54 protein-coding genes and 2 pseudogenes (1 of these 56 cut by a window edge) are annotated in these 56,386 nt (G+C 70.0%); 23 read left to right on the top strand and 33 right to left on the bottom strand.

Annotated elements, in window-relative coordinates; genetic code table 11:
- Positions 1-186, bottom strand: a pseudogene (locus tag ACWDX9_RS17760) (transposase); it reaches 560 nt to the left of the window's first position.
- A 139-nt stretch (positions 187-325) separates the two neighbouring features.
- On the opposite strand from ACWDX9_RS17760, the gene ACWDX9_RS17755 reads away from it, so the two are divergent.
- Positions 326-919 carry a hypothetical protein gene (locus ACWDX9_RS17755; protein WP_449954826.1) on the top strand — a complete coding sequence of 198 codons (594 nt, stop codon included), beginning with the start codon at positions 326-328 and terminating at the stop codon, positions 917-919.
- A gap of 114 nt (positions 920-1,033) precedes the next feature.
- Here the strand turns inward: ACWDX9_RS17755 and ACWDX9_RS17750 are convergent, their stop codons facing one another.
- Both ACWDX9_RS17750 and ACWDX9_RS17745 read right to left on the bottom strand, forming a co-directional pair.
- The gene (locus ACWDX9_RS17750) at positions 1,034-1,252 is read right to left on the bottom strand and encodes an EF-hand domain-containing protein (RefSeq protein ID WP_364261647.1); all 219 of its coding nucleotides are present in this window, start codon (positions 1,250-1,252) and stop codon (positions 1,034-1,036) included.
- A gap of 612 nt (positions 1,253-1,864) precedes the next feature.
- Positions 1,865-2,743, bottom strand: a complete 879-nt coding sequence (locus ACWDX9_RS17745) for a phosphorothioated DNA-binding restriction endonuclease (RefSeq protein ID WP_449954823.1) — start codon at positions 2,741-2,743, stop codon at positions 1,865-1,867.
- Positions 2,744-2,807: 64 nt separating this feature from the next.
- On the opposite strand from ACWDX9_RS17745, the gene ACWDX9_RS17740 reads away from it, so the two are divergent.
- The gene (locus tag ACWDX9_RS17740; protein WP_449954820.1) at positions 2,808-5,891 is read left to right on the top strand and encodes a DUF3427 domain-containing protein; all 3,084 of its coding nucleotides are present in this window, start codon (positions 2,808-2,810) and stop codon (positions 5,889-5,891) included.
- Positions 5,892-5,904: 13 nt separating this feature from the next.
- Here the strand turns inward: ACWDX9_RS17740 and ACWDX9_RS17735 are convergent, their stop codons facing one another.
- Together ACWDX9_RS17735 and ACWDX9_RS17730 are read right to left on the bottom strand one after the other, a co-directional pair.
- Complete coding sequence (locus tag ACWDX9_RS17735; protein WP_449954817.1) at positions 5,905-6,498, bottom strand: hypothetical protein; 594 nt, start codon at positions 6,496-6,498, stop codon at positions 5,905-5,907.
- Positions 6,499-6,630: 132 nt separating this feature from the next.
- A complete protein-coding gene (locus ACWDX9_RS17730; protein ID WP_449954815.1) occupies positions 6,631-6,948 on the bottom strand; it encodes a hypothetical protein in 318 nt (105 codons plus the stop codon).
- 228 nt (positions 6,949-7,176) lie between these two features.
- Between ACWDX9_RS17730 and ACWDX9_RS17725 the strand changes: the two genes are divergently transcribed.
- The 5 genes from ACWDX9_RS17725 (at position 7,177) to ACWDX9_RS17705 (ending at position 12,031) form a co-directional block, all read left to right on the top strand.
- The gene (locus ACWDX9_RS17725; protein ID WP_449954812.1) at positions 7,177-8,430 is read left to right on the top strand and encodes a hypothetical protein; all 1,254 of its coding nucleotides are present in this window, start codon (positions 7,177-7,179) and stop codon (positions 8,428-8,430) included.
- A 126-nt stretch (positions 8,431-8,556) separates the two neighbouring features.
- On the top strand, positions 8,557-8,949 hold the full coding sequence (locus ACWDX9_RS17720; RefSeq protein WP_363970472.1) for a hypothetical protein: 393 nt from the start codon (positions 8,557-8,559) through the stop codon (positions 8,947-8,949).
- A 118-nt stretch (positions 8,950-9,067) separates the two neighbouring features.
- Positions 9,068-11,143, top strand: a complete 2,076-nt coding sequence (locus ACWDX9_RS17715) for a DUF4132 domain-containing protein (RefSeq protein ID WP_449954809.1) — start codon at positions 9,068-9,070, stop codon at positions 11,141-11,143.
- A gap of 50 nt (positions 11,144-11,193) precedes the next feature.
- On the top strand, positions 11,194-11,598 hold the full coding sequence (locus tag ACWDX9_RS17710; protein ID WP_449954807.1) for an SRPBCC family protein: 405 nt from the start codon (positions 11,194-11,196) through the stop codon (positions 11,596-11,598).
- A 1-nt stretch (position 11,599) separates the two neighbouring features.
- On the top strand, positions 11,600-12,031 hold the full coding sequence (locus ACWDX9_RS17705) for a MarR family winged helix-turn-helix transcriptional regulator (protein WP_449954804.1): 432 nt from the start codon (positions 11,600-11,602) through the stop codon (positions 12,029-12,031).
- A 44-nt stretch (positions 12,032-12,075) separates the two neighbouring features.
- On the opposite strand, the gene ACWDX9_RS17700 is transcribed toward ACWDX9_RS17705, so the two are convergent.
- From ACWDX9_RS17700 to ACWDX9_RS17675, 6 genes are all read right to left on the bottom strand, one after another.
- On the bottom strand, positions 12,076-12,456 hold the full coding sequence (locus tag ACWDX9_RS17700) for a hypothetical protein (RefSeq protein WP_350726006.1): 381 nt from the start codon (positions 12,454-12,456) through the stop codon (positions 12,076-12,078).
- Positions 12,453-13,712 (bottom strand): hypothetical protein, encoded by a 1,260-nt coding sequence (locus ACWDX9_RS17695; protein WP_449954801.1) that lies wholly within the window; start codon positions 13,710-13,712, stop codon positions 12,453-12,455. Before ACWDX9_RS17695 ends, ACWDX9_RS17700 begins: the two co-directional genes overlap by 4 nt.
- Positions 13,709-14,797: a hypothetical protein gene (locus tag ACWDX9_RS17690; RefSeq protein WP_449954799.1), complete on the bottom strand. Its 1,089-nt coding sequence runs from the start codon at positions 14,795-14,797 to the stop codon at positions 13,709-13,711. The genes ACWDX9_RS17695 and ACWDX9_RS17690 overlap by 4 nt, the downstream gene beginning before the upstream one ends.
- Positions 14,798-14,891: 94 nt before the next feature.
- Complete coding sequence (locus tag ACWDX9_RS17685; RefSeq protein WP_350726012.1) at positions 14,892-15,539, bottom strand: response regulator transcription factor; 648 nt, start codon at positions 15,537-15,539, stop codon at positions 14,892-14,894.
- Positions 15,530-17,227, bottom strand: a complete 1,698-nt coding sequence (locus tag ACWDX9_RS17680; RefSeq protein WP_449954796.1) for a sensor histidine kinase — start codon at positions 17,225-17,227, stop codon at positions 15,530-15,532. The genes ACWDX9_RS17685 and ACWDX9_RS17680 overlap by 10 nt, the downstream gene beginning before the upstream one ends.
- 59 nt (positions 17,228-17,286) lie before the next feature.
- Entirely contained in the window at positions 17,287-19,575 is a 2,289-nt protein-coding gene (locus ACWDX9_RS17675) for a glycosyl hydrolase family 95 catalytic domain-containing protein (RefSeq protein ID WP_449954793.1), read from the bottom strand.
- Between the two features lie 152 nt (positions 19,576-19,727).
- Between ACWDX9_RS17675 and ACWDX9_RS17670 the strand changes: the two genes are divergently transcribed.
- Genes ACWDX9_RS17670 through ACWDX9_RS17660 form a run of 3 tightly spaced genes read left to right on the top strand, consistent with a single transcriptional unit; the run spans position 19,728 to position 22,673 of the window.
- The gene (locus ACWDX9_RS17670) at positions 19,728-20,987 is read left to right on the top strand and encodes an ABC transporter substrate-binding protein (RefSeq protein WP_449954790.1); all 1,260 of its coding nucleotides are present in this window, start codon (positions 19,728-19,730) and stop codon (positions 20,985-20,987) included.
- Positions 20,954-21,853, top strand: coding sequence for a carbohydrate ABC transporter permease (locus ACWDX9_RS17665; protein ID WP_449954831.1), 900 nt, complete (start codon positions 20,954-20,956; stop codon positions 21,851-21,853). The genes ACWDX9_RS17670 and ACWDX9_RS17665 overlap by 34 nt, the downstream gene beginning before the upstream one ends.
- Positions 21,843-22,673 (top strand): carbohydrate ABC transporter permease, encoded by an 831-nt coding sequence (locus ACWDX9_RS17660; protein WP_364261605.1) that lies wholly within the window; start codon positions 21,843-21,845, stop codon positions 22,671-22,673. Before ACWDX9_RS17665 ends, ACWDX9_RS17660 begins: the two co-directional genes overlap by 11 nt.
- A gap of 2 nt (positions 22,674-22,675) precedes the next feature.
- Here ACWDX9_RS17660 and ACWDX9_RS17655 read toward each other — a convergent pair whose 3' ends face one another.
- The 3 genes from ACWDX9_RS17655 to ACWDX9_RS17645 all read right to left on the bottom strand — a co-directional run bounded on the left by ACWDX9_RS17655 (position 22,676) and on the right by ACWDX9_RS17645 (position 24,789).
- On the bottom strand, positions 22,676-23,131 hold the full coding sequence (locus ACWDX9_RS17655; protein WP_449954788.1) for a nitroreductase family deazaflavin-dependent oxidoreductase: 456 nt from the start codon (positions 23,129-23,131) through the stop codon (positions 22,676-22,678).
- A gap of 9 nt (positions 23,132-23,140) precedes the next feature.
- Complete coding sequence (locus ACWDX9_RS17650; protein WP_449954786.1) at positions 23,141-23,551, bottom strand: VOC family protein; 411 nt, start codon at positions 23,549-23,551, stop codon at positions 23,141-23,143.
- 86 nt (positions 23,552-23,637) lie between these two features.
- Positions 23,638-24,789 (bottom strand): ROK family protein, encoded by a 1,152-nt coding sequence (locus ACWDX9_RS17645; protein ID WP_449954784.1) that lies wholly within the window; start codon positions 24,787-24,789, stop codon positions 23,638-23,640.
- Between the two features lie 234 nt (positions 24,790-25,023).
- On the opposite strand from ACWDX9_RS17645, the gene ACWDX9_RS17640 reads away from it, so the two are divergent.
- The 4 genes from ACWDX9_RS17640 to ACWDX9_RS17625 are packed head-to-tail and all read left to right on the top strand — an operon-like array spanning position 25,024 to position 29,268.
- The gene (locus ACWDX9_RS17640) at positions 25,024-26,160 is read left to right on the top strand and encodes an ABC transporter substrate-binding protein (RefSeq protein ID WP_449954781.1); all 1,137 of its coding nucleotides are present in this window, start codon (positions 25,024-25,026) and stop codon (positions 26,158-26,160) included.
- 31 nt (positions 26,161-26,191) lie between these two features.
- Entirely contained in the window at positions 26,192-27,121 is a 930-nt protein-coding gene (locus ACWDX9_RS17635) for a carbohydrate ABC transporter permease (protein ID WP_449954779.1), read from the top strand.
- Positions 27,114-27,977, top strand: a complete 864-nt coding sequence (locus ACWDX9_RS17630; RefSeq protein ID WP_449954776.1) for a carbohydrate ABC transporter permease — start codon at positions 27,114-27,116, stop codon at positions 27,975-27,977. The genes ACWDX9_RS17635 and ACWDX9_RS17630 overlap by 8 nt, the downstream gene beginning before the upstream one ends.
- A 4-nt stretch (positions 27,978-27,981) precedes the next feature.
- Positions 27,982-29,268 (top strand): alpha-L-fucosidase, encoded by a 1,287-nt coding sequence (locus tag ACWDX9_RS17625; RefSeq protein WP_449954773.1) that lies wholly within the window; start codon positions 27,982-27,984, stop codon positions 29,266-29,268.
- Here ACWDX9_RS17625 and ACWDX9_RS17620 read toward each other — a convergent pair.
- The 3 genes from ACWDX9_RS17620 to ACWDX9_RS17610 form a co-directional block, all read right to left on the bottom strand.
- Positions 29,258-29,689: a DoxX family protein gene (locus ACWDX9_RS17620; RefSeq protein ID WP_449954770.1), complete on the bottom strand. Its 432-nt coding sequence runs from the start codon at positions 29,687-29,689 to the stop codon at positions 29,258-29,260. The genes ACWDX9_RS17625 and ACWDX9_RS17620 overlap by 11 nt on opposite strands.
- A gap of 173 nt (positions 29,690-29,862) precedes the next feature.
- Positions 29,863-30,939, bottom strand: coding sequence for a serine hydrolase domain-containing protein (locus tag ACWDX9_RS17615; protein ID WP_449954768.1), 1,077 nt, complete (start codon positions 30,937-30,939; stop codon positions 29,863-29,865).
- Between the two features lie 143 nt (positions 30,940-31,082).
- Positions 31,083-31,715 (bottom strand): esterase/lipase family protein, encoded by a 633-nt coding sequence (locus tag ACWDX9_RS17610; RefSeq protein ID WP_449954765.1) that lies wholly within the window; start codon positions 31,713-31,715, stop codon positions 31,083-31,085.
- A gap of 175 nt (positions 31,716-31,890) precedes the next feature.
- On the opposite strand from ACWDX9_RS17610, the gene ACWDX9_RS17605 reads away from it, so the two are divergent.
- Complete coding sequence (locus ACWDX9_RS17605; RefSeq protein WP_449954762.1) at positions 31,891-32,442, top strand: TetR/AcrR family transcriptional regulator; 552 nt, start codon at positions 31,891-31,893, stop codon at positions 32,440-32,442.
- A gap of 64 nt (positions 32,443-32,506) precedes the next feature.
- On the opposite strand, the gene ACWDX9_RS17600 is transcribed toward ACWDX9_RS17605, so the two are convergent.
- Positions 32,507-32,914, bottom strand: a complete 408-nt coding sequence (locus tag ACWDX9_RS17600; RefSeq protein WP_449954759.1) for a cellulose binding domain-containing protein — start codon at positions 32,912-32,914, stop codon at positions 32,507-32,509.
- 169 nt (positions 32,915-33,083) lie between these two features.
- On the opposite strand from ACWDX9_RS17600, the gene ACWDX9_RS17595 reads away from it, so the two are divergent.
- On the top strand, positions 33,084-33,842 hold the full coding sequence (locus ACWDX9_RS17595) for a poly-gamma-glutamate hydrolase family protein (protein WP_449954756.1): 759 nt from the start codon (positions 33,084-33,086) through the stop codon (positions 33,840-33,842).
- Between the two features lie 20 nt (positions 33,843-33,862).
- Here the strand turns inward: ACWDX9_RS17595 and ACWDX9_RS17590 are convergent, their stop codons facing one another.
- The 4 genes from ACWDX9_RS17590 to ACWDX9_RS17575 all read right to left on the bottom strand — a co-directional run bounded on the left by ACWDX9_RS17590 (position 33,863) and on the right by ACWDX9_RS17575 (position 37,168).
- Entirely contained in the window at positions 33,863-34,387 is a 525-nt protein-coding gene (locus ACWDX9_RS17590; RefSeq protein WP_449954754.1) for a hypothetical protein, read from the bottom strand.
- Between the two features lie 79 nt (positions 34,388-34,466).
- On the bottom strand, positions 34,467-35,153 hold the full coding sequence (locus ACWDX9_RS17585) for a response regulator (protein WP_449954751.1): 687 nt from the start codon (positions 35,151-35,153) through the stop codon (positions 34,467-34,469).
- Positions 35,150-36,265, bottom strand: coding sequence for a sensor histidine kinase (locus ACWDX9_RS17580; protein ID WP_449954748.1), 1,116 nt, complete (start codon positions 36,263-36,265; stop codon positions 35,150-35,152). The genes ACWDX9_RS17585 and ACWDX9_RS17580 overlap by 4 nt, the downstream gene beginning before the upstream one ends.
- A 75-nt stretch (positions 36,266-36,340) precedes the next feature.
- On the bottom strand, positions 36,341-37,168 hold the full coding sequence (locus tag ACWDX9_RS17575; RefSeq protein WP_449954745.1) for a CPBP family intramembrane glutamic endopeptidase: 828 nt from the start codon (positions 37,166-37,168) through the stop codon (positions 36,341-36,343).
- 205 nt (positions 37,169-37,373) lie between these two features.
- On the opposite strand from ACWDX9_RS17575, the gene ACWDX9_RS17570 reads away from it, so the two are divergent.
- Complete coding sequence (locus ACWDX9_RS17570) at positions 37,374-39,878, top strand: hypothetical protein (protein WP_449954742.1); 2,505 nt, start codon at positions 37,374-37,376, stop codon at positions 39,876-39,878.
- A 37-nt stretch (positions 39,879-39,915) separates the two neighbouring features.
- Here ACWDX9_RS17570 and ACWDX9_RS17565 read toward each other — a convergent pair whose 3' ends face one another.
- Positions 39,916-41,712, bottom strand: a complete 1,797-nt coding sequence (locus ACWDX9_RS17565; RefSeq protein WP_449954739.1) for a DJ-1/PfpI family protein — start codon at positions 41,710-41,712, stop codon at positions 39,916-39,918.
- Positions 41,713-41,978: 266 nt separating this feature from the next.
- Between ACWDX9_RS17565 and ACWDX9_RS17560 the strand changes: the two genes are divergently transcribed.
- Positions 41,979-42,485 carry an N-acetyltransferase family protein gene (locus tag ACWDX9_RS17560; protein ID WP_449954736.1) on the top strand — a complete coding sequence of 169 codons (507 nt, stop codon included), beginning with the start codon at positions 41,979-41,981 and terminating at the stop codon, positions 42,483-42,485.
- A 109-nt stretch (positions 42,486-42,594) separates the two neighbouring features.
- Complete coding sequence (locus ACWDX9_RS17555; protein WP_449954733.1) at positions 42,595-43,794, top strand: FAD-dependent monooxygenase; 1,200 nt, start codon at positions 42,595-42,597, stop codon at positions 43,792-43,794.
- A gap of 14 nt (positions 43,795-43,808) precedes the next feature.
- On the opposite strand, the gene ACWDX9_RS17550 is transcribed toward ACWDX9_RS17555, so the two are convergent.
- The 6 genes from ACWDX9_RS17550 to ACWDX9_RS17525 all read right to left on the bottom strand — a co-directional run bounded on the left by ACWDX9_RS17550 (position 43,809) and on the right by ACWDX9_RS17525 (position 49,149).
- On the bottom strand, positions 43,809-44,390 hold the full coding sequence (locus ACWDX9_RS17550) for a TIGR03086 family metal-binding protein (RefSeq protein ID WP_449954730.1): 582 nt from the start codon (positions 44,388-44,390) through the stop codon (positions 43,809-43,811).
- 92 nt (positions 44,391-44,482) lie between these two features.
- Positions 44,483-45,466: a cytochrome d ubiquinol oxidase subunit II gene (cydB, locus tag ACWDX9_RS17545; RefSeq protein WP_449954728.1), complete on the bottom strand. Its 984-nt coding sequence runs from the start codon at positions 45,464-45,466 to the stop codon at positions 44,483-44,485.
- A gap of 45 nt (positions 45,467-45,511) precedes the next feature.
- Complete coding sequence (locus ACWDX9_RS17540; RefSeq protein WP_449954725.1) at positions 45,512-46,882, bottom strand: cytochrome ubiquinol oxidase subunit I; 1,371 nt, start codon at positions 46,880-46,882, stop codon at positions 45,512-45,514.
- Positions 46,883-46,917: 35 nt separating this feature from the next.
- On the bottom strand, positions 46,918-47,994 hold the full coding sequence (locus tag ACWDX9_RS17535; protein ID WP_449954722.1) for a Gfo/Idh/MocA family protein: 1,077 nt from the start codon (positions 47,992-47,994) through the stop codon (positions 46,918-46,920).
- On the bottom strand, positions 47,979-48,683 hold the full coding sequence (locus ACWDX9_RS17530; RefSeq protein WP_449954719.1) for a ThuA domain-containing protein: 705 nt from the start codon (positions 48,681-48,683) through the stop codon (positions 47,979-47,981). The genes ACWDX9_RS17535 and ACWDX9_RS17530 overlap by 16 nt, the downstream gene beginning before the upstream one ends.
- A gap of 166 nt (positions 48,684-48,849) precedes the next feature.
- Positions 48,850-49,149, bottom strand: a complete 300-nt coding sequence (locus ACWDX9_RS17525) for a hypothetical protein (protein WP_449954717.1) — start codon at positions 49,147-49,149, stop codon at positions 48,850-48,852.
- A gap of 49 nt (positions 49,150-49,198) precedes the next feature.
- Between ACWDX9_RS17525 and ACWDX9_RS17520 the strand changes: the two genes are divergently transcribed.
- The gene (locus tag ACWDX9_RS17520) at positions 49,199-49,774 is read left to right on the top strand and encodes a hypothetical protein (protein WP_449954715.1); all 576 of its coding nucleotides are present in this window, start codon (positions 49,199-49,201) and stop codon (positions 49,772-49,774) included.
- 81 nt (positions 49,775-49,855) lie between these two features.
- Here ACWDX9_RS17520 and asnB read toward each other — a convergent pair whose 3' ends face one another.
- On the bottom strand, positions 49,856-51,700 hold the full coding sequence (asnB, locus tag ACWDX9_RS17515; protein WP_449954711.1) for an asparagine synthase (glutamine-hydrolyzing): 1,845 nt from the start codon (positions 51,698-51,700) through the stop codon (positions 49,856-49,858).
- 142 nt (positions 51,701-51,842) lie between these two features.
- On the opposite strand from asnB, the gene ACWDX9_RS17510 reads away from it, so the two are divergent.
- On the top strand, positions 51,843-52,310 hold the full coding sequence (locus ACWDX9_RS17510) for a PPOX class F420-dependent oxidoreductase (protein WP_449954709.1): 468 nt from the start codon (positions 51,843-51,845) through the stop codon (positions 52,308-52,310).
- A gap of 45 nt (positions 52,311-52,355) precedes the next feature.
- On the opposite strand, the gene ACWDX9_RS17505 is transcribed toward ACWDX9_RS17510, so the two are convergent.
- Entirely contained in the window at positions 52,356-53,762 is a 1,407-nt protein-coding gene (locus ACWDX9_RS17505; RefSeq protein ID WP_449954706.1) for an MFS transporter, read from the bottom strand.
- Positions 53,763-53,821: 59 nt separating this feature from the next.
- Here ACWDX9_RS17505 and ACWDX9_RS17500 point away from each other — a divergent pair, with 59 nt between their 5' ends.
- Positions 53,822-54,466 carry a TetR/AcrR family transcriptional regulator gene (locus tag ACWDX9_RS17500; protein ID WP_364261517.1) on the top strand — a complete coding sequence of 215 codons (645 nt, stop codon included), beginning with the start codon at positions 53,822-53,824 and terminating at the stop codon, positions 54,464-54,466.
- Positions 54,467-54,579: 113 nt separating this feature from the next.
- On the opposite strand, the gene ACWDX9_RS17495 is transcribed toward ACWDX9_RS17500, so the two are convergent.
- The gene (locus ACWDX9_RS17495) at positions 54,580-54,825 is read right to left on the bottom strand and encodes a hypothetical protein (RefSeq protein WP_449954703.1); all 246 of its coding nucleotides are present in this window, start codon (positions 54,823-54,825) and stop codon (positions 54,580-54,582) included.
- 50 nt (positions 54,826-54,875) lie between these two features.
- Positions 54,876-55,637: a hypothetical protein gene (locus ACWDX9_RS17490; RefSeq protein WP_449954700.1), complete on the bottom strand. Its 762-nt coding sequence runs from the start codon at positions 55,635-55,637 to the stop codon at positions 54,876-54,878.
- 42 nt (positions 55,638-55,679) lie between these two features.
- Here ACWDX9_RS17490 and ACWDX9_RS17485 point away from each other — a divergent pair.
- Positions 55,680-56,386: pseudogene (locus tag ACWDX9_RS17485) on the top strand (cation-translocating P-type ATPase); the annotation flags it as partial.

Raw genomic sequence — 56,386 nt, 5'->3', positions numbered from 1 at the left:
GTCATGCCCAACCGTATAGCCCAGCTCTTGTGGCAGGTGCTGATGCCGGTTGCAGGACGAACAAGATGCCCCGTAACGCAAGGCGGTCATGTAGCCGCTTGCTTCCCGGATGGCGTAAGCGCCGCCGATGCTGGGGCAACAGCGGCTCGATCACGCCCACAGCTCGTCCGGCCTCAGCTTCGCCACCTGCGCTCCCTCTCGCTCGGCTCCAGCGAGAGATCAAAGCACAACAAAATAATTCTGTTAGGACTTCTTAGAAGGCGCCATGGAAGATCTTTTGGTCTTCTCCTGACCGTTTGTTTGACGACCCCCCACACTGAAGGCCGTGACGAACGATCTCACCGACGCGTGGGACCGCCTGGTTCCTCTCCGCCGGCTTTACCAGGTGGCGGCCCTGCTCAACATGCCGCGCCTGGATGAGAGCGCCGCGCGCGAAGACGCGCCGCAAATCAACCAGCAGGCGGTGCTGTACGCCGGCATCGCCGACTGGGCTCGACTATCGGCCCAGGCGGCCGAACAACTCGGCAGGCCGGATGCGGCCGACACTGCCGATGAATACACCTACCTTGTCGAATACACCGACGAGCACGCCAAAGGCTGGCACCCCGCTCCCAGCGAGCACTCCCAGGGAATCATCCTGGCCGACACGGCCGAGGCGGTCGCGCAAACCGTACTCACTCACTACATCACCCACCTGGCCGAACACCGCGACGACTACCAACTGTGGCTAGTCGACTCGCTATCCCTGCGCGCGAGTGTGTGGCACGTGAACACCGCCGCGGCGCACCCCTGCGGCCGCCACTCCAGCTATCCCTTCTCGGCGCACACATTCAAGAACGCGATGATTCTCCCCCACGCCGTCGAGATCCGCATGCCTGTCCAAATACACCGGTTCATGAACCACTACATCGCCCCGTAACTGAGAGCCGGAGTCATGGAAACGACGTAACCCCTGCCCCCATGCGGTTTGAGCTCTCCCAAAGCGGGTGCCGCAGGTTCGAATCCTGATCGTTCAGGGTCGGCGAGCGTGTCGTCACTTGTTCCAGGCCACCAGGAACTCTGCCAACGAGATGCGTCCGTCCACGTCCCCGTCGTGCTCGTCCGAGACTTTGAAGATCGAGTCGAGCTCGGTGGCGGTGACCTGCTCGCCGCGCGCGTTCATGGCGAGCGCGAACTCTTCGCGCGTGATGTATCCGTCCCCGTCCCGGTCGAACTCCTGGAACGTGGCGGTCGGGTCGTCGAGATCTGGCATGGGTGACCTCTCATCGTGCGATTCATTCGATGTACTGGCAAAGCAATATCGAAGCACGAGCTTGTGCCCCCACGCGAGGAATGACGGGGCGAAAAGCGCCGGTCGTGGCGCCCCATTTCGGATCCGCGACGGCAGGAAGTCGATCGAGCTGATCGCTACCGTCTGCTCGCACGAACCGGCGTAGATCGGACGTGCCGGGGTGACCGGGTGACTGGGTGACCGTGGATGGGCAGCAAGGGGAGCGGATCACGGCGTTGCGGACGCTGGCTGCGGATGCAGGTCGCGGGTTGTGGGTGCCGGTGCAGGTCACGGGGTGCAGGTCGGGGGGTGTGGGGTGCTCGACAACGGCGTGTGCGTGGACGAGGCTCGGAGGCTCTCCCGTGAGGTGCCCGCTGCTGCCCGGGATCAAGCGCGTATCCAGGCGGCCGCGACCCGGAGGAGAAGGCCGCCAGGAAGCGGTGTGATGGGGCGCGGGCGCGTGTTGGGTCCGCGCTGGATGAAGGGGAACCGTCTATGGCGCCGGACGAGTGGGACAGGATCTTGATGCTCCGGTGGCTGTCGGGTCGGTGGCTTCGTCACGCCGTGTGCCTGCGCGTCAAGACCAGGATGGTGTCAGCCGCGGGCGGGGGTGCGGAAGACCTGGCGGCTGTGCCAGCTGATGTGGTCAGGCTCCACCGCGTCCAGGCCGGGCTGGGGAGTTCGGGCGGGGTGGCCGGACAGGGAGAGGACCAGGTCGTGGGATGCCTGTGACCGGCCCACGAACCTGGCGGAGACGGCGATGGTGCGGTCGATGGTCAGGCCGAGGACGCCTTTGTCGAATAGTTTGTGGTGGATGGCGCACAGGCACAGACCGTTGGTCAGGTCGTCGGGTCCGTCGAAGGCCCACCAGCGTACGTGTGCCGCGTCCAGCCCCACCGCCGCGCCGTCCAGCCAGCCGTCGTAGGAGCAGAACGCGCAGCAGTACTCGTACGCCATGAGCACCCGGTCGCGGAAGCCCGGGTCGCGGCGCAGGACCGGTGGTGTCCGGAGCTCATCGCCGGATTCCAGGTCGAGGCCGGTCAGCAGGCACAGGTCCGGGTGCAGGGATGGGGCGAAGTTGGCGTCCAGGAGGTGGCGGGCGATTCGCCCCAGCAGGCCGGGTTCCTCCGACAGGGCGCGGGCCAGGTCGGGGTGGAGGCGGCCGGCGGCCTGGCTGTCGCGGAGGCGGCCCAGCTCCGGGCCCGGGCTGCCCGGGCCGTGGCGGGTGTCGACCAGCCAGAGGCCGTCGTTCGTCAGATGGTGGAAGGGGTAGCCGGGGCTGGTGTCGCGGGGCGGGCCGTACTCCTTGAGCAGTTTCTTGAGCTCGGCCTCGGCGGCGCTGAACGTGATGGGCCGGTTGCCGTGCCGTTGGAAATGGCCCAGGGCGTACAGGAGGAGGAGCGGCTTGTGCGGTGCGCGCTCGCCGCCTCTGGTCCAGCGCCGGATCTCAGCGACCCGCTCGATCCAGTCCACGATCGGCCAGTGTAGAGCGATTATCCGCCTGTCGCGGTGGCCGGCCGCGCCCTATAGTCACCGAGTGAGCGATCTCCAGCCGGGCGTTTACCAGCATCTGATCACTCGTGAGCTGGACGGACTGCTGCGTGCCGTGCCCGATCGAGACCTGGTCGACCGGCGGGCGCTGGACATCGCCGACTCCCACGAGACGCTGGCCCGGCATCTGGCCGCGCTCACCCGCCGGGCGCTGCGCTCCGTACGGGGCGAGAACGACGCGGTACGGCTGGCGCGGCAGGTGGAGATCGTCAACAAGGTCGCCGACCTCCTCGGCGACCTTGTTCCCGAGGCCGCCTCGCCCGAGGAACTCCTGGAGGCAGCCGAGGAGTTGCTGGGCGTCGCCAGGAGCCGGGATCGGGATGCGGCCGGTCGGGTACGGTTTCCCGCGCGGCCCGTGATCCCCCTCACCGGTAGCGCGTTGCTGGTCAACGGCCGTGGGCAGCCGGAGATCGGCCATGAGCTCAAGCGCGAGCTGGCCTCGGCCGATCGGGTGGATCTGCTGTGCGCGTTCGTGAAGTGGAACGGCGTGCGGGTGCTGGCGGAGGCGATCGAGGAGTTCGTGGCGCGGGGCGGCCGGCTGAGGGTGGTGACCACCACGTACATCGGCGCCACCGACCGCCTGGCTTTGGACCGGCTGGCGGCCATGGGCGCCGAGATCCGCGTCTCCTATGACACGCGGATGACCCGGCTGCACGCGAAGGCGTGGTTGTTCCAGCGGGACAACGGCCTGTCCACGGCCTATGTGGGCTCCTCCAACCTCTCGCGCACCGCCCTCAGCCATGGGCTGGAGTGGAACGTACGCCTCGCTCAGGCCGAACAGCCGCATCTGATCGACACCTTCGCGGCCACGTTCGACGACTATTGGGGTGATCCGTCGTTCGAGCCCTACGATCCGGCGCAGGACGCCGAGCGGCTCGACCGCGCCCTGTCCGCCGAGCGGGCCGGGGGCCGGGCGGTCGTGCTCGACTTCGCGCACGTCGATGTCCGCCCGTACTCCTACCAGCGGGAGATCCTCGACGAGCTCGCCGCCGAACGGCAGATCCACGACCGGTGGCGGAACCTGGTCGTCATGGCCACCGGCACCGGCAAGACTGTGGTCGCCGCGCTCGACTACCGGCGGCTGCGTGCGGCCGGGCAGGCGGAGTCGCTGCTGTTCGTCGCGCACCGGAAGGAGATCCTGCGGCAGAGCCTGCTCACGTTCCGGCAGGTGATGCGGGACGAGACGTTCGGCGAGATGTACGTCGACGGCGCCCGGCCGGAGCAGTGGCGGCACGTGTTCGCCTCGGTCCAGACGTTGCACGCCAACCCGCTGCCGGAGCCGGACCGGTTCGACATGGTGGTGGTGGACGAGTTCCACCATGCCGAGGCCGTCACGTACCGGCAACTGCTCTCCGGTGTGCGGCCCAAGGTGCTCCTGGGGCTGACCGCGACGCCGGAACGCGCCGACGGGCAGGACATCAAGCACTGGTTCGACGGCCGGATCGCCGCCGAGCTGCGGTTGTGGGAGGCGCTGGAGCGCGGGCTGCTGGCCCCGTTCCAGTATTTCGGCGTCCACGACGGCACCGACCTGCGCCAGATCGGCTGGCGCCGGGGCCAGGGTTATGACCTCGGCCAGCTCTCGAACGTCTACACCGGCAACGACCGCCGCGCCGCCGTGGTGCTGGAGACGCTGCGGCGGAAGGTCGGCGAGGTCGGACGGATGCGGGCCATCGGGTTCTGCGTGAGCGTCGATCATGCCCGGTTCATGGCCGATCGGTTCACCCGGGCGGGGCTCCCGTCGGTGGCCGTGACCGTCCAGAGCCGGAACGACGAGCGTGATCAGGCGCTGCGTGACCTGAGGGAACGCCGGATCAACGCGGTTTTCACCGTCGACCTCTTCAACGAGGGCGTCGACGTTCCGGAGATCGACACCGTGCTCTTCCTGCGGCCCACCGACAGCGCCACCGTCTTCCTGCAGCAGCTCGGACGCGGGTTGCGGCTGGCCGATGACAAGCCGTGCCTGACCGTGCTCGACTTCGTCGGCCATCAGCACAAGCAGTTCCGCTTCGATCGGCGTTATCGGGCGCTCACGGGCGCGAACCGTACCGGCATCGCGCGGGAGATCGAGCGGGGGTTTCCGACGCTGCCCGCCGGGTGCGTGATCGATCTGGATCGTGACGTGCGGCGGCTCGTTCTCGAGAACGTACGGCAGGCGCTCAGCCTGAACTGGCGGGATCTGGCGCGCGAGCTCCGCGAGCTGGGGAACGTCAGCATGGCCGCGTTCCTGCGGGAGACCGGGCTGGACGTGGAGGATCTCTACCGCGGCCGCCGCCAGGGCTGGGCCTCCCTACGGCACGCCGCTGGCTTCGACACCGCGCCGCCCGACGAAGGGCTCGGACGGGCCTTCGGCCGGATGCTGCACATCGACGACGTTGAGCGACTCGCCTTACTGACTGAGGTGCTGGCCGGACGGCCTCCGCGGTCGCCGAAGTCGCCGCGCGAGCTGCGGCTGCTGGCCATGTTGGATGCGATGTTGTGGGGCGGCACCGAGTCCGTCTCCGGGATGGAAGCCCGACTCGCCCACCTCACCGGTGCTCGGGCCACAGAGCTCGGAGAGCTGGCGGATTTGCTCCGGTCAAGGCTGCGTCACGTGGCTCCACCGCTGGACCCTGTCGTGCCGCTGCGCTTGCACGCCCGTTACAGCAAGAACGAGGTGCTCGCTGCTTTCGGCATCGACAAGCCTGCGCCCATCAGGGAGGGCGTCAAATACGTGCAGGAGCACCAGGCGGACCTGTTCTTCGCCACCATCGACAAAACCGTTGGTCGTTACTCCCCTACCACGCTCTACCAAAATCGGGCGATCAGCGAGGATCTCTTCCAGTGGGAATCGCAGAGCCCCCTGCGGTCATCCACCCCCACCGCCCGCCGCTACGTAGCGGGCGAGTCCACGGCGCACCTTCTCATCAGGAAGTCCAAGCGCGACGAAGGGCTAGGCACTCCCCCGTACACGTACGCAGGGCCGGTGCAGTACGTGAGCCACGAGGGCGAGCGACCCGTCCGCTTCGTCTGGCGCCTGGACCACCCGCTTCCACCCGAAGTGTTCCACTACGCCAAGGCCACCGCGGGCTGAGCCGACGCGGGCGTCATGAGGCGAGCAGGTCGAAGTGGAAGCCGACGACCAGCCCGAGGAGGCTGATCACGCGCCACCACCCCAGGGACTTCGGATGCTCAAGCACCCAGGCCACGCCTTTGAGGGTGTTCTCGAACAGCTTGCTTCTGGCGGCCGAGATCGCCACCCAGCCGACGGCGAGGACGATCGTCGCGATCAGGACCGCCAGGGCGAGCCGGCCGCTGCCGAGCCCCATGGCGACGTCGACGGCGGCCGCCATGGAACCTACGACGATCGCGCCCCCTCCCGTGGTCAAAGCTGTCAGCGTTCCCTGGGTGCGGGATCGGGGGACGGCTCGGAGGCGTCCGCCGTATTCACGGATCCGCTCTGGGCCGAGGATGTCGAGGACGACCGTCATTCCGCCGAGGAACGCGGCGATCTTCCCAAATCGCCCCCACCACAGCATGCCCAGGCCGTACATGGTGGAGTCCTGCAGGGCGCTGTTGCCCGAGAACCACATCTGCAGGGCGTCCAGATAGCCGATGTCTGCCACGGAGGGAGCGTAGAAGCGGCAGTGCTCGGACGACCAGTAGACATCACGGGGGGCTGCTCGGGTCAGAAGTTCCATAGGAGGATGGTCTGGCGTAAATGGAGATGCCCACGTAGCCGAGGATCAGCGCCGCGATGGAAACGGCAATCGCTCACTGGTTCTTTGGCGCGGAAACTTCGATTGTTGACAATTTGGCACTTCCTAAGAGGGCTATGGCTCCCGATAGTGGCCATAGTGGCGCTGGCGCAGGCGTTCGAAGTAGCCCAGGCCTACGAAGAACACCCCGACGAAAATCGAGAGGCCGAGAGAGAAGAGCAGGGTGGTCAAGGTGAGGGGGCGCTGCGCGGCGACCATGGCGATGACCAGCAGGATGACGCCGACCAGAGCGCCGAAAGCGGGCCCCATGATCAGGCCGAGGCGCACGGGGTGGGCCGCGGAGAAACGTTGACCACGGTGCGGCTCCGCGTCACCGCCCAGGGATTTGTCCACGCGCCAGAACCAGCACGCGAACAGCCTCCACACACGCACAGTCGACCTCTTTCACGGGGAAAGGAGAAATATCCTAATTCTCCGGGTGGTCTTGCGTACACTTCCTCCGTGATCGTGGGCGTAGGGCTGTTCTTTGTGGTCCTGGGTATTCCTGTGGCGTTAGCGTGCAGCTCGGTGCTCTTGGCGTGGGGGTCGGCCCGGCATGCCTGTCTGCGATCGCGGTTCCTGTTGTGGGGGGCGGCTTCGGCGGCCTTCGGCCTCATGGTGATGGCCGTCATCGCCCGGGCGACGCACGAGGACAAGCACTATGACGACTTCGGGTCGGCTCTGCAGACCTTGGCGGCCATCAACGGGGGTGCGCTGTTTCTCGCCGGGCTGGGGCCGTTGACTCCGTGGCTGCTGGGGATCCTGCGGCGGCTCACTGCCCGGTTGTCGCCGGCGATCCGCCTGGCCGCCCGTGACGTGGCCCGTAACAGCCCCCGTACGGCCCCACCGATCGCGATCACGATGGTGATGACCGCCATCGCGATCGCATGGATGATCGTCTCGGTCGCCGAGGCGGCGCAGGCCAGGGCCGGGTACTTTCCCCGGGCTCGTTCGGGCGCGCTTGTCGTGGATGTCCGGTCGGATGACCCGGCGGTCTCACGGGCAGCCGTACAGCAGGAGTTGCCCGGGGTGCCCATCGCCCAGAGAGACGCTCCGAACCATCGCGGGCACTTCAGTCTGGAAGTCAAGGACCTGCCGGACACGGAGAGCATCGAACCGGAGGGTTTCATCGGCGACCGGGCGCTCCTGCGCTACCTCACGGGGGATCCGGACACGCCGTACGACGAGGGCACAGCCGTGGTGGTCACGCCCAACGACATCCAGGTCGACACGGTGACGATCTTCTACACCGACGACGACCAGGAGACAGAACTATCGAGCAAGTCCATCCCCGCGATCGCCGTCGAATCCGCCGACCCGTACGTGAACGAGCTCTTCATCCCGACGAAGGTCATACGGGACCTGGGCCTTGGCCCCGAGCCGATCGAACTGATCGTCGATCCCTCAGCTCACCGGACGACCGAGGCCGAGCAGGAGCGGATCAACCAGCGATTGGGTGGCGACCTGAACACCTACGTCGAGCGGGAGTTCCAGGAATCGGCCGAATGGATGGGCGCGGTCGCGGCGGCAATCGTCGTGGCGCTCGCCAGTGCGCTGATCGCGGGCGGCCAGGCGGGCGCCGGTGGCCGGACGAGACGGGTGCTGCTGCGGGTCGGCGCCGGCTCGCCCCTGGCGCTGCGGATGTTCGCCGCGGGTCGCGCAGGCTGGAGCATGCTCTGCGGAACGGCGCTGGGGGTGTTCGCCGGGTGCGTCATCGGGCTGCTCCTGGCGTGGCCGATGACGGCCTCGGTCGATTGGGAAGTTCTGCCGCGGGTGTCCTTCGAGACGCCGTGGTGGGCGATCGCCGTCCTGGTCACCGGGCTGCCGGTGCTCGCCGGGGTCATCGCGGCGCTGCCCAGGCCGCGACGTCCTTGACGGATTCAGCCCTCAGGGAAGACGGCGCAGGTCTCGAACGGCAAGCCCGCCGCCGTCGGGGTTTCTGTCGTTCGCCGCTGCTATAGATTGCCGCACCGCCTGATCTTCATGGAAGCAGGGTGTCCGATGGCATCAGTGACGTTTCGCGACGAGACCGCGACCGGCCGGGCTCTGGAGGAGTTCTCCGTGCCCGAGCTGCCCGAGCGGATCTCGGCCCGGGAGCTGGTACGGCTGCGCGTACGCGAGGAGGTGGCCCGCTACAACGCCTCCCCCTCCCACCATTTCCGCGGTCTGGTCAAACCGACCGACGCCGAGGCCGAGCTGAACGGCTACCGGATGCGGAGCGCGCGCAGGCTGGACTGGGAGAAGCAGGCCGACACCGCCGAGGCCGCGTTCGCCCGCAACGGCTTCCTGCTGCTGGTCGGTGACCGGCAGATCCTGGATCTGGACGATGAGATCGACCTGATCGCCGACCCCGTCGTCTCTTTCGTCAAGCTCGTCCCGCTGGTCGGAGGCTGACGGAGGACGGTGGCAGGTTGTCGATCATTCAGTCCAAGGCGTTCCTGCCGGCCGCCGACGCCGCCATCACCGACCCGTCCATCACCCGACAGATTTACTTCTGACAGGACCCACCGGCATGCACCTCTCCCCCCTCGCGCAGCGCCTGCTCGATCTGATCAACGGGACCGCGAACGACCCCACGCGCTGGCCCGACGCCTCCCAGCTGAGCGTCGGGCTGACCGGCGTCGCCGGCTCGGCACCGGGGCGGTACGCGATCGACGAGCGCGCCAGGCAGCAGTTGGTCGCGCCGGCCCGCGAGCTGGTCGGGTTCCTGATGCCGGAGGACGAGCCATGGTCGTACGGACGCTTCCCCATGCTGGTGGCGGCGGGGCTGGCGGGCATGGACGCCGAAGTGAGCGCCCGGCTCGCCGAGAGGTGCGGGACGATCGCGGTCGCCGAGACGGACATGCTGCTCGGCTGGGACGTGGAACGCCGGGCGCTGTTCGCCGAGGCGGCGCGGGTGCGGTGGGAGGAGCCGCTGCCCGTCGTGATCGAATGGCTTGACGCCCTGCCCGGCTACCCCGACTTCGCCCGGACGGCGCTGAAGGCGGCCGAGGCCCGTGTCGCGGCGATCCACACCGGTGAGATTCCCTACAAGGCGGAGAAGGCGTTCGGCGACGACGAGAAGTCGACCCTCGGCCGGGCCGTACGGCTGGCGCTCTACCGGGACGAGCCCTGGCTGCCCGGCCTGCTGGATCAGCTGGCGCGCGGGATCGCGGTGGCGCCCACCCGGGCCAGGACCCTGCCCTCCCAGGGGCTGCTGTTCGAGATCGCCCGCGCGGTGCGGGACCACCCGACGCCCGAGGGGATCTCCGCGCTGCGCGCCGCCCGCCAGGTCACCCGGCACGCCGGGGTGCCGAAGCAGCTGGATCGCATGTTCAAGCGCATCGAGCCCGCCCTGGCCGAGCGGCTGGAGGTGGCGTTCAGGCTGCCCGACGGGCGCGTACGGCAGGCGTTCGGCGAACACACGGCGGTGATCTCGACCGACGGGGAGGTCGAGCTGTCGTGGTGGCACGGCGACAGGAAGCTGAAGGCGGTCCCGGCGGCGGTCAGGCGGGAGCACCCGGACGAGGTCAAGCGGCTGCGCGAGCTGGCCAAGCAGACCATGCAGCAGCAGGCGACCCTGTTCAGGGCGCTGGAGGCCGGATACACCGGCGAGAAGGCCGCGCCCTACCGGCAGTTGGAGGGCCGCTCGTTCGTCGACCGGCTGATCTGGGAATTCGAGGTCTCGCCCGGCGTGTGGCGCGGCGAGCTGGGGATGAGCGTGCCGGACGTACCCGTACGGCTGTGGCATCCGGCCCGCGCGTCGGTGGAGGAGGTCCGCGCCTGGCGGGAGGTGGTGCAGGGCAAGGAGCTGCGCCAGCCGTTCAAGCAGGCCTTCCGCGAGGTCTACCTGCTCACCCCCGCCGAGGAGGAGAGCGGGATCCACTCCTTCCGGTTCGACGGACACGTGGTCGACTACCGCAGGCTCCGGGCGCTGTTCAAACAGCGAGGCTGGCAGTCGCCCTTCCTCGGGCAGTGGGACGGCGGCTATGAGGGTGAGGCCCACCGGGTGCTGGCGAGCGGACGGTGGCGGGTGTGCTTCGACCACGGCCTGTACGACGAGCACCACGCGAGCACCGGCCCGGTCCACTTCCAACGGCTGACCGAGGGGAGGTGGCAGCAGGCGCCGTTGACCGAGGTCCCCGCGCTGGTGTTCAGCGAGGCCATGCGGGACGTGGACCTGTTCGTGGGCGTCGCCTCGATCACGAGCGATCCCCGGTGGGCCGACCAGGGGCCGGACCACCTGCGGGACTACTGGCGGACGGGCTCGTTCGCGGCCCTGCCGCCCTCCGCCGAGGTGCGCCGCGACGCGCTGTCCCGGTTGATCGGGCGCACGACCATCGCCGACCGCTGCACCATGACCGACCGTTTCCTGGTGGTACGGGGTGATCTGCGCACCTACAAGATCCACCTGGGGTCGGCGAACATCCTGATGGAACCCAACGACGCCTACCTGTGCATCGTCGCCGCAAGAGCCCCCCAGGCCGGGCTGTTCCTTCCGTTCGAGGAGGACGGCCGGTTGGCGCTCATCCTCAGCAAGGCCTTCCTGCTGGCGAACGACACCGCCATCACCGACCCCTCCATCACCCGCCAGCTCCGGGCAATATAGTCTGCGCGTAGATAGTCTGCGCACGGATCAACGTCTTGGAGGAGCGCGACATGTACGCCTACGAGCACACGCTGGACACCCCCGCCCCCGCCGCGGCCGTCTGGGCCCTCTATGCCGACGTCAACGGCTGGACCGCATGGGACACCAGCCTCCTCCAGATCGACCTGGAGGGCCCCTTCGCGGTGGGCACCGAGGGCACCATGACCCCCGAAGGCCAGGACACCGTCCGCTTCCGCATCGTCGAGCTGGTCACCGGCGAGCTGTTCACCGACGAGACCGTCGTCGGAGAGCTGACCCTGCGCTTCATCCACCGGCTGGCGGAGACCGGGACCGGCACCCGCGTCACCCACCGCGTCGAGATCACCGGCCCGGGCGCCGAGGAGATCGGCCCGATGGTCACCTCCGACGTCCCCGACGCCATGGCCGCCCTGATCAAGCTGGCCGAGGCGTCCTGAGATGGCGCTCGCGCCCGACGACAGCCCGGGATTGCTGCTCTGGCGGACCACGTTGCGCTGGCAGCGGGCCATCGCCGCCGCGCTGGCGCCCTTGGACCTGACGCACGTCCAGTTCGTGCTGCTGGCCAGCACCGAGTGGCTGAACCGGCACGGCGAGCTGCCCAATCAGCTCGCCGTCGCCACGTTCGCCGACACCGACGTCAAGATGACCTCCCAGGTCGTGCGCAAGCTGGTGGAAAAGGGCCTGCTCGTCCGTGAGCCGGATCCCGCCGACAGCCGCGCCCGCCTGCTGCGGGTCACCGATCAGGGCGCCGACCTGGCCCGGCGGGCCGTCAAGGAGGTGGAGCGGGCCGACGCTGAGTTCTTCCGGGCCGTGCCCGACACGGCCGGCCTCGTCACCGTCCTGCGCCAGCTCGCGGGAGGGCAACCGTGATCCTCGTCACCGTCCTGCGACAGCCCGCCGAAGGGCCCGGAGAGCTAGTCGGTGACGAGAGTGTTGAGCGTGAGGGTCTCCTCGCCGGAGCGGCCGGCGAGGCGGACCGACAGCTCCCACGCGCCGTTCATGAGGAACAGGTCACCCTCGGCGACGAAGTGGCCGGGGGCGGCCTTCCTGGCGGTGACCTCGGGTACCGCGTGACCCATGGTGGTCATGACGGCGGCGACGATGACCGTGTCGGCCTCGCCCCTGTCCACCCGGATGTCGACCGCGCTCCGGTCGGCCGTGACGGTGACGGCGTAGCGGGTTCCCGTCGTGGTCACCGGGTCCGGGCCCGAGGTGCGGGCGATGACGAACGCGGCCGCCACCACCGCCACGAGCCCGCCGAGGATCAGCAGCCTCAGGCCCTTGACCTGCTTCATCGGGGGACCTCCACGGTGAAGGGCACGGTGGTGATGCCGCGGTCCGTCGCGTACTGCGCCCAGGCGAAATAGCGGCCCGGCGCGGGGAAGCTGAACGTGAAGCGCAACCGGCTGCCGGGCGTCCCCATCTCGTGGACGTGGCCGAGGAACTCGCCGTCCGCGCCGCGCACGATGAGGTGACCCGCCATCCCGAGCCACGGCCGCGGCGTGCCGCTGGTGGCCACCTCGACGGTGGCCGCCCGCCCCGCCTGCGGTGCGGCGGGCGTCACCGTGACCGTCCCGGTGGCGGCGGCGTCCTGGATCGCCGGGTCGGACGCGGCCGTGGGCTTCGCCGAACCGGTGACCGTGAAAGAGCCGGTGAGGAGCTGGCCGCCGGAGTCGGTGCGTTCGAGCTCGACGTAGGTGAGATAGCGGCCGGGGCGGTCGGCGCGCAGCCGTACCTCCAGGCGGCCGGGCGCGGTGCGCAGCGGATGGACGTGGCGGAAGTAGCGGCCGTCCTCGCTGGTGATCACCAGGTGGGCCATGGCCTCGTGGTGGATGGTGAGGTCGTCGACGGGACGCCCGGTGGACCCGTCGAACAGCTCCACGCGCGCCACGAACTCCTGGCCCGCCGCCGGGGCGGCGGGGACCATAGTTACCACTCGCTGCACGTACGGCCTGCCGATCACCGAGTCCGTGGGACGCGGCTCGGCGCCGTCCGGTGAGCGGGCGGGCAGCCAGGGGTCGAGGATCACGATCAACGCGGCCACCGCGAGCCCCGCCGCGGCGACCGCGGTCACCACGAACGCCGACCGGCCGCGCCGGTTGAACGCGCCGGTGAGCAGCCCGCCCACCAGGAGCAGCCCGGCCACGAACAGGCCGCCGTAGATCAGGAACTCCCACCCCGAACCCCGGTCCACCAGGACCCGGAACGGGATCACCGCGCTCTCGCCGCCGGCGCCGACGGTCAGCTCGTGCGGCCCGGTCTCCTCAACCCGCAGCTGGGCGGGGCGGCCCGGCGCCACCGTGCCGGTCACGACACGCCCGTCGGTCACCGACCGGAGCCGCAGGTCCAGCGTCGGGGCGGACGGGAATCCGATCACCTCGACGCGCAGCGGCCCCGGCACCCGGGTCGTGGCCTTGATCACGAGGGTCAGCTCCGCGCCCGCGATCGTCTGCGCGATCCGCAGGTCCGACCCCGCCTTGACGTCGTGCGCCGCCGCCGGCGACGCCAGCAGCACCACCAGCAGGCCGACCAGGCAGAGAAGCCGGATCATGCCCGCCGGGCGCCGGACTCGCCGGTCTCCGCGGGCAGCACGTTCGGGAGGAACAGGGCGCCGAGGGCCAGGCCGACCAGACCGGCCACGATCGGGGCGCCGGTCCAGAGCTCGGGTACGACGGGCAGCCGCCCGGCGAACACGGAGGCGACCGCGATGTACAGGGACCAGGTGGCGAACGCCGACAGGCCGGCGAAGGCCCAGTAGGCGCCCCGGCGCTCCCGCGAGGGCCGCAGCCACCTGATCAGCAGGTCGCTCACCAGCCCGGCGGCGACGAACGTCAGCAGGATCGGCAGGTTGCCGAAGGCCGTCTGCGCGCCCGGCATCAGGATGCCAACCGCGGACAGCACGGTCACGCTCCCGAACGGCAGCTGCCAGCGCCGCAGGAGGAACAGCACGGGAGCGAGCACCATGATGTTCGTGATGATCATCGATGCGGCCAGGATGTCGGCGCCGTTGCCCTCCAGGAAGGAGAAGTCCCGGACGATGCCGTCCGGGCTCCGCTGCATGGCGTTGCCGTACGACACGAACAGCGACACCAGCGTGGCGCCGAAGCCGAACCCGATCAGCGCCGGCAGCAGCCGCGACAGCCGGGGCCGCTCCCCGATGTCCGGGGCGTTCCAGGCCGAGCGGAGCGGGGTCGTGATGATGAGCATCATCGTCAGGATCAGCCCCAGGTGGGACGGGCTGAACAGGATGTCGATGGTCTGCTCGATGCCCAGGAACGTGTGCCACATCATGTCGGCGAACCCGAACGCGGCGAACCCCGGGATGGCGAGCAGCCCCGCGAGGTACCCGTTCGGCACCGCGGCCAGCCCGCTCCGGCCGGCGCGCACGTTGCGGTAGACCTGCCAGATGATCCACCCCGACACCGCCGCGAACCCCGAGTAGAACGCCGCGTGCCACGGCGTGAAGAACGTCTCCAACTCGGCCAGGTTGCTGTGCGCCCAGGCGTCGATCATCAGCCCGACGCCGAACCAGACACCGAGCAACGCCATGACCAGGTCCGCCCGAGGGCTCACCCATGTACGTGCTTCCCCGGAGTCCGCCAGCAGCCGCCGGACCCCGGCGTCCACTGCCACCATGAGCATGCTCCTTCCGTTGGTCCGATCCTTCGCGATGGCCACCGGAAGCGGAACCCGGCTGGCACCCACCGGTAGGTACGGTTATCCGCACCCCTCAGGCGTTCAGGTAGCGCAACACCGCGAGCACCCGCCGGTGATCGTGCGGGCTCGCCTCCAGGCCGAGCTTGACGAAGATGCTGGTGCAGTGCTTCTCCACGGTGCGCTCGGCGATGACCAGCAGCTCGGCGATCGCCATGTTCGTGCGCCCCTCGGCCATCAACCGCAGCACGGCGCGCTCCCGCTCGGTGAGCATGCGCAGCGGGTCGCCGGGCTGCCGGTGTCGGCCGACGAGCTGCTCGACCACGACCGGGTCCAGCGCGGACCCGCCCGACCCCACCCGGCGGATGGCCGCGGCGAACTCGGCCAGGTCCGACACCCGGTCCTTCAGCAGGTAGCCCACGCCCTCCGTGCGGCCGCCGAGCAGCTCGACCGCGTAGCTCACCCGTACGTACTGCGACAGCACCAGCACCCCCACCTGCGGATGCCGCTCCCGCAGCGTGACCGCGGCGCGCAGCCCCTCGTCGGTGTGCGTGGGCGGCAACCGGATGTCGAGCACGGCCACGTCAGGCGGGTCCTTCGCCACATGGGCGAGCAGCTCGTCGGCGTGCTCGACGGACGCCGCCACCGCGAACCCGGCCTCGGTCAGCAGCCGGGCCAGGCCCTCGCGGAACAGCGTGGAGTCCTCGCAGATCGCTACGCGCACGGCAGGACCACCTTCAGCACGGTTCCCTTCCCCGGCGGGCTGTCGATCGTGAGCTTGCCGCCGTTGGCCTCGGCGCGGTCGGCGAGCCCGGCGAGCCCGGAGCCGAGCGCGGGATCGGCCCCGCCCACGCCGTCGTCGCCCACCTCGACCAGGAGGCGGCGGCCGACCAGGGAGAGCCGTACCCATGCCTTCGACGCGGCGGCGTGCTTGGTCACGTTGGCCAGGGCCTCGTTGACGATGTAGTAGGCCGCGCTCTCCACGGCCTGCGGCAGCGGCTCGTCCAGCGCCAGGTCGCAGGTGACGGCCATGGGGGCGACCGCGGCCAGCTCCTTGACCGCGCCGGACAGTCCGCGCTCGGTCAGCACCGGCGGGTGGATGCCGTGGCTGACCGCGCGCAGGTCGTCCAGCGCGGCCAGCACCGCCGTCTTCGCCTCGCCGATCAGCGGCGCGGCCCGCCCGGGGTCGGTGCCGGCCTCGGCCAGCCCGAGCGTCATCGCGACCGACAGCAGCCGCTGCTGCACGCCGTCGTGCAGGTCGCGTTCGAACCTGCGGCGCTCGGCCTCGCCCCACTGCAACATCCGCCGCCGCGAGGCCGCGAGCTGCCGCAGGCGGGCCCGCAGGTCCGCGGTGAGCCGCTCGTTCTCCAGGGCGAGCGCCGCGGCGGCGCAGGCGGCCTCGACGAGCAGGGGCTGTTCGAGGAGGGCGACGTCGTGCACGAGTACGGCGAGCGGCGCCTCGCCCTGGTCGACGCGGGTGACGACCCTGCTCGGCCCCGGGTTCAGGTCGACCGGGCGGCCGTCGGCGTCCACGTACCTGTCCTGCTCGGCCGTCCAGTAGCCCACGACCAGCCCGGGGTCCCGCAGGGTGGCGGCCAGCTCGTCGCGCAGCGTGCCCCGCCGTTCGCGCCTGCTCAGGCGTACCACGAGGTCGGCCACGCGGCCGTGGTCCATCCGGCTCCTCATGAGGCCGACCAGGTACGCCATCGGGACCGCCATGAAGGACACCAGCATGACGAGCGTGATGGAGACCTGCAGCGGGTTCGGGCCGAAGAGCTCGGCCATGCGGTCCACGGCGAAGGCGACCGTCGCGACCATCGACGCGCCGGTGACCGGCGCGACCGCCCGGCGCTGCGCCATGCTGGCCTGACGCCAGCGCTTGACCTTGAGGGCGAGCACCATGCCCGACATGAGGACGGTCAGCTGCCAGGACGAGGCGTCGAGCGCGTCGGTGAAATTCCGGAGCGGCACGGGCATCGGAAGGCGCATGAGGGCCTTGGCCGTGGGCAGCACGAGGGCCAGGACGTAGGCCAGGCCGGTCACCACCTTGTACGACACCAGGTCCAGCCGGCCGGTGGGGAAGGCGAGGAACAGGTGGCAGGCCATCCCCGCCCACAGGCCGCACAGTGCCAGCGCCCACAGCTGCTGTCCGGGGAAGAACAGCGCCTGCTGGGGAATCCAGGCGACCCCGAGCACGGCCATGAGCGGGCCGACCTGGTTACGCGGATGCTCCCGCCAGGCCACGATCCCGCCCGCGAGGAAGGAGACGCCGGCCAGCGCGCCGAGCACGAATATCGGGTCGTGCCGCCAGATGGCGCCCGGGCTGTCCCCCAGGGCGTTGACGACCAGCAGCCAGACCCCTCCCGCCGCGACGGCGAGTAACGCGGTGGTGCCCCTGGAACGTGTCGCCATCGCCCACCCCCGATGGGGATTGTACGGGCGAACCATCCGGAATGCGGACGGACCGGACCCTAGACCGGCAGACCCCAGCGGGCCTGGTTCGCCGGGGTCACCGGGCGGATGACCGCGTCGCCTCGGGCCTGGATCAGGACCTCCTCGCCGCGGCGCAGGTCGAGCTCGAGATCCCCGCCGGGCAGCGTCCGCCACGGCACCTTGCGGCCGTCGCTCCGTACGGTGAAGGGGCCGTCGATGCCCGTGCGGACGCGGCACGGCGCCCCGGCCAGGGAGACCAGCCGTACGAAGTCGGTACGGCCGCCGCGGCGGGCGGCCGACAGCAGGAACGCCCCCTGCGTGAGGAAGTTGTGCACGGTGACGTCGGGCCAGGCGGCCGGCATGGCGGGCAGGACCCTGATGACGCCGTCCCAGCTCTGGCAGATCATGTCGTGCACGGACTGGGCGGCGGACAGCGGCGTCTCGATGACGGGGCCGCTCTCCTTGTACATCGTGTTGGGCTGGACGAAGCGGCGCAGCAGCTCGTCGAGGTAGAAGTGGGCGTCGTCGCCGCGCGACATCTGCGCGGAGATCGAGGCCGCGCCGGTGAAGCTGTAGCCCTGCAGAGCGCCCTCGAAGCTGATCCAGTGCTTGAGCGACCTCTCGATGAGCGCGCGCTGGTCCTCCTGCTCCCACGTGACCAGGTACAGGGGATAGATCATCAGAAGGTGGGAGTAGTGCCGATGCGACTTGGCGAAAGGCGCGCCCGCTCCGATCATGAAGCCGTTCTCGTCGACCGGGTAGCCGGCCAGGTTCGCCAGAACGTCCTGCCACTTCGGCAGCAGCGGGTCGCGCACGCGCAGCAGGCGCGCCGACTCGACCAGCGTCCGGCAGCCCCAGCGGATCAGCGCCAGGTCGTAGTTCGTGTCCGGCGCGTTGACCCCGTACTCCGGGGAGAACGTGGCGGGCAGGTGCAGCTTCCCGTCGGGGCCCGGCTCCAGGAAGTGCAGGTAGTAGTTGATCGCCCGGCGCAGCAGCGGGAACAGCACGTCCCGCACGATCCGGGTGTCCATCGTGTGCCGGTAGGACAGCCAGACGTTGTGCAGCGCCCAGGTCAGGTTGCCGACCTCGGGCACGGGGGTGGCCTGGCCGGGGACGCCCACCGGGTAGCCGCTGTTGCCGAGGCCGGAGCCGTTGTCGAGCGTCATGTCCGTGGTACGCGGGATGCCCGCGGAGTCCTCGGGGGACGTCACCTGGTCGACGAGGTTCTGCCGGTACCGCGACAGGCTCCTGGTGACCGCGTCCAGCTCCAGGTGGTTCGAGCCGTGGATCAGCCAGTATTCGAGCTGCACGTTGAGGTTCCACCAGGTGGCCGGCCACGGCGTCGGCTCCAGCCACGGGCCGGTGGTCGCCATCGGCGGCGCGTCCCCGCGCGCGGCGGCGGCGACCTTGTAGAGCTGGATCCAGTAGAAGCTCTGCGTCCGCTGGTCGGGCAGCGACAGGAAGCTCTTGCGGTAGTAGCCGTGCCACCATCGCCGGTGGTCGGCGGCCAGCGCCTCGACGGGCAGCCGGGCCGCGGAGCGTACCGATCTGACCGCCTCGTCGCCCGCGGTGTCCTGCGGGAACGACCAGGCGACCGCGGCGTAGAGGGTACGCCGTGCGCCGCGCCGCACCTCCTGCCAGGCCGTCGCGTGCCCGCCGCCGGACAGCAGCGGCTGGGTGATCAGCTCCAGGTCGTCGTGGCGGGTCACGGACGGGGCGGGGTTGGCCGTGTAGCCGGGCGGAGGCGGCCGGTTGAAGATCGGATCGGCGCGGGGGCTGACGGCCTCCTCAGGGTGGAAGGTCCACCGGAAGTCGCGCTCGCCGTCGCTGGGTAAGACCTCGACGGTCAGGACGGAGCGGTCGTTGTGGATCAACGCCCTGATCTCCAGGCTGCCGGAGGAGGTCGTGATGGCGCCGGTCAGCTCGGCGTTCCACAGGTCGAGCCGCCAGTCGACGCCGGTGATCGCGCCGACGGGCTCCAGCGTGAGGTGGCCGACGGGCAGCCGGGCCAGGCCGAACAGCGCGCCGTACTCGGGGCGGTGGTCCTGGACCTCGCTGTGCTGCACGGTGAAGCGCACGGCGTTGGCGCCCTGCTGCGCGTAGACGCCGGAGCCGAGGAAGCCGTTGCCCAGGAACGGCCCTTCGTACCAGGTCTGCGGCATCCGCTTCCACACCAGGTCGGCGTCGGCCAGGAAGCGTTCCCAGTCGATCTCGTCATGGAGCAGCGGGCCGCTGCCGCCGCCGAGCGCGGGAGCGGCCAGCGCGGCGCCGATGAGTTCGCGTCTGGACGGCTCGCTCGCCGCAAATAGATCGGACGTATCTGGCACCAATGAACGGTATTTCCGGACAGCGGCAAGGTCAAGACCCCCAGAGGTCGGATCGTCTCGAAGCCACAACCGATTGACGCAAGGCGTTGACGTCGTGTTACCCGCCAATTAACGTCCCCAGTTAAATATTTGATAACGGATGGGCCCCCCGCATGAGAGATCTCAGCAGACGTGGATTCCTCCAGGCCGGCGTCGCCGCGGCCGCCCTCGCCCTGACCGGTTGCGCCGGAGGCGGCGGCTCGGGTGCCGGCCTCCAGTTCGCCTGGTGGGGCAGTACGACGCGGCACACCGCGACGCAGAAGGCCATCGACGCGTTCAAGAAGAAGAAGCCCGGCATCCAGATCAGGACCCAGTTCTCCGGCTGGGAGGGCTACTGGGAGAAGCTGGCCACCCAGACCGCGGGCGGCAACGCCCCCGACGTGATCCAGATGGACTACTCCTACCTCGGCGAGTACGCCAGGCGCGGCAGCCTGCTGGACCTGGGCCCGTACGTCGGCAAGGGCCTGGACCTGTCCGGTTTCGACCCCGACGTGGTGAACGCCGGCAAGATCGACGGCAAGCAGTACGCCGTGAACTTCGGCATCAACTCCACGGCCCTCATCGTCAACAAGACCCTGGCGGCCGAGCGCGGGGTGGAGATCCCCGAGACCTTCACCTGGCCCGAGTACGGCGAGCTGGCCAGGAAGCTGGCCGGAAAGGGCGTCTTCGGCACCGAGGACGGCGCCCAGGACGGCGGCGCGCTGGAGAACTGGCTGCTGGAGCGGGGCAAGATGTTCTTCACCGCCGACGGCAGGCTGGCCTACGACGAGGACGACCTCAAGGAGTGGTTCACCTTCTGGGACGGCCTGCGCAAGGCGGGCGCGGCCACGCCGCCGGACGTCCAGGCCACCGCGGCGGGCGACGTGCAGAACAGCCTGGTCGCCACCCGCAAGGCGGTCATGGACTTCGCCTGGTCCAACCAGCTCACCGCCTACATGTCGCTCACCAAGGACGAGGTCGCCGTCCACACCCTCCCGACGGGCGACAAACCCGGCCAGTACTACAAACCCTCCATGCTGCTGACCGTCAGCTCCGGGAGCAAGGCCAAGGACGACGCGGTGGCCCTGGTCAACGCGCTCGTCGCGGACCCGGACGTGGCCGGCCAGCTCGGGTCGGAGCGCGGCGTCCCGCCCGCGACCCCGATCCGCGCCGCGCTGCGGCCCAAGGCGTCGCCGTCCGAGCAGCCGGTCTACGACTACATCGACTCGATCAAGGACCAGGTCGGCCCGCTGCCGCCGCCGCAGCCGCTCGGCGCCGGGGAGCTGCACAACAAGGTGCTCACCAACATCAACCAGCAGATCGGCTTCGGCAAGCTCACGATCGAGCAGGGGGTGTCCCGATTCTTCGAAGAAGCTCGACGAGTGCTCAAGTAGAGGGACGCGCGGCCTATCTGTTCCTGCTGCCGTGGTTCGCCGGGCTGCTCCTGCTGACCGGCGGGCCGATCCTGGCCTCGCTGGCCCTCTCGTTCACCGACTTCGACCTGCTCACCGCGCCGTCCTTCGTGGGGCTGGACAACTACGCCAGGATGCTCACCGACGACCCGCACTTCGTCAACGCCGTACGGGTCACGCTGATCTACGTCGTGTTCTCCGTGCCGCTGTCCGGCGCGTTCGCGCTCCTGGTCGCCGTGCTGCTGAACAGGCCCGTACGGGGCATCGGGATCTACCGCGCCGCCTACTACCTGCCGTCGCTGCTGGGCGGCAGCGTCGCGGTGGCGATCCTGTGGCGGCAGATCTTCGGCGCGGACGGCCTGATCAACGACGCCCTGAGCTATTTCGGGATCGTGGGGCCGAGCTGGATCTCCACGCCCCAGTACGCGATCTACACGCTGGTCCTGCTGCACATCTGGCAGTTCGGCTCCCCCATGCTGATCTTCCTGGCCGGGCTGAAGCAGATCCCCGCCGAGCTCTACGACGCCGCCGCGGTGGACGGCGCCGGGAAGGTGCGCGCGTTCTTCCGCATCACGCTGCCCATGCTCAGCCCGATCATCTTCTTCAACCTCGTGCTGCAGACCGTGAACGCCTTCAAGGCCTTCACCCCCGCCTTCATCATCAGCGGCGGCATCGGCGGACCGGCCGACTCCACGCTCTTCTACACGCTCTTCATCTACCAGGAGGGGTTCGGGAACTTCCGGATGGGCTACGCCTCCGCGCTGGCCTGGGTGCTCCTCCTGGTGACCGCGGCCTTCACCGCGCTGGCCTTCCGCTCCTCGAAGTACTGGGTGCACTATGCCGACTAGCCGCCGCTGGGCCCTCCACCTGCTGGTCGTCGTGGGGGCGCTCGTCATGCTCTATCCGCTGTTCTGGCTGATCAGCTCCTCGTTCAAGCCCAACGACGAGATCTTCACCGATCCCGGGCTGGTGCCGCAGACCGTGGTCGCGGACAACTACGCCACCGGGTGGACCGCGCTGGGCGTGCCCTTCAGCGGGTTCTTCGCGAACTCGTTCGTCATCGCCGCGGCGGCCGTGGCCGGGAACGTGATGTCGTGCTCGATGGCGGCCTTCGCCTTCGCCCGGCTGAGCTTCCGGTTCAGGAAGCTCTGGTTCGCGATCATGCTGGGGTCGATCATGCTGCCCATCCACGTGCTGATCGTGCCGCAGTACACGCTGTTCAAGTATCTGGGCTGGGTGGACACGTTCCTGCCGCTCATCGTGCCGAAGTTCCTGGCCGTGGACGGGTTCTTCATCTTCCTGATGGTGCAGTTCATCCGGTCGCTGCCGCGCGAGCTGGACGACGCGGCCCGCATCGACGGGTGCGGGCCCGTCCTGGTGTACTGGCGGATCATCCTGCCGCTGTCCCGGCCGGCGCTGATCACGACCGCGATCTTCACCTTCATCTGGACCTGGGACGACTTCTTCAGCCAGCTCGTCTATCTGAGCGACGTGTCCACGTACACGGTGCCCCTGGCGCTCAGGGCGTTCCTCGACTCCAGCGGCGGGTCCACCTGGGGGCCGATGCTCGCGATGGCGGTGCTGTCGCTGATCCCCATCCTGGGCTTCTTCCTGATCTTCCAGCGACGCATCACCGAGGGCATCTCGACCACCGGCCTCAAGGGGTGACGTCACCGCGGGGTGAGCCGGATCACCGGGTACTCGCGGTCGGATTTGTCATGGTACTTGGCATAACGGGGCTGGGCGGCGGTGATGCGCTGCCATGCCTGCGCGCGCTCGGCGCCGTCGAGCCGGTGCGGCGTCACCGGCACGGCGTCGCGGCCGGGGAGCTCGACCGACGCCCGCTCGGGGTGCGCCATCAGGTTGGCGTGCCAGTCCGGGTGCCGGCCCCCGCCGCCCGATGCGACGATCAGCCAGGCGTCCTCGCCGTCGGCGAACCACGCCAGGGGCGACTGCCGCGGCTGCCCGCTCAGGCGGCCCACCGTGTTCAGGATCAGCACGTCCATGCCCATGAACGAGCCCTGGCCGCGCCGGATCTTGCGGCTCATCCGGGCGTTCATCTTCCGCTGGATCCACCGTGACATCGGCCCGGGCGTACCGCTCTTGCGCTGCTGCTGCTGTGCCATCGGTGCCCCTCAGCCCAGCTCGTTGACGCGGATCATGTTGCCCGCGGGGTCGCGGAAGGCGCAGTCGCGGATCCCCCACGGCTGCTCGGTCGGCTCCTGGACGACCTCGGCCCCGCCGGCCCGCAGCCGCGCGAAGGCGCCGTCGAGGTCGGCGGTGGCCACGATCATGCGGGCGTAGGTGCCCTTGGCCATCATCTCGAGGATGGTGCGGCGCTCGTCGTCGGTGATGCCCGGTTCGGCGCCCGCCGGGTGCAGGACGACGGACGTGCCGGGCTGGCCGGCGGGGCCGACCGTGATCCAGCGCATCGTGCCGTCGCCGACGTCGTTGCGGACCTCGAAGCCCAGATTGTCGCGGTAGAAGGCCAGGGAGGCCTCCGGGTCGTTGTGCGGGAGAAACGTCTGGTGAATGGTGAAGTCCATGGCGACGACGCTAGTTGCGGCCCGGTGACCGGCGCTTCTCCATTCCTGACCGTTCGCCGCGGTCAGGCGAACGGTCAGGCGAACGGTCAGGCGAGGGTCTCCGGGGCGGCGAGGGCCAGGCCGGCGGCGCCGAGGGCGTGCTGGGCGTCGCTCCAGGGACGGACGATCACCTGAACGCGGTGGGCGGCGGTGACCCGGCTGGTCCGCATCGCGGCGAGGAACCCCGGCTCCAGCCCCGGCCAGAGGACGTGGTTCTCGCCGATGACCGCGATGGTGGGCGTGCCGAGCAGGTTGACGACGCCGGCGACGGCCCGCCCGAGCACGGTGCCGATCCCGGCGAGGACGTCCGCCAGCCCCGGCTCGCCGCCGGAGACCCAGCGCGCGCGGAGCTCCTCGATGGTGGTGGCCGACTCGGCGAGGCCGGCTCGGCGGGCGGCGCGCAGGATGCCGCCGTCGCTGGTGAGCGTCTCCAGGCAGCCCCGGGCGCCGCAGGTGCAGCGCGGTCCGGTGGTGGCGACCGGCGTGTGGCCGAACTCGCCGGACAGCCCGCTCGGGCCGCGGTGCACCCGCCGCTGCAGGACCGCGCCGAGTCCCACCCCGTCGCCGATGCCGAGCACCAGGAAGTCGTCGTGCTCGCGGCCCGTCCGGTACAGGAGCTCGGCGGTGGTGCTCGCCCGGAGATCGTTGTCGACCAGCACCGGGATCGGCAGTTCGGCGCGCAGCCGTTCGCCGAGGGGAAGTTCGCTCCAGCCGAATCGGGGACATACACGTATATAGCCGGTGGCCGAATCGACAGAGGACGGAGTGACCACTCCCACGGCCCGCAGCCTGGGCCCCAAGGTGGGGTCGGCCAGCCGGTGGTTGATCACCGCGAGCAGCTGAGGGATCGGATCGGAACGGCAGTCGAAGGGCGATACATCGGATGTGATCACGCGACCGTCCAGACCCGCGACGACGGTGACGACATGGTCGGTGGCGACCCGTACGCCCATGGTCGCGGCGGCCTCGGGCACGACCTGGAGCGGGATGCGGGGCCTGCCGACGGCCCCGGCCTGCGGGGCGAGAGTCCGCAGGTAACCGCAGGCCAGGAGGCGTCGCGTATGCTCGTGCACGGTCGCGTCGCCGAGCCGGAGGCGAGCCGCGATCTGGCGGCGGTCCAGGGCTCCCGCGGTGCCGAGCAGCGCCAGGATCTCGACGCGGGTCAGATCTCCGCGAGGGGCGACTCGACGAGCAGTCATCGGATATTTCCACCTCGATCTCATTGACACTACAGAGCGCGACGCCTAAGTTTCACAATTATTAACTCGGCCCCGAGCTTATTGAGTGGAGCTGCGATGGGCAGGCGGATGCATGGCGGTCGGCGATCATTGGCAGTCGCCGTAGCGGTGGTCATCGCGGGGGGAGTCACCGCCGGTTGTGGGGACAACGGCGGTCAGCAATCATCAGGCGGCAGCAAGGCGAGCAACGGAGCGGTGACGCTCACCTGGTCGATGTGGGCCTCCGGCACGGAGGACCGCGACGCCTGGCAGAAGGTGGCCGACGAGGTCACCAAGAAATACCCGAACATCAAGATCACACTGGAGACCTCTCCGTTCAACGACTACTTCACCAAGCTCGGCACCCGCCTGGCAGGCGGCAGCGCGCCGTGCATCGTCTCCATGCAGAGCCTGCGCACCGGCGGCTACGTCAACGGCATGCTTCCGCTGGACGAGCTGATCAAGAAGAACAGCCTGGACACAGGCGACTTCGACTCCTCGATCATGGCCGGGCTGGCCTCCGGCGGCAAGCAGTACGCCCTGCCGTACGACGTCGGCTCGCTGATCGTCACCTACAACAAGGCCATGTTCAAGGCGGCCGGCGTGGCGGCGCCGAAGGTCGGCTGGAGCATGGCCGACTTCGAGGCCACGGCCAAGAAGCTGACCACCGGCGGCAAGTACGGCTTCGTGGCCTACCCCATCGACCTGCCGATGTTCTCGATGATCCTGTCGCGGACCGGCGCGGAGCCGGTGGACGCGTCCGGCAAGCTCACCCTCACCTCCGAGCCGATGGCGACCGGCTTCCAGTGGTACGCGGACCTGGTCGCCAAGGCCGGGGTCGCGCCCAAGGTGCCCGGCGTGGACAACAACTTCGCCGACACCCAGTTCCTCAACGGCAACGTGGCGATGCAGGTGAACGGGCCCTGGGCCGTCCTGTCGCTCAAGCAGCAGGCCAAGTTCGACGTGGGCCTGGCCACCATCCCCGCCGGTCCCAACGGGTCCAAGACCTACTCGGCCGGGTCCGGCTTCGGCATCTCCCAGTCGTGCCAGTACCCCGACGAGGCGTTCAAGGCGATCAGCGTGATGACCAGCGCCGACGTGCTCGGGCAGCTCGCCACCATCGGGCGCGCCTACCCGGCGCGCAAGTCCGTCCAGAACAAGTGGTACGAGAACGCCTTCGAGGGCGCCAAGGAGGTCCTCGACGCCGCCAACGCCACGGCGACGCCGTTCCGGACGACCTCCGGCTGGGACCAGGTGTCGAAGCTGCTGGCCCAGTACGGCGTGCCGGTCTTCAACGGGCAGGGCACGGCGGCGGACGTCCTCAAGCAGGTCCAGCAGCAGGCACCGGCGTAACGAGCATGCGCAACCATCCACAGGGAGTGACATGTACAACGACGCCATACCCGGGCGAGCGGCGATAGCACGCGGACAGCGTGCCCGCCGCCGACGCGGCGACGGAAAGGTCGCCGCCCTGTTCGCCGGGCCCAGCCTGATCGGATTGACGCTGTTCACGCTCTTCCCGATCGTGATGTCCCTGGTGATCGCCTTCTTCCGATGGCCCGCGGTGGGCGAGCAGGTCTTCACCGGGCTGGGGAACTTCGCGCAACTGTTCGGCGATCCCGTGTTCCGGCGGACGCTGTTCAACACGTTGCTGTTCGTGGTGCTCTACCTGCCGCTCAACCTCATCGTGTCGGTGGGGCTCGCGGTGTGGATCTCGCCGCGCATCAAGGGCCGCCAGGCGCTGCGGGTGATCTTCTTCCTGCCCGTGGTCACGCCGATGGTGGCCAACGCGATCGTCTGGCGGATGATCTACCAGCCCAACGGGTTCATCGACGGCACGCTGCACGCCGCCACCGGCGTGCACGCGCCGAACTTCCTCGGCGAGCAGGGCTGGGCCATGTTCGCCGTCGTCGCGATGAGCGTGTGGCAGGGGTTCGGGTACAACATGCTGGTCTTCTCGGCCGCCCTGGACGCCATCCCGCGGCAGCTCGTGGAGGCGGCGCAGATCGACGGGGCGGGGCCGTGGCGGCTGTTCTTCCGCATCACGCTGCCGATGATCTCCCCGGCGATGTTCTTCGCCACGACCATGACGCTCATCACGTCGTTCCAGGTCTTCACCCAGCCGTTCCTGATGACCGGCGGCGGGCCCGGCATCGACACCGAGACCCTCATGATGTTCGTCTACAACCAGGGCTTCTCCGTCTACCAGTTCGGACTCGCCTCCGCCGCGGCCTGGATCCTGTTCGTGCTGATCCTGGGCGTGACCGCGATGCAGTTCGCCGGCCAGCGCAGATGGGTCACCTACGATGTCTGAGCACGCGCACGCCGCCCCGGCCTCCCCATGGGCGCACAGGGTCCGGCTGGTCGTCTCGCACGCCGCCCTCTACCTGGTGGCCGCCGCCTTCGTGTCGCCGCTGGTGTACATGGTGGCCACGTCGCTGAAGCGCGCCGACGAGGTGTTCGGGTCGCCGCCGAGCCTGTTCGGGTCGGTGATCCGGTGGGAGAACTACAGCGAGGCGTTCGAGTTCCTGCCGTTCGCGCGTTTCATCGTCAACGGGCTCGCCGTCGCCGTCTGCGGCACCGTCGTGGTGCTGGTGGCGTCGAGCATGTCGGCGTACGCCTTCTCGCGGCTGCGCTGGCGCGGTCGCGACGGCGTCTTCCTGGTCTTCCTGGCCACCCTGATGATCCCCCAGGAAGTGCTGGTCGTGCCGATGTTCATGCTGATGCGCTGGTTCGGGTGGGTGGACTCGTACCAGGCGCTGATCTTCCCCTGGGCGTTCACCGCCTTCGGGACGTTCATGCTGCGCCAGTTCTTCCTGACCATCCCCGAGGAGCTCGCCGAGAGCGCCCGCCTCGACGGCGCGGGAGCGGTGCGCGTCTTCACCGGCATCATGCTGCCACTGGTCAGGCCCGCGCTCGCGGTGCTGGCGGTCTTCACGTTCATCAACTACTGGAACAGCTTCCTGTGGCCGCTGATCATCATCAACTCGGTGGACGAGAAGGCCACGGTCCCGCTGGGTCTGCAGCTCTTTTTCGGGCAGCAGGGCACCCAGTGGAACCTCATCATGGCCGCGGCCGTGATCTCCATGGCGCCGACCACGGCGCTGCTCATCATCCTGCAGAAACATCTCGTACGCGGGATCGCGACCAGCGGTCTCGGCGGACGCTGAACATTTGAAGAAGAGGGACATCGTGCAGCACCACGCCTGGTTCGCCGAATCCCGGTTCGGCATGTTCGTGCACTGGGGTCTGTACTCTCTGGCGGCCCGGCACGAGTGGGTGAAGAACCGCGAGCGCCTGACCGACGAGGACTACCAGCGCTACTTCGACCACTTCTATCCCGACCTGTACGACCCGGCGCGATGGGCGCGGCTGGCCAAGGAGGCCGGCATGCGCTACGTCGTCCTCACGACCAAGCACCACGACGGCTTCTGCCTGTGGGACTCGGCGCAGACCGACTACAAGGCGACGCGCACCCCCTGGGGCAAGGACCTGATCGCGCCGTTCGTGGAGGCCGTCCGCGCCGAGGGGCTGAAGGTCGGGTTCTACCACTCGCTGATCGACTGGCACCATCCCGAGTTCCCGGTCGACTCGCTGCATCCCCAGCGCGACGACGAGGCGTTCAAGGCCGCCGCCGCGGGCCGCGACGTCTCCAAGTACGCCGACTACCTGCACGCCCAGGTGCGCGAACTGCTCACCGATTACGGCCGGATCGACTACCTGTTCTTCGACTTCTCCTACCGGGGCAGGCCGGGCAACTGGGGTGGCAAGGGCGCCGACGACTGGCGCTCGGACGAGCTGCTCGCGATGGTCAGGGGGCTCCAGCCGGAGGTCATCGTCAACGACCGGCTCGACATCCCCGGCGACTTCGTCACCCCCGAGCAGTACCAGCCCGCCGGGCCGATGGTCGTCGACGGCCATGAGGTGCCGTGGGAGGCGTGCCAGACCCTCAACGGCAGCTGGGGGTACGACCGGGACAACCTCGACTACAAGTCGCCGGACCTGCTCGTACGGATGCTGGTCGACAGCGTCGCCAAGGGCGGCAACCTGCTGCTCAACGTGGGCCCGGACGGGCGCGGCCAGATCGACCCCCGCGCGCGCGGGACGCTCGCCGACATCGGCGCCTGGATGCGGCTGAACTCCCGCTCGATCTACGGCTGCGGGCCCAGCGGCTTCACGGCGCCTCCCGACTGCCGCTACACCCAGCGTGGCGACCGGCTCTACCTGCACCTGTTCGCCTGGCCGTTCGGCCACCTGCACCTGCCGGGGCTGGCCGGGCGGGTGAAGTACGCCCAGTTCCTGCACGACGCGTCGGAGATCCGTACGCGGGTCATCGACCCCGGCCAGCAGGCCGGCCTCACCACGATGGGGGCCGTGTCGCCGGACGTCCTGACCCTCGACCTGCCCGTACAGCGCCCCGACGTCGCCGTGCCCGTCGTCGAGCTGTTCCTCACCGAGTGACTTCAGCCCCGTCGTGGGCGAGCTGCCGCGCAGGCGTCAGCAGCGTGGACAGCGCCCAGCGGCCGGGCCCGAGGACGGCGATGAGCAGGAAGCCCCAGCAGAAGAGCGCCGCCTTCTCACCGCCGTTCTCGATCGGGAACAACGCCTGAGGCTGGTGCACGACGAAGTAGGCGTAGGCCATGGTGCCCGAGCAGAGGACGGCGGCGGCGCGGGCACCCAGTCCGAGCAGGACGAGGATGCCGCCGACCAGTTCGATGGCCGCGGCCCACCAGCCGGGCCATTGTCCGAAGGAGGGCACCGGGCCCTGCGCACCGCCCAGCACGTCGAAGAGCGTCGCCGCGCCGTGGCAGGCGAACAGCAGTCCCAGCACGAACCGGTACAGGGCCAGGAAGAGCCCCTGATTCTTGTCCAACAGATCCACGGCAAATGCCCTTTCCTGCTGTTGAAAAATATGGGAGCGCTCCCAAACAGATTCTTGAGATCAAGCACATATGTCAATGTCACGTCACTCACAGGATCGGTCCAAAACGCGCTGTATACGCATAACCTGCCCGAACCTCGCGGCCATAAAGTTTCGCATTCGTGAAATTTTCATCAGCGCCCGACGAAAGTCGGCCGGGAAAGTTGACACGAATGATCGGGCCACGGTAAATCCCGACATACGAAAGCCGCCCGGACAGGATCCGGGCGGCTTTCGTCAGAGATCGGCCACCGCTTGGCGCACAGCGCGGTGTCCATGGCCTCGATCACGTGCTGGTGGGCCTCCTCGTTCGGGGGTAGCGCCGTGACGGCGACGGTGGCGGCGCGGCCATCCTCGGTCACCCCGTTGCGGGTCTCGTACCCGTCGATGTCACCGCCGTGGCCCCAGGTGACGCCGCCGCAGCTCAGCGGCATCTTCATCAGGCCCAGCCCGTACTCCCAGCCGGCCGGGAACCCGGGCGCCTTCATCGTGTGCTTCATCGCCGCCAGCTGCTCCGGCTTGAGCAGCTTGCCGCCCATCAGGGCGGTCATGAAGCGGTTGAGGTCGCTCGGGGTGCCGATCAGCTGGCCGGCCGCCCAGCCCCACGACGGGTCCAGGTTCGTGATGTCCTTCAGCTTGCCGCCGGGCTTCTCCGACCCGTACCCCTGCGGGTGCCGCCCGCGGATCGTCCTGTCCCCCTTGCCCGGCCAGTACGTGTCACGCAGCCCGATCGGCTCGATGATGCGATCCGTGATCACCTCGGCCACCGGACGGCCGGTGACCTTCTCGATCAGCAGGCCCGCCAGCACGTAGTTGGTGATGCTGTACTCCCAGCTCGTGCCCGGCGCGAACGACGCCTTGTGCGCGAACGCCATGTCCAGGAGGTCCTGGGGCGAGCGGTACACATTGCGGCTCTCGAAGATGCTCGGCATCCAGCGGGTGTAGTTCGGCAGGCCGCTGGTGTGCTGCAGCAGCTGCAGCACCGCCACCGCGGTGAACATCTTGGTGTTGCTCGCGATCCGCACCCGGCCGTCGACCGGGACCTCCTCCTTGGTCGTCAGGTCAGCGACCCCGGCGGTGTAGTGGCGGGTCCGACCCTTGCCGTCCCGCACCGCGGCCAGCGCCGCCGGGAACCTGTCCTTCTCCACCAGCCCGTCCAGCTTCCGCTGCACGGCGTCGGGCCGGTGGTTGCGCTTCAGCTCGTCCCGCACCTCGGCCAGCTCGGCGGACAGGCCTCGTCCGGGCTCTGCCGCACGACGTTCGCGGTGCGGTCGAGCCCGGTGGCCGCGGCGGCCGGCGTCCCCGCCACGACCAGGTGCGCTGGAGCGTTCGGGTACAGCCGGCTGTACCCGGGTCAGGACGGGCAGGTCCCGTCCAGAGCGCTGATCACCCCATTGATGAACACCTGCGACTTCGGCTCGTCGGCATGCGCCACCCCGGGGAACTCGGCCTTGCACCACACGCCGTCGATGACGTCATTGCGGGTCTCGTCGAGCGAGCTCACCAGCAGCGTGTAGCGGACGGGGTCGGGCGTCGGGTCGCCGCTGTTGAGCTGGCTGATGAAGGTGCTGGTCGGGCACATCTGCCCGCCCTGGTTCGCCGGCAGGAGGCAGGCCGGCCAGTAGCCGCGCTGCCCGGTGCCCATCGAGACATAGCTCAGCGTGGCATCGGCGCCGCCGAGGGACTTCAGGTAATAGCGCGCCGACAGCCCTCCCATGCTGTGCCCGACGAGGCTGACCTTCCCGCCGCCGTTCTCCTGCCGTACCTGTGCCACCAGGTCCCTGATGGCTCCCGCGTTGGCGATGTTCTCCTCGCCGGGCAGGTCGATCGAGTACGCGGGATGGCCGGCCTGCTCCAGCGCCGCCTCCATCTGAGCGAACTCGGTCGGCGACCCGTTCCAGCCGTGGATCAGGATGACCGGCTCCCGCTGCGCGGCCTGCACCTGCTGGCAGGTGCCCAGCCCGGCCAGCAGGATTCCCGCGGTCATCAACCCTGTGATGCGTCGGCGCCTCGATGACATGAGTCACACCTCGCTACTTCTAGGGGAATTCACTTACTGAGCACTCGGTAAGTGATGGGTTAGATTTAACACCGTGGCCCGAAGTAGGCAAGACCCCAGCAGACAGGAACGCGCGCGCCTACGGCGTGAGGAGATCATCGCCGTGGCCGCGGAGATGTTCGCGCGCGACGGCTTCCGTGGCACGTCCCTGCCCGCCGTCGCGGCCCGGGCCGGCATCAGCGAGCCCGGCCTCCTGTATCACTTCGGCAGCAAGGCGGGGCTGCTCCTGGCCGTGATCGAACGGCGCGACCTCGACAGCGAGGCCTTCGCGATGGAGCTCCTGGGCATGGAGCCCTCCGGGCGGCTGCGGGCCATGCCGGAGTTCGCGCGCCGCAACAAGGAGCGGGCGGGGCTGGCCAAGCTGTTCACCGTGCTGGTCGCCGAGAGCCTGGAGCCCGGCGCGCCCGGCCACCGGCACTTCGTCGACCGCTACCGCGCGATGCGCGCCATCGTCGCCGACAGCATCCGGTCGGCCCAGGCCGCCGGGCTCGCCCGCCAGGACATCGACCCCGCGGCCAAGGCCGCCGAGATCATCGCGACTCTCGACGGCCTGCAGACCCAGTGGCTGCTCGACCCCGACACGATCGACATCGTGGCCGGCGTCGAGTCCTACGCCCGCACGCTGGAGCACGACCTGACGTGCGGGCTCTTCTGAGGTGGCCGGTGGGTGTCGTGGGCGGCCCGGGCAGGGTCACCGTCCAGACCCCGGGAGGCCCCATTCAGGACACGGTGCAGGGGACGCCGTTGAGCGTGAAATTGGTGGGCTGGTCGTTCGAGCCGCTCGCGTTGAAGCCGACCCCGTAACTCGTACCGGGATCGATGCTCTTGTGGAAGCTCGGGCCGGTGACCTGGACGCTCGGCGGGGTCGCGGACCAGGTGCCGTTCCAGCCGGTGGTGAAGGTCTGGCTCCCGGGGAAGACGAACTGCAGGATCCAGGGGCCGAACGTACGCGTTCCGGTGTTGCTGATGGTCACGTCGGCCGTGAACCCGGTGCCCCATCCGGTGCCGGCGTAGGTCACCGCGCAGGCGTAGCCGGGGGGCACGTCAGCCTGGGCCGTTCCGGCGGGCAGGGTGGCCAGGAGGAGCCCGGCGATGACGATCCCTGACGAGCGCCGCAGAAAACGCATCGATCCCCCTTTTGTCATGAGAACGATATTCCGAGGCGATCGTCAGCCGTGCGGCACCTGTTGTCAAACATTTGTCGGCCCGGTGAATGAAAGTTTCACCGGGGGTCACCTAATAGTCTTGGCCGGCCATTTGTGGCGCATTTTCGATGCCGATTGTTGCCTGCCGGAAATGAGGACGCGGGCCGGGCTCCGAGGCGGCATGATGGCGGTCAGGAAGATCGTCGAAAGGTGCCACGTGGAGAAGATCGTGTCCGTCGCCGTCGCGAGCGTGCTCGTGATCGGCCTCGCTCCCGCCGCTCACGCCGTGTCCGCGAGCGATGTCTACGCCAACTACGCCGAGCTCTCCGCCCATGAAACCGAGGGCAGGGACTATCGCCGCGTCCTTCGCGTCCCCGGCGGAGCGAAGGTGGCGCACATCGCCATCCACGGCGGCGCCATCGAGGCGCCGACGTCCCAGCTCGCCGACCAGGCCGCGGGACGCAAGCACGCCTACTACTCATTCGCCGGCATCAAGGACAGCGGCAACAGCGCTCTGCACATCACCTCCACGCACTTCGACGAGCCCAAGGCGCTCTCGGTGGTGGCCGCCGTCGACTACACCGTCTCCTGGCACGCCGCGGCGGGCGCCGCTGCCACCACCTACGTCGGCGGGCGCGACACGACATTGATCAAAAAGGTGACGGCCGAGCTACGCGCCGCCGGGTTCCCCGTCTCGGCGTCCGTACCTGACGAAATCGGCGGTGACAGCCCTCGGAACATCGCGAACAGAAACCGCAGGGGCATGGGGGTGCAGCTGGAAATCAGCCGGGGTCAGCGGGAGCGGTTCTTCAAGGAAGGCAAGCTGAATCGCGCCTGGATCGAGAGCCCGGCCAACCGCACGAAAGCCTTCTACGAGTACGTCGCGGCCGTCAATCGTGCCCTGAGCTGAGGAGCCGAAAGCCCGGCGCCTCACCTGGGGGTGAGGCGCAGGATGGCGTGGTCGCGGGAGAGGTAGGGCAGCTCCACCCGCAGGTTGTTGATGCGGGCGGACCTGCCGGGAGCCAGGGACAGCTTGCCCTCGTCGCGGCAGCGCCCGTTGACGCAGCTGCTGGAGATGCTGACGTTCGCCCCCTCGGCCTGCAGCCCGCCGGTGAAGCCCAGGAGCGCGATCGTGGCCTCGTCCGGGTCGAGTGAGCTGATGGTGAGCCGCTGCACGCCGAACCGCTTGTCGATCCGGAGCCGGTCGCCTGCCCGTACCTCGACCTCGCAGTCGGCGTCCTTGCAGGACGCCAGGCTGCTCCCGTCGGCCGGGTGATGCCCGGTGGACGAGGGCCGGACGGAGGCGGTCGGCATGGGAGACACGGTGTCCGTCGTGGGTGGCAGCGTGTCCGTCGCCACCGACAGCGGCGTTGACGGCGTGGTACGCGAGTCGGCGCAGGCAGCGGCGAGTACGACCAGCAGAGCGACGGCGGTGAACCGGACGACGGTCGGCATTGGGCTCCTCCAGGCGGGCACTCCTGACGTTGTGCCCGTCCTAGCTGAGAAAATAACCCTGTGTAATCAAGGTGTCAGCTCAGTCCGTGCCGGACACCAGCCCCACCCGGTAGGCGAGGACGACGGCCTGCACGCGGTCGCGCAGCTCGAGTTTGGCCAGGATCCGCGACACGTAGGTCTTCACGGTCTCGGCGGTGATGAACAGCTTCTCGGCGATCTCCGCGTTCGACAGGCCGCCCGCGATCTGTTCGAGGACCTCGAGTTCGCGAGGGGTCAGCGTGCGCACGATCTCGTCCCTGGCCGGGCGGGACGGGTCGGCGGGGCGGAGCCGTTCGGCGAAGTGGCCGATGAGCGTGCGGGTGACGGCCGGCGCCAGGAGGGAGTCGCCACGGGCGATGGTCCGCACGCCGTTGACCAGCTCCGCCGGTGGCGCGTCCTTGAGCAGGAAGCCGCTGGCGCCGGCCTTGAGCGCTTCGTAGACGTACTCGTCGACGTTGAAGGTGGTGACGACCAGCACTTTCGCCGGGTCCTCGGTGCCGGGGCCGGCCAGCCGCCGGGTGGCCTCGATGCCGTCCACGATGGGCATCCGGATGTCCATCACGATGACGTCCGGGCGCAGCAGCCGGGCGGCCTCGACCGCCGCGCGGCCGTCCGCGGCCTCCCCGACGACCTCCATGTCCGGCTGGGCGGAGAAGATGGTGATGTAGCCGGCGCGCACCAGCGCCTGGTCCTCGCAGATGAGCACCCGGATCGGCGGGTCGGTCATGGACTGCTCCTGTACGGGATGAGGGTTCGGACGCCGAACCCGCCGCCGGGGCGGGGCCCGGCCGCCAGTTCGCCGTCGAGCATGCGTACGCGTTCCCGCAGCCCGTCCAGACCTCGCCCGCCCGACGGCACGACGGGTGCGGCGTCGGCGGGCCCGTCGGTGATCACCTCGATCTCGAGGTGATCGTCGTGGTGGTGGACCGTGACCGCGGTGGACCGCCCTGTCGCGTATTTGATCGCGTTGGTGAGCGTCTCCTGCACGACCCGGTAGGCGGCCAGCTCCACGTCGACGGACTGCGGTCGCTGGTCGCCGCGTTCGGTCAGCTCGACGGGCTGGCCGGCCAGCCGGGCCTGTTCGACCAGGTCGCCGATCTTGCCCAGGGTCGGCGCGCGGCCCGCGACCGCCGAATCGCCGGTGGCCTCCAGCACTCCGAGCAGGTACCGCAGCTCCGTCAGCGCCCGCCGGCCGGTGTCGCTGATGGCGGCGAGCCCGGCCCCGGCCCGCTCCGGCGCGTTGCCGACCAGGAACTGCGCCGCGTCGGCCTGGACGACCATGGCGGTCACATGATGGGTGACCACGTCATGCAGCTCGCGGGCGATCCGCGCCCGTTCGGCGGCCGCGGCCACCTCCGCGCTCAGGCGCCGTCGCTCGGCCTCGTCAGCCCGCCACCGGCGCATCCCGGCACCAGCCACCCAGATCACCGCCAACGTCAGATAGAACGCGAGGAACGCCGGGACTCCGTTGGGCGACCCCAGGCCGTGCAGCACGACGACCAGCAGGACATAGCCCACGGTCGACACCGCGACGAGGCCGCGGCGGAACCGGGCCTGATAGGCGCCGGCGGCGTACAGGGACAGATAGAGCCCGATGCTGGCGAACGTCTGCGGATAGCTCAGCGCCTGGTGAAGAGCGAATGCGGCGCCGGTGATCGCGAGACAGGCCGCGGGCCATCGGGTGCGTACCACCAGCGGCGCGGACTGGGCCACGGTCAGCGCCACGCCCAGCGCGTCCAGCGGGCGCTTGGGCAGGTCGCCGAGCTGCGCCCCGATGGCGGACATCGTCGGAACGAACGCCAGCAGCATGAGCGCCGCCGCGAGCGCGGTGTCCTTCACGGACTGGTGGCAAGCTCGCCACCAGTCTGACCATAAGCGGGCGGAACGGGCGGCGTTCGCGAACACCGGGCAAGCCTAACGACCCCCACTCCGCGCAGGGAGCAGTCTGCCCCGCCGGTGCGCGAGGACGAGCATCGGTACGGCGAGCAGCAGGCTCATCATGACGGGCACGATCGACGCCTCCAGCCCGAACTCGCCCCCGGTCAGCACCGCCGGACCCGAGACCTCGGCGGTCAGCAGACCGGGCGAGACGTGGCCGGAGACCGGGATGCCCAGCAGTCCCTCGGTGGCGTTCCAGGCGAAGTGGAGTCCCACGACGAACCAGATGCTGCGCCGCCAGAGGTACGCGGCACCGAGCAGGACGCCGGCCTCGACGGCGATCGCCAGCGAGCTCCAGAGGCTGGCTCCCGGGTTGGCCAGGTGCATGCCGCCGAACAGCAGCGCGGTGATCGCCAGCGCCACCCGGCTGCCCCACAGCGCCTCCAGGGCCTGCAACGCCAGGCCGCGGAACATCAGCTCCTCGGTGACGGCCGCGCCGACCGCCGTGAACACCACCGGCAGGACGTTCCCCGACGACCACGAGAACGAATAGCCGCCGGCCACCGTGATCAGGAGCACGGAGCCGAGCACGAACCCCAGGCCGATCCCGGCGCCGGACAGCGCCTCCCGACCGGCCCCGCCTCTGGCGATCTCCGGGGTGGGCCGCCCCGCGACGAAGCGCATGACCGCCCAGTAGACGGCCACCGCGGCGACCGCGCCCACCACGGCGAGCACCGGCGCTCCGCCCCCGGTCAGCGCCGACACCACGATGAGGCCGAGCAGCCCGATCAGCATCCAGGTGAGGGGGAAGCGGGCGATCCTCCGTATCCGGCCGTCGCCGGGGACTGCGGCTGGCGTGCTCATGGTGACCTCCGTTGACGTCGGCCGCGCGATCGGCGGCCCCGGCGAAGACGGTATGAGCGCGATGGTGTCCGGCGAATCACCAATGAGCGGACGATTCAGGTAGCTCTCACGGGGGATGGGCCGGCGCCATTGACGGGCCACGCCCGTAAGGTTACGGTCGGGACCGGAATTGAGCATGAACGAACACGACCCCGGAGGTGGTGCCGTGCGGATTCCCGTGGAGGGGCACTTGAAGTGGCCCCGGCTGACGCGCGGAGCGGTGGCGACGGCGCTCCTGGCGGCACTGCTCGCGGCACCGCCAGGAACGCCCGCCTTCGCGGCCGACCTGCGGATCGCCAACGACGGCTTCGACGACGGGCTGGCCGGCTGGAGCGGCTCGCACACCGCGGGCGGCGTCGAGGCCGTGTCCTGGGACGGGCGCACCACGGCGCGCGTCACCGACACCGACCCGGCCGCCGCCTACGGCAGGGAGAGCATGCCGGGCCTGCCCGCCACCGCGGGCACCCGCTACACCCTGCAGGCCCAGGTGTGGGCCGACAGCGGCACGGCGTACCTCTATCTGCGCTTCCGCGACGCCTCCGGCAACCTGCTGGCCGGCGGCGGCAACGCCCCGGCGACGGGCAGGCGCTGGAACCGCGTCACGGCCTCGGGCGTCGCGCCCGCCGGCACGGCCACCGTCTCGGCCCTCATCTACTCGGGCGTGGCCGACGTGGGCACCGCCTACTGGGACGAGGTGCTGATCACCAAGGACGTGACCGACCTGGGCGTGCAGATCGACAGCAGCGTGCCCAACGCCACCACGTTCGCGGGCGGCAGCGCGTACGCCGTCTACACCGGCACCGCGGAGGCCAACCCGCAGCTGGCCGTGATCGACGTGGCCACCGAGAAGGTGACCCGGAAGCTCACCATCCCCGACAGCGCGGCCACGCCCACCGTCGGCGGCTGGGCGGCGGCCACCGCCACCGACGGCAGCGTCTACCTCGGCACCTACCCCAACTCCAAGCTCTACCGGCACGTCCCCGGCCAGTCCACGATCACCGACCTCGGCCGGGCGGAGGGCGGCTACTCCTTCATCTGGGACCTGGAGCCGGGAGCGGGCGGGAAGGTGTACGGCGGCACCTACAACGACGGCCGCTACTTCAAGTACGACAACGGCGCCTTCACCACGATCGGCAGCGTGCCCATCCTGGCCGGCGCCCAGTACGTGCGCAGCCTCGCCCACGACCCGGCCGCGAACGCCACCTACCTCGGCACCGGCACGAACGCCGCCCTGATCAGGTACGACAACGTCACCGGCCGGGTGGACAGCCTCCTTCCCGCCGCCTACGCCCACAACTCGATGGTGGGCGGCCTCACCTGGACGGGCGACAGGCTGTTCGCCTGGATCGACCGCACCCTGCTCGTCCTGCGCGTCGTCCGCGACGCCGACGGCTCCTACTCGGCCGCCACCGACGCCGCGATCAGCGACGTGGACCTGCACCACTCCCCGGCCCGCGACGGCCTGGTCTGGTTCGTCAAGGACGGCCTGCTGCACTCGTACGACATCGCCGCCCGGACCGTGCAGGCGACCTCCGTGCGGCCCGGACTCGACGTCACCGGCTACACCTGGTCGGGCAGCACCCTGGTCGGCCTCGGCGCGGCCACGGACGGCACCAGGATCTTCAAGTACGAGCCCGCCGGCGGCCGCTGGAGCAGCAACCTCGTGACCGGCACCCCCGTCCTGCCCGCCGCGATCAACGCGCTCGGCGCGGGACCCGACGGCCGCGTCTACACCGGCGGCTACCTGACCGGCGGCACCGGCGTCTACGACCCGCTGCGGGGTGACGGCGACGACAACCAGCCGGACCGGCTCACCCTCAACGGGCTCAACCAGACCGACAGCCTGCTGGCCCACGACGGCCTGCTCTACATCGGCGTCTATCCCTCGGCCCGGATCTACAGCTACCAGCCCGGCGGCCCGTGGCCGCCCACGCTCAGGTACACGGGCGGCGAGGCGGGCGACAAGGCCGACGACTGCGAGCCGGGCCAGGGCCCGCCCCCGCAGGACCGGCCGTACGCGCTGGCCGGCGGGCCGGACGGCACCGTCTACATGGGCACGGTGCCGAAGTACGGCAAGCGCAGCGGCGCCCTCACCGTCTGGAAGCAGGGCACGGCCGGGCGGACCCTGTGCGTGGTGCCCGACCAGGCGGTCGTCTCGCTGGCGTACGCGGGCGGCAAGGTGTTCGGCGGCACCTCCACGCGCGGCGCCCTCGGCGTCGACCCCGTCTACGCCCCGGGGGCGTCGGCCACGCTGTTCTCCTACGACCCCGCCACCGGCACGGTGCGCACGCATCCGCTCCCGCTGACGGCGCCCAAGGCCGTCACGGCCCTGGCGGCGGTGGACGGCGAGCTGTGGGGGCTGGCGGGCGGCTCGCTGTTCACCCTCGATCCGGCGCGGCCCGAGGCGATCACCGTCAAACGGCTGTTCGCCGACCCCGACTACACGGCCAAGCCCAGCGTGGCCTGGCGCGACGGGGTGCTGCTGACCGTGCCCCAGGATCCGGCCCGCGTGTACGGCACGGCCGGCGACCAGATCTTCGCGATCGACAGGTCGACCAAGGCGGTGACCGTGCTGCGGACGGAAGCGGGGATGGAAGGGCTGACGGCCGACCGCTTCGGCAACCTCTACTACAAGATCAACGAGCGCCTGTTCCGGCTCGCCCGGCCATGAGGCGGATTTCGGCCTGAACCGATACCACGCGGAGGGGTCAGCGCTCGGGAGCCGTCGTCACCGGCGGCTCCTCGGGGGCCGGCGCGTCGGACGGTTCCGGGCGCCGGGCGCGGATCCGGCGGGACACCGTGCCGGTCGCGACGGCGGCGGCGCCGCCCAGCAGGGCGAGCAGCACGGGGACGAGGGTGGCGGACCACGGCCAGGCGCTGCCGGTCAGCTTGACGTCGAGCACCGGGTACTCCAGCGTCTTGGCGGTGAACCGGGCGGTCTGCACGTCGTAGGTGCGGGCGAGGTCGCGCAGCACCGGGTCGAACGCGAACTCCGGGTTGACGTGGAGGTACTCGGGCCGCGGCCCCGTGGTGGCCGCCGCGCGGCGGCTCGCGGCCTCCAGCCCCGGCACGAGGAGGCGGTCGAGGTCGGCCGCCGCGACCGTCGAACGCGGGACGAACGTCAGTCCGTGCTTGGAGTGGATCACGCCGTCACCGACCGCGACGGTGCGCCCGACCATGGACTCCTCGGTGTAGGAGACGAACGCGGAGGCGAGCTCCAGCTCCCCGACGCCCTCGGTGAGCTGGACGCCGATGGTCGTCGGCCCGGTCTGGTAGGAGGCGTTGAGCGCGGCGACCACGTCCGACGGCTCCAGAGCGGATTCGGGGATCCGCGCGGCCCTGCCGGGCAGGTAGTGGCGCCAGTGGACCCGCTGCGCCGCCGCACGCGCGGTGTCCGCGTCGAGCAGCCGTTCGATGATCCGGAGACCGCCGTCCACCCCTGACAGCACGCCGCCGGTGGTGATCACGTTTCCGTCGTCGACGTACCGCGTGCCGCTCGTCCACTTGACGTCGGGGAAGTCCTTCCGCAGCCCGGACAGCCGCAGCCAGTGGGAGGTGGCGGGCCTGCCGTCCAGCAGTCCGCTCGCGGCGAACGTACGGGCGCCGGCGCAGACGCTGACGGTCAGCGCGCCGGCGGCCGACTGCTGCCGCAGCCAGGCCCTGATCGAGGCGGACTCGGCCGGATCGGGCGGCTGCAGGGCCGGGATCACCACGGCGTCGAGCCTGTCGTTCCGCTCGCGCATCAGCCGCGTCAGCTCGTCGAACGTCAGGTCCGGCACGATGTCCAGGCCGCCGGTCAGGGCCACCAGCCGGGGTCCCGCCGAGACGACGTAGGTGTTCACCCGGCCGGTGCCCGCCAGCACCTCGTACGGGCCGAGCAGGTCGGCCACGTTGGAGCCCTTGCCGCCGACCAGGAAGGCCACCGTGGGCTTGGCCGGGTCATGGACCCTGGCCACCGGCTGGGCCGACACCGCGTCCGAGCGCGCCCGGTACAGGTCGCCGAACTTGCCGACGGTGTTCACGGCGGAGACCGAAGCGGGGATCAGCAGCACGGCCAGCACCACGGCCGTCCTTCTGACCCACTTCCACGGGACGCGCAGTCGGTGGTGATGGCGGAGGTACTCCTCGCGCCGCCACAGCATGGCCACGGCCATGAGGACGAACATCAGCGTGTGCCCGATCGCCATCACCAGGTGGCCCGGCAACGCGCCGAACCAGTACGGGACGAGCAGCACGAGGAACGGCGCGAACATCGCCAGGCTCATCTCGCCGATGGCGGCCCAGCCGTGGCGGCGCACCCGCATCCAGACCGCCATGCCGATCGTCATGTCGGCGGCCATGATCAGCGTGCTGACGTCGAACCGGATGTCCCCCGGCAGGACCGCGCTCCACACCAGGCCGAGCAGCAGCATCCCGAGGCCCATCGCGATGACCATCTCGATGTAGTGCCAGACGAAGCGCCCGGCCAGGCGCGCCTTTCCCGTAGGTGGTTCGTCAACAGCCATTGCCGGACTCCTGAACGTCGTCGGTGAGGGGGTTGTGGCGCCCTGCTTGACCGCTGCCAGTTCAGCCCGGCGTCGGAAGCCGGGCAAGCGGTGACCGACCGGCTTGTCCGAATAGCCGGGCATCGTGTCGCTTTCGGCCTTGCTCATCAGGGCTCTGCTGCCGACCAGCACCGCCCCGACGTGGCGGTGATCGACATCGGCCTGCCCCACGTGGACGGGTTCACCGCCGCCATCCGCCGGGTCGCACGCGGCGATAGCGTTTTCCCATGAACGGAGCAATCAACGTGTTCCCGGCATCTCCCGGCGACGGGGACGCGGTGGGTGAGATCCACGCCGAGTCCTGGAAGGCCGCCTATGCCGGATTCTTCCCAACGGAGTTCTTCGACGAGGCGGTGAGCCACCGGCGCGGCAAATGGCACGGCGTGCTCGCCGAGGGCAAGGACACCATCCTGCTGGCCACGCTGGACGGGCGACCGCTGGCGTTCTCCTACTTCGGCACCTCGCCGACGCACCCGGAGTCGGCGGAGATCTTCGGCTTCTACGGTCACCCCGACGGCTGGGGTACCGGCATCGCGGCTGCCCTGATGACCGCGTCCCTGGACAGGATCCGCGCGGAGGGCTTCGGGCGGATCCATCTGTGGACGCTGCGTGGCACCCCCCAGTCCCGCCGTTTCTACGCCAAGAGCGGCTTCACGGAGTCCGGCGCGGTCCGCGACCACGACTTCGGCGACGGCAACCCGATCGAGCAGGTCGAGTACGAGCTGATCCGCTGAGCGGCCGCGCTCGTCCCGTTCGTCTGGAACGCCCCCGTCCCCAGGTAGCCGACCGAGTACTGTTACTCTTAGTGAACAATAGGTTACCTTGCGTATTTCGGGGGCTCTTGTGAAGGTCGCCTGCGTCGGTGGCGGACCCGCCAATCTGTACTTCTCCATCCTGATGAAGCGGGTGGACCCGTCCCACGACATCACCGTCTACGAGCGAAACCCGGCCGGATCGACGTACGGCTGGGGCGTGACCTACTGGGACGAGCTGCTCGGCTACCTGCTCGCCGCCGACCCCGAGTCCGCGAGCGCCATCCGCGCGAACTCGGTCCACTGGGACAGCTGGGTCGCGCACATCCGCGACCACGCGACGGTGACGGTGGATCACGGGGACGAGGGCTTCGGCATCGGCCGGCACCTGCTGCTCGACATCCTCGTCGAACGGGCCCGTGCGCTCGGCGTACGCGTCGAGTTCGAGCGCGAGATCGCCGGCGAGCACGAGCTGCCCGAGGCCGAGCTCATCGTCGCCGGCGACGGCGTCAAGAGCACGCTGCGGCAGCGCCACGCCGACCACTTCGGCCCCGAGTTCGCGGTCGGGAACAACTTCTACACCTGGCTCGGCACCACCCGGATCTTCAAGGACTTCACCTTCGCCTTCACGGAGACCCCGCACGGCTGGATCTGGTGCTACGGCTACGGATTCAGCCAGACGCACAGCACCTGCGTCGTCGAGTGCTCCCCCGCGACCTGGCGCGGGCTCGGGTTCCACGAGGCCGACGAGGCCGACAGCCTGGCCGTCCTGGAGAAGCTCTTCTCCGAGATCCTGGACGGACACCCGCTGATCGGCCGGGCGCACCCCGACGGCAGCTCGCACTGGCTGAACTTCCGCACCCTGACCTGCCGCACGTGGCACCGCGACAACGTCGTCCTGCTCGGGGACGCCGCGCACACCACGCACTACTCCATCGGCGCGGGCACCGCCCTCGCGCTCGGGGACGCCGCCGGCCTGGTCAACGCGCTGTACGAGGAGGCGACGCTGCCGGCCGCCCTCGCCCGCTACGAGCGCGACCGCAAAACCGCGATCCAGGGCACCCAGAAGAGCGCCCACCGCAGCGCCCAGTGGTACGAGAACCTGCCGCGCTACATCGACCTGCCGCCGGGGCAGATGTTCACGCTGCTCGGCCACCGGCACTCCGCGCTGCTCCCGCACGTGCCGCCGAAGCTGTTCTACGTGATCAGCCAGGTGGCCGAGTCGGCGACCGGGCTCGTGTCCTGGCTGGGCTCGAAGGCCACGCGCACCCCGGACGCGCCCGCGAGGTGATCGCGGGGCTCCGGTCAGGCGGACCAGTGGGGGTCGCGGCCGAGCAGACCGAGGACGCGATGCTGGAGCGGAGCGTCGCCGGGCACCGCGACCTCGGGGCCGAAGACGACGATGCCCGGGCCGAAGGCGCCGGGAATGCGCATCTCCTCGGGGATCCGCTGGACGGCGGGCCACATCTCCTCGAGCTCGGCGGGGTCGATCGTGTCGTCCTGGCCGGTCGCGCGGGCGAGGTCCCAGCCGTGGAGCACCATGTCGGCGCTGACGACCTGGTCGATGTGCCGCTCGACGGACATGCGCCCGCCGGGGGTGTCGATGTCCCGCGCGGCGGCGGCCGGGTCGGTGAGCAGCGACTCGACGTCCGCACGCGCGGAGGCGAAGGCGGCGGCCGGGTCTTCCTCGACGGGCGGCGCGGGGCTGAGCGGCCTGCCGAGCGGGCTGAGCATCGCGGCGTGCATGTCGACGATGTGGCCGACGACGTCTCTGGAGGTCCATTCCGCGCAGGGGGACGGGTTGGACCACTGGCCGGGAGCGACCGCGGCGATCTTGGCCGCGAAGATGTCGGCTCGGGTCCGATAGCGGTCGGCGATCTCGCTCATGAGGGCTCCTTCTCCTCCCCGGCTCCGATGATGATATCCGTGGCGAGGCCGCGTGCGATGATCAAGCGCAGGTCGCCGCCAGGTGATGTACGTCAGCCGACGCCGATCCGGTGGCGGAAGACCCAGTACGTCCAGCCCTGGTACAGCAGCACCAGCGGCAGGAAGATCACCGCGACCCAGGTCATGAGGCCGAGCGTCTTCGGGGTCGCGGCCGCGTTGCGGGCGGTCAGGCTGTAGGCCGGGTTGATCGTCGAGGGCAGGACGTCGGGATAGAGGACCGTGAACAGGCTGATCACGGTCAGGCCGATGGCGACCGCCGACAGCAGGAACGCCCAGCCCTGGCGGCCCCGGCCCACGGCGACCAGCGAGGACGCGAAGGCGACGACGGCCAGGACCGCCAGGACGACCGTTGCGGGGCTCCCACCCTGGAGCTGCGTCCAGGCCAGGAAGACCACCGCGAGCACCGCCGCGACGACGCCCGTCCGCACCGCCACCGCGACCGCGCGCCGACTGATCTCCCCGGTGCTCTTCAGCGCCAGGAACATGGCCCCGTGCGTGGCGAACAGCGCCAGCGTCGTCAGCCCGCCGAACAGCGCGTACGGGTTGAGCAGGTCCGCCACCGTGCCCACGTACTCGTGGCGGGAGTCGAGCCGCAGGCCCCGCACGATGTTCGCGAAGGCGACGCCCCACAGCAGCGCGGGCACGAACGAGCCCGCCACGATGCACGCGTCCCACCGCCGCCGCCAGATCAGGGAGTCGCGTTTGCCGCGGTACTCGAAGGCCACCCCGCGCACGATCAGCGCCACCAGGATCACCAGCAGCGGCAGGTAGAACGCGCTGAACAGCGAGGCGTACCACTCGGGGAAGGCTGCGAACGTGGCCGCTCCCGCGGTGATCAGCCACACCTCGTTGCCGTCCCAGACGGGGCCGATCGTCTCGATCATCGCGTGGCGTTCGGCGTCGTTCCTGGCGACGACGGGCAGCAGCATGCCGACGCCGAAGTCGAACCCCTCCAGGACGAAATAGCCGAGCCAGAGCACGGCGATCGCCACGAACCAGACGTCGGTGAGCTCCATGCCGCGATCTCTCCCCTGGTAGGCGGGCAACTGGTAGGCGGGCGGCTAGTAGGCGGGCGACGGCTCGCCCGGCTCGGTGCCGTCGCCGGACGGCGGGGCCATCCGGCCGTACTTGATCATGAGGCCCGCCTCCACCACGGCCAGCACGCCGTACAGGAGGGTGAAGACGATCAGCGAGGTGAGCACGGTGCCCACCCCGACGCTGGGCGAGACGCCGTGGACGGTCTTCATCTGGCTGAAGACGATCCACGGCTGCCTGGCCGTCTCGGTGAAGATCCAGCCGAAGCTGTGCGCGAGGAAGGGCAGCACGACGGACCACACGGCGGCCCGCCAGATCCAGCCCTTGCCGCGTACGCGTCCGCCGCGGGTCAGCCAGAGCAGGACGAGCGCCACCAGCCCCGCGAGCATGCCGAAGCCGATCATCAGCCGGAAGGACCAGTAGGCGAGCGGGATGTAGGGACGGTAGTCCCCCGGGCCGAACCTGCGCTGGTACTCCCGCTGGAGGTCGTTGACGCCGTGCACCTTGCCGTCGAACGAGCCGGTGGCCAGCTGGGACAGCAGGCCCGGGATCTCCAGCGCGAAGATCGGCCTCGTGCCGTCGAGCGTCCCGATGGTGAACAGCGAGAACGGCGCCGGCTGCCGGGTTTCGTAGAGCGCCTCGGCGGCGGCCATCTTCATCGGCTGCGTCTGCGTCATGATCTTGCCGAGGACGTCGCCGGAGCCGAGGGTGCCGACGGCGCCCACCAGCACCGCGACCGCGCCGAGCCGGAGGGACGGGCGGAAGACGTCGGCGTCCCGCTTCCTGGCCAGGTGCCAGGCGGAGACGGCCATGAGGATCACCCCGCCGGCCAGCCAGCAGCCCAGGATGGTGTGCGGGAAGGTGGCCAGCAGGACCTTGTTGGTCAGCACGGCCCCGAAGTCGGCCAGCTCCGCCCGCCGGTCGACGGTGAAGCCCACCGGCCACTGCATGAACGAGTTGGCGGCCAGGATGAAGTAGGCGGACACCATGCTGCCGATCGCGACCGTCCAGATGCACGCGAGATGCACCAGTTTGGGCAGCCGGTCCCAGCCGAACATCCACAGCCCCAGGAACGTCGACTCCAGGAAGAACGCCAGCAGCGCCTCCAGCGCGAGCGGGGCGCCGAAGACGTCACCGACGAACCTGGAGTAGGAGCTCCAGTTCATCCCGAACTGGAACTCCTGCACGATCCCCGTCACCACGCCCATCGCGAAGTTGATCAGGAAGAGCGTGCCCCAGAACTTGGTGGCGCGCAGGTAGGCCGGGTTGCCGGTGCGCACCCAGGCCGTGTTCAGGATCGCCACCAGCACCGACAGCCCGATCGTGAGCGGCACGAACAGGAAGTGGTACACCGTGACGATCCCGAACTGCCAGCGCGCGAGATCCACGGTGTCCATGTTCTAACGGTAAGTGCCCGATCGAGCGCTACCGGTTACGACACGCTCGAATGGAGGGCCACGGGAGGAGGACGTTCGCAGGTGCTCGCGATGGTCACCGCCGTGCCCGAGCCCGCCGCGGCCAGCAGCGACTCCATGACGTCGAGCACGTGGAAGGCCAGCGAGCCGCCCGCGCGGAGCTCCTGGCCCGCCGCGAAGTCGAGCAGCCCCACGCCGCGCCCGGCCCCGACGTAGCCGGCCGACTCCGCAAGCTCCTGCCAGCCGTCCTTGCCTGAGATCAGGACCTGGCCGTCGAAACGGTTCGGGTCGGGTACGACGAGCGAGCCCTGCTCACCGTGCACCTCGATGTTGGGCGCCTTGGTCGCCGCCCCGTCGAAGCTCATCACCAGCGTGGACAGCGCGCCCGAGGCGTGCACCAGCACCCCGGTGACGTGGGTGTCGACCGTGACCGGGATCTCCTCGCCCTGGCGGGGGCCCGAGCCGATGGTGCGCTTGGCACGCGTACGGCTGGCCGCGCCGATGACGCGCGCCACCGGCCCGAGCAGCGTCACCAGGCTGGTGATGTAGTACGGCCCCATGTCCAGGAGCGGGCCGCCGCCGGGGACGTAGTAGAAGTCGGGGTTCGGATGCCAGCGTTCGTGACCGGGCGTCATCATCGTCGCGGTCGCCGCGATCGGCCTGCCGATCAGGCCGTCGTCGATGGCCTTGCGCGCGGTCTGCGTGCCCGTGCCCAGCACCGTATCGGGCGCGCACCCCACGCGTAACTCAGCGGCGGCGGCCGCCTCGAGCACGCGCGTGGCGTCCGCGGCCGTCGCGGCAAGGGGCTTCTCGCAGTAGACGTCCTTGCCGGCCGCTATGGCCTGCAGCGCTACCTCGGCGTGGGCGGCGGGAATGGTGAGGTTGAGCACGACGTCCACGCGCGGGTCCGCCAGCAGCTCCGCCACGCTCAGCACGTCGACCCCCTCATAGGGGCGCACCGCCTCCCGTGCCCGGTCGAGATCCAGATCGGCCACGGCCACCAGCCGCAGCTGCGGTAACCGGTCGATGGTCCGGAAGTACTGGGCCGAGATGGCCCCGCACCCCACGACGCCGACGTTCACCGGCTGGCCCACAACATTCCCCTTTCGATGATGGTGCGCACGCTGTCGTTCTGCAGGACGTCGAGGCTGTGCCCGGGGGTGGTGACGAAGATCTTCCCGCTCCCCCACCGGCGGGTCCAGATCGCCGGCGAGGTGACCTCCCGGTGCCAGGGATCCCACGGGCGGACCTGCTGCGTCGTCGTCGCCAGCACGTCGATGTAGTCGTCGGCCAGGACCCAGTACTGCTCGGTGACGAGGTCGAAGTCGGCGATGCCCTCGGTGATGGGGTGCGTGGCCGCCTCGGGCAGCATGTTGACGGTGTACGGCACGAAGTTGTCGGCCTGCGTGCCTTCCCGCTCGGCCGGATCCTTGCCGGGATGGCAGGCGAACTGCCCGCCGATGAGATGCAGGTAGTCGGAGGAGTTGCGGTAGGAGTCGGCGATGCCGCCGTGCCAGCCGGCCATCCCGGTGCCCGCGCGGATCGCGGCCTCCAGCCCGCTCAGCTCCTCCCTCTCGATCGTGCCCATCGTGTAGCACTGCACGATGAGATCGATGCCGGACATGAACGCGGAGTCCGCGTACGGCGCAGGAGACTCCGCCCGATGCACCTCGAACCCCTGCTTCTCGAGGAAGGGCACGAAGAGCTCGGTGGCCTCGACCGGGACGTGACCTTCCCAGCCGCCGCGCACCACGAGCGCCTTCCTGCCGTGTTCGTCTGCCATGCTCCCGCCTATCGCTTAAGGGACAAACGACTCTGATATTCGCATTTCACACCTAACTATCTGAAGGGGTGTCCACCATCTGGCGCATGAAGGCAACGGATGCGGGCAGCGCTGTGCGGGCGGGTCCCCCGGCGCCGGCTTACACGTGGCTTAGTCCGTCGGGGTTCTAATCGGACAAACCCGATGTGGAGGACAAGGTGCCACCAACTGACCAACCACACGAGGAACTGTCATGCGAACCGGACGGGCCGCGCAGGCGCGTCCCGCGACCGCTGATCGTCGCCGCCGCCGTCGTGCTGGCGACGACGGGCGGGATCGGAGTCGCCTCGGCGGCGTCGGGAACGACACCGACGGGCACGCCGACCCCCACGCCGACGATCAGCGAGACGCCAACGGAGACACCGACCACGACACCGACCGACACACCGACCGACCCGACCGAAACACCAACGGATACACCCACCACGGAACCTCCTGACATAGCGCCGATCAACCCGTCGGCGTTCGTCGGAACCATGCATGGCGAGTTCGCGGTGGCGACGAAGGACGGCTGCGGCACCGTGACCCTGTTCGCCCAGACCGGGCAGGCGACCGCCGTCGCGGAGGACTCGATCACCGTGCGCAGCCAGGACGGCTTCGAGCGCACGTACGCGATCGACGACAACACGCACACCATCGCAGGTCGCCGCGGCAACAGCGCGGTCAAGCAGGACGACTGGGTGTCGGTGACCGCGATCGGTGCCGACCAGACGTCCACGCCCACGCCCACAGCCACGTCCACAGCCACGTCCACGCCCACGGCCACGTCCACGGCCACAGCCGCCACCGTCTACGACCTGTCGCGGCCCATGAAGCGGATCTGGTCGTACAAGGGCTGGAAGCAGGCATGGCAGTGGTGGCCAGGCGCGCCTGCGTGGCAGACCCCGACCGCGTGCCCGACGCCGACCACGACGCCGACCGAGACGCCGACCGAGACGCCGACCGACACACCGACCGACACACCGACGGAAACGCCCACCGAGACACCGACCCCCGATCCGACGTCATCGGTCTCCGAGACCCCGACCCCGACGCCCACGCCGACCCCCTGATCGGCAGGTAGCGCCGTCTTCGTCCCGAGCGGCTCCCCTCTCACTCGGGCGTCGAACGGCGTGCCGCGTCGCGACCGGCGGTCAGAGCGCGAGATGGACCCGGTACTCCCTGAGCCACGCGTCGAGCTGCAGCAGCCGCTCCAGCGAGGCGCGGGCCGCGAGGGAGCTGGAGTCGCCCACGGGGCGGTCGACGAGCGCACGCGCCTTGTCCAGGTCGAGCAGCTGGGCACAGGGCGTGTCGCGATCGAGCAGGGCGCGGGCCTCCTCGCGCAGGGCCTGTTCGTAGGCGGGGTCCTGGGTGGCCGGGTAGGGGCTCTTGACGCGCTGGAGCACCGACTCCGGCAGCAGGTCCGCGGCGGCCGCGCGCAGCAGGCTCTTCTCCCGCCCGTCGAAGGTCTTCATCGCCCAGGGGGCGTTGAAGACGTACTCCACCAGCCGGTGGTCGCAGAAGGGCACGCGGACCTCCAGCCCGACGGCCATGCTCATCCGGTCCTTGCGGTCGAGCAGGATCTGCACGAACCGGGTGAGGTGCAGATAGCTGATCTCGCGCATGCGCCGCTCGTGCCCCGTCTCGCCGGGCAGCTCGGGCACCTCGGCCATGGCCTGGCGGTAGCTCGTGTCCTGGTAGCCGGTGACGTCGAGCGTGCGCGCCAGGTCCTCCTTGAACAGCTGCTCCACCCCCAGGCGGTCGGTGAGGCCGCCGATGAACCACGGGAAGGTGTCGGCCGCCACCGCCGCGGGGTCGTGGAACCACCGGTAGCCGCCGAACACCTCGTCGGCCGACTCCCCGGACAGCGCCACCGTGGAGTGCCTCCTGATCGCCTCGAACAGCAGGTAGAGCGAGCTGTCCATGTCGCCGATGCCGATCGGCAGGTCGCGGGCGCGCAGCACGGCGGCCCGCACGGCCGGGTTCATCAGCTCCCGCGAGTCGAGCACGATGTCGGTGTGCTCGGCGGCGATGTGCTCGGCCACCTCGTGGACGTACGGCGCGTCGGGCGTCGAACGGGTCGCGTCGGGCTTGAAGTGCTCGGTGTAGCCGGCGAAGTCCACGGCGAACGAGCGGACCCTCCCGAGACCCTGCTCCGCCAGGCCCTTGGCGGCGAGCGCGGTGATCGTGCTGGAGTCGAGGCCGCCCGACAGCAGCGCGCACAGCGGCACGTCGCTGATGAGCTGGCGGTGGACGATGTCCTCCAGCAGGTCGCGCACCGTCTTGACGGTGGAGTCGACGTCGTCCTGGTGCTCGTGGGACTCCAGCTGCCAGTAGCGGCGCTTGCTGCACCCGTCGCGGCTCACCCGGATGAGCTGGCCGGGGCGCACCTCGTACATGCCTTTGAAGATCCCGTGCTCCGGCGTCTTGACGTACGCCACCAGCTCGCGGAGCCCGTCGGCGTCGACCACCCGGTGGGCGAGCGGGTTGGCGAGGATCGCCTTGGGCTCCGAGCCGAACAGCACGCCGTGGGCGGTCGGGTAGTAGTACAGCGGTTTGATCCCCATGCGGTCGCGGACCAGCAGCAGCTCCTCGCGCTCGGCGTCCCAGATGGCGAAGGCGTACATGCCGTTCAGGCGGGCGGCCAGGTCCTCGCCCCACTCGACGTAGGCGCGCAGGACGACCTCGGTGTCGCTCTGGGTGCGGAAGCGGTGCCCGCGGGCGGCCAGCTCCTCGCGCAGCTCGCGGTAGTTGTACACCTCTCCGCTGTACGTGAGGACGGCCGGCTCCAGCCCGTCCTCGTCGGCGACCATGGGCTGCCGGCCGCCGGGGAGGTCGATGATGGCCAGCCTCCGGTGGCCGATGGCGGCGTGCGGCGCCATCCAGAGCCCTTGGTCGTCGGGGCCGCGGCAGGCCATCGTGTCCGTCATGGCCTGCGCGGTGGCCCTCTCGCCCATCAGGTCCCGCTCGAAGTCAACCCAGCCGCAGATGCCGCACATGCCCGACTCCTCCCGATTGCCCCGACGCCTCCCTGATGCCCCGCCCGGGCGGGTTATCACGCCGGGGAACGCCTCCGGCCCGGCAGCCGCCGCTTCGGATGAAAGGATCGAAGCGTTTTCGTATGACCGAAAGGCACATGAGATGGCTCCGAACATCGCCACCGCACGCCACGTCGACCTGCCCGAGCTGCTGGAGTTCCTCCGCCCCAGGCACCACGGCCTGCTCTCGACCACCCGCAAGGACGGCCGGCCGCAGCTCTCACCCGTCAGCTGCGGGGTCGACGAGGACGGCCGGATCGTGGTCTCCACCTATCCCGACCGGGTCAAGGCCCGCAACGCCCGCCGCGACGACCGGGTGTCCGTCTGCGTGCTGTCCGACGACTGGAACGGCCCGTACGTCCAGGTCGACGGGCACGCGGAGGTGCTGGACATGCCCGACGCCCTCGAAGCCCTGGTCGAGTACTACCGGTGCATCGCCGGCGAGCACCCCGACTGGGACGAGTACCGGGCCGCCATGCGGCGCCAGGACAAGTCGCTGATCCGCGTCCACATCGACCGCTGGGGCCCCATCGCGACCGGTGGCTTCCCCGCCCGCCTGATATCGGAGTGACACCCGGCCGGCCGTGGTCGCGGGGGCCCTCCTGAAGCACGCCGGTCAATCCTTCCGGGCGGGCAGCAGGTACACCAGGACCGCCGCCACGCTCGCGACGGCGAAGGTGAACACCGAGGACATCCCCAGGCCGTGGGCCGCCGCGGCGGCCCGGTCTCCGGTGGCGGGATCGAAGGCGTGGAAGAACACGACTCCGATGAGCGCGACCCCGAGCGCGTTGCCGACCTGCTGGGCGGTGGACAGCACGCCGGAGGCCATGCCCACGTCGGCGGGGTCGATCCGGGCCAGCACCGCGTTGAGCGACGGCGTGATGAGCAGCCCTCCCCCGACGCTCTGCAGCATGAGCGTCGGGATGACGACCGCCGGCGTGAACGGCAGGCCGCCGATCAGCACGGCCGCCGTGACCGCGTACCCGATGGCCAGCACGACGGCCCCTAACTCCAGGACGCGACGGCCGTACCTGGGCACGAGCCGGCCAGCGACCATGCTGAAGGCGAAGAAGGTGAGGGCGGCCGGGGCATAGACCAGCCCGGCCCCGAGCGCCGGCATGCCGAGCCCGTCCTGCAGGGAGATCGACAGCACGAGGTAGTACGACGAGAGCAGCGCGTAGATCGTCAGGACGAGAGGGATGCCGACGGCGAACGACCGCGCGCGGAACAGGGAGATCCGCACCAGCGGAGTGGCGGTCCTGCGCTCGACGAGGACGAAGAGGGCGAAAGCGGGGACGGCCGCGGCCAGGCAGGCCCACGTCCACCAGGGCCATCCCGCCTGCCGGCCCTGGATGAGCGGGAAGGCCAGGAGGAACAGCGCGACGCTGAGCACGACGACCCCCGGCAGGTCGAGCCGGCGCGCGAGCGGCGCCCGCGACTCCGGCAGGAACCTGGCCGCGAGCAGGATCGCGACGAGGCCGATCGGAACGTTGATCCAGAACACGAGGCGCCAGCCGGAGCCGAGCAGGTCGGCGCCGATCAGCAGGCCGCCGACGAGCTGGCCGCCGACGGTGGCGAGCCCCATGACGGCTCCGAGCACCCCGTACGCGCGGTGCCTGCCCTGCTCCGGGACCAGCACGGTGATGACCGCGTAGACCTGCGGGAGCATCAGCGCGGCGCCCAGGCCCTGCACGAGACGGGCCGGGATGAGGGCGAGCGCGGCCGGGGCGAGCGCGCACGCGACGGACGCCAACGTGAACAGGGCCATGCCGGCGACGAAGGTCCGCTTGCGGCCGTACAGGTCGCCGAGCCGGCCACCGGTGACGAGGAACACCGCGTAGGTGAGCTGGTAGCCGACCAGGATCCACTGCAGCTCGCCGCCGGAGGCGCCCAGGTCGGCCTGGATCGCCGGTCCCGCGACGATGACGATGTACGAGTCCAGGAGCGCCATGAACGCGCCGACCAGCACGATCGACACGGCGCTCCATGGCGTGGCGGCCACGGTGCGAGGCGTTGTTGTCATAGTCACAAAGAAAACGTACGATCGTTCGTACTTAAAGGCAAGTGACATGATGAGGGCTCATGAGCGAGCTAGAGCAACCCGCCCCCGCGACGGCCGGAATCTCCGACCAGCGCCTCCTGCGCGGCGCGCGGGCCAGGCAGACGATCACGCGCCACGCCGTGGACGTCGCGTCGCTGGAAGGGCTCAACGGGCTCAGCATCGGCCGGCTGGCCACCGACCTCGGGCTCAGCAAGAGCGGGGTCGCCACGCTCTTCGGGACGAAGGAGAAGCTGCAGCTCGCCACCGTCGCCTCGGCGCGCGAGGCGTTCCGCGACGCCGTCATCCGGCCGGTTTCGGACATGCCCCACGGCGTGGCCCGGCTGCGCGCGCTCACCGAGCGCTGGATCTCCTACGCCGAGACTCCCCTGTTCGAGGGCGGCTGCTTCTGGGCGGCGAACCTCCCCGACTTCGACAGCCGGCCGGGGCCGGTGCGCGACGCGCTCGTCGGCCACCACCGCGACTGGCTCGCGCTCATCGCCGGCGAGCTGCGCGGTGCCGTGGCCGCCGGCGAGATCGCCGACCTGGACGCCGAGCTCGCGGCCTTCCAGATCGACGCGGTGCTCATGGCGGCGAACACCGCGCTGCGCCTCGGCGACCACGAGGCCGTGGGCAAGGTCCGCCGCGTCGTCGAGGGATTCGCGGGCGCACGATCATCCTCGTCCTGACCCGGTCTTTAGCCAAGGAACGAATAAGAGACAGCAAAAATCCCCAAATCTCTCTCGTCCGGAATTAGAGGACCCGCGCCGTGGATAGGGACATATAAGGAATTCGCGTCCTGCTAGGAGGGATCATGGCCGACACCCAGCCGCGAGGGCGCACGACCGCCGGACCCGACGGGAATGGCACCAAGCGGTTCAGCCTGGACCTGCCGATGCTCGGCATCCAGGTCCGGCAGCCCGAAATGCGGATGCCACACATAGAAATGCCACACATCGAGATGCCACGCATGCCGCGGATGCAGATGCCACGGATGCAGATGCCGAACATCCCGATGCCACGTGTCAGCAAGCAGGAGCTCGGTCACTACGTCGACGTCGCCCGGACGTTCCTCCCTCCGCCCGAACGCATGGCCTATTACGGCGCGCTCGGCGCGCTCGCCGCGGTCGGGGTGCTCGAATGGCCCGTCGCGGCCGCCATCGGTGCCGGGACGATCCTCGCCCGGCGGGGACTGCCGCGGGCGGCGTTCGGGAGGCAGCGCGCGACCACCACACCGACCAGGGAGCCTGCGGCCCGGGAGACCACGACCCCGAGCAGGCGTACCACGACCGGGACGACCAGGCGGGCCACGACCGCCACCCGGCGCGGCACGGCCGGGACCACGACGACCGGCACCACCACGAGGCGCAGGGCCGCCACGACCGGCGGCACGGCCGGGACCACGACCACCGGCACCACCACGAGGCGCAGGGCCGCCACGACCGGCGGCACCGCCGGGACCACGACCACCGGCACCACCACCAGGCGCAGGGCCGCCACGACCGGCGGCACCACCGCCGCCACCGGCGGCACCGCCAGGAGCACGACCAGGAGCACCGCCGCCAAGCCGGCCACGACGACCGGCACCACCACGAGGCGCAGGGCCGCCACGGCCGGCGGCACGACCGGCACCACCACGCGGCGCAGGGCCGCCACGACCGGCGGCGCGACCGGTACCAGCGAGAGCAGCACCAGAGGCACCGCCGCCAGGTCGTCGACCGGCCGCACCACCGCCAGGAGCACCGGCACCACGAGCACCGGCACCACGAGAAGCACCACGAGCAGGGCAGGCGGGACCTCCCGCGCCACCACCAGGTAGACCACCTCGACTTCGAGCTCGACAAGCAGGCGAAAGAGCACCGCACCGAGCAGGTGACCACGACGCCGTAGACGGGAGACCACATGGCGTTGTTCGGCCTGCTCAACGTTGGCACGCTGCTGAACATGTTCCCGGAGCCGGTGCGGAGCGTCCTCCCGCGCTCCCGCCGGGTTCAGCCGTGCCCGGGCGGAGCGCGTATCGAGCTGCGCACCATCGGCGGCCCGCGCACCGAGCGGCGCGCCCGCGAGCTGGAAGAGCGCCTCAAAGCGGTGGGAGTGTCGCGCGCCGAGGTGAACGGCGCGCTCGGCTGCGTCTTCGTGGCCTGCGACGTCACGACGGACGACATGGACAAGCTCGTGGCCGTCGTGGACGAGCTCGACGAGGACGGGGACGGCTCCCCGGCCCCCGCCCGGGACGGCGTGGAGCAGCAGGACCGCTCCGTCGTCAGCCTCGGCCTGCACCTGGCCGGCACCGGGCTCGCCCTGGCCGGCCGGCTGGCCCGCGTCCCGCGGCTGTCCGCGGCCGTGCCCGGCCTCCTCTCGCTGGCCGAGCACACCCCCCTGGTACGCAGGGAGCTGGAGGAGCGCATCGGCAAGCCCGGCGCGGACGCGATGATCGCGATGACCCGGGTCGCCTCCCACACGCTGGCCATGCGGCCCATGTCCCTGCTGATCGACTCGGTCGCCGCGGCCGGCCGGTACGTCGACTCCCGTGCCGGGCTCAAGGCGTGGGAACAGCGCGAGGAGCAGTTCGCGACCGTGACGGGGGCGTACCGCCACACCAGGGCCGC

The sequence above is a fragment of the Nonomuraea sp. NPDC003201 genome, from assembly GCF_053590415.1.
This window is presented reverse-complemented; position numbering and strand designations above follow the sequence as displayed.

Coding starts and splice junctions, on each gene's coding strand:
- ACWDX9_RS17750 (WP_364261647.1), bottom strand. CDS start 1,252: ATGCCAGATCTCGACGACCCGACCGCCACGTTCCAGGAGTTCGACCGG.
- ACWDX9_RS17735 (WP_449954817.1), bottom strand. CDS start 6,498: ATGGAACTTCTGACCCGAGCAGCCCCCCGTGATGTCTACTGGTCGTCC.
- ACWDX9_RS17725 (WP_449954812.1), top strand. CDS start 7,177: ATGGCCGTCATCGCCCGGGCGACGCACGAGGACAAGCACTATGACGAC.
- ACWDX9_RS17720 (WP_363970472.1), top strand. CDS start 8,557: ATGGCATCAGTGACGTTTCGCGACGAGACCGCGACCGGCCGGGCTCTG.
- ACWDX9_RS17715 (WP_449954809.1), top strand. CDS start 9,068: ATGCACCTCTCCCCCCTCGCGCAGCGCCTGCTCGATCTGATCAACGGG.
- ACWDX9_RS17710 (WP_449954807.1), top strand. CDS start 11,194: ATGTACGCCTACGAGCACACGCTGGACACCCCCGCCCCCGCCGCGGCC.
- ACWDX9_RS17705 (WP_449954804.1), top strand. CDS start 11,600: ATGGCGCTCGCGCCCGACGACAGCCCGGGATTGCTGCTCTGGCGGACC.
- ACWDX9_RS17700 (WP_350726006.1), bottom strand. CDS start 12,456: ATGAAGCAGGTCAAGGGCCTGAGGCTGCTGATCCTCGGCGGGCTCGTG.
- ACWDX9_RS17695 (WP_449954801.1), bottom strand. CDS start 13,712: ATGATCCGGCTTCTCTGCCTGGTCGGCCTGCTGGTGGTGCTGCTGGCG.
- ACWDX9_RS17690 (WP_449954799.1), bottom strand. CDS start 14,797: ATGGTGGCAGTGGACGCCGGGGTCCGGCGGCTGCTGGCGGACTCCGGG.
- ACWDX9_RS17680 (WP_449954796.1), bottom strand. CDS start 17,227: ATGGCGACACGTTCCAGGGGCACCACCGCGTTACTCGCCGTCGCGGCG.
- ACWDX9_RS17670 (WP_449954790.1), top strand. CDS start 19,728: ATGAGAGATCTCAGCAGACGTGGATTCCTCCAGGCCGGCGTCGCCGCG.
- ACWDX9_RS17660 (WP_364261605.1), top strand. CDS start 21,843: ATGCCGACTAGCCGCCGCTGGGCCCTCCACCTGCTGGTCGTCGTGGGG.
- ACWDX9_RS17655 (WP_449954788.1), bottom strand. CDS start 23,131: ATGGCACAGCAGCAGCAGCGCAAGAGCGGTACGCCCGGGCCGATGTCA.
- ACWDX9_RS17650 (WP_449954786.1), bottom strand. CDS start 23,551: ATGGACTTCACCATTCACCAGACGTTTCTCCCGCACAACGACCCGGAG.
- ACWDX9_RS17645 (WP_449954784.1), bottom strand. CDS start 24,789: ATGACTGCTCGTCGAGTCGCCCCTCGCGGAGATCTGACCCGCGTCGAG.
- ACWDX9_RS17635 (WP_449954779.1), top strand. CDS start 26,192: ATGTACAACGACGCCATACCCGGGCGAGCGGCGATAGCACGCGGACAG.
- ACWDX9_RS17630 (WP_449954776.1), top strand. CDS start 27,114: ATGTCTGAGCACGCGCACGCCGCCCCGGCCTCCCCATGGGCGCACAGG.
- ACWDX9_RS17610 (WP_449954765.1), bottom strand. CDS start 31,715: ATGACCGCGGGAATCCTGCTGGCCGGGCTGGGCACCTGCCAGCAGGTG.
- ACWDX9_RS17600 (WP_449954759.1), bottom strand. CDS start 32,914: ATGCGTTTTCTGCGGCGCTCGTCAGGGATCGTCATCGCCGGGCTCCTC.
- ACWDX9_RS17595 (WP_449954756.1), top strand. CDS start 33,084: ATGAGGACGCGGGCCGGGCTCCGAGGCGGCATGATGGCGGTCAGGAAG.
- ACWDX9_RS17590 (WP_449954754.1), bottom strand. CDS start 34,387: ATGCCGACCGTCGTCCGGTTCACCGCCGTCGCTCTGCTGGTCGTACTC.
- ACWDX9_RS17585 (WP_449954751.1), bottom strand. CDS start 35,153: ATGACCGACCCGCCGATCCGGGTGCTCATCTGCGAGGACCAGGCGCTG.
- ACWDX9_RS17575 (WP_449954745.1), bottom strand. CDS start 37,168: ATGAGCACGCCAGCCGCAGTCCCCGGCGACGGCCGGATACGGAGGATC.
- ACWDX9_RS17565 (WP_449954739.1), bottom strand. CDS start 41,712: ATGGCTGTTGACGAACCACCTACGGGAAAGGCGCGCCTGGCCGGGCGC.
- ACWDX9_RS17560 (WP_449954736.1), top strand. CDS start 41,979: ATGAACGGAGCAATCAACGTGTTCCCGGCATCTCCCGGCGACGGGGAC.
- ACWDX9_RS17550 (WP_449954730.1), bottom strand. CDS start 44,390: ATGAGCGAGATCGCCGACCGCTATCGGACCCGAGCCGACATCTTCGCG.
- cydB (WP_449954728.1), bottom strand. CDS start 45,466: ATGGAGCTCACCGACGTCTGGTTCGTGGCGATCGCCGTGCTCTGGCTC.
- ACWDX9_RS17540 (WP_449954725.1), bottom strand. CDS start 46,882: ATGGACACCGTGGATCTCGCGCGCTGGCAGTTCGGGATCGTCACGGTG.
- ACWDX9_RS17530 (WP_449954719.1), bottom strand. CDS start 48,683: ATGGCAGACGAACACGGCAGGAAGGCGCTCGTGGTGCGCGGCGGCTGG.
- ACWDX9_RS17520 (WP_449954715.1), top strand. CDS start 49,199: ATGCATGGCGAGTTCGCGGTGGCGACGAAGGACGGCTGCGGCACCGTG.
- asnB (WP_449954711.1), bottom strand. CDS start 51,700: ATGTGCGGCATCTGCGGCTGGGTTGACTTCGAGCGGGACCTGATGGGC.
- ACWDX9_RS17510 (WP_449954709.1), top strand. CDS start 51,843: ATGGCTCCGAACATCGCCACCGCACGCCACGTCGACCTGCCCGAGCTG.
- ACWDX9_RS17505 (WP_449954706.1), bottom strand. CDS start 53,762: ATGACAACAACGCCTCGCACCGTGGCCGCCACGCCATGGAGCGCCGTG.
- ACWDX9_RS17500 (WP_364261517.1), top strand. CDS start 53,822: ATGAGCGAGCTAGAGCAACCCGCCCCCGCGACGGCCGGAATCTCCGAC.